Here is a 54,654-nt window from a genome sequence, read left to right as displayed (position 1 = left end):
CCGGCCGTCTGGACCTGGCGGGACGGCGGCCAGGAGGTCGACGTGTTCGAGTACCACCCCGACAATCCCGACCTGCTGGAGTTCTCCAACCACGTACGCGGTGGCCACAAGTACCACCGCGACGAGTCCGTCCGGCCGGGCGCCTGGCTGGACCTGACGGTCTCCTTCGGTGCCCGCTCCGTCGCCTGGAGCGTCGACGGCGAGCGGGTCTTCACCGACCACCGCGGAGTGGGCCGCGCCTGGCACGCCTACCTCATCGTCAATCTCTCCGTCTGCGCCGGGCGTTACCACCCGCCACCGGACCCCGGCGTCTCCGGGATGTGCTTCGAGGTGGCCCGTCTGGTGGTGCGCAGACCTCGGGCCGACAGCCCGTACGGTGCGACGGACGAGCCTTCCTGACGGGCACCGGACCCGATGGATCCGGTCGGCGGATCAGGCGATCCGGTCACCCGGGACGGCACGGGAACCGTCGGGGACCGACGGCCGGGGAGCGGACTCCGAGCGGCCCGTGTGTCCGGGAAGCGGACCCCCCCCGCGGAGGGGTCCCAGCTGAGGATCCATTCGAACTCGCGCCGCAGCCGGCGGGCTTCGCTGCGCACCAGCAGGGGAATGTCGCCGCGTTCTGAGATCAGCTGGGCGTAGATCGGTGCGTCGTGCACGCGTGGATCCTCGACTCGGGTCGGTGGGGTGTGTCTCGGTACTGCGCTGCCTCGACGTTAGGGCCCGGATGCCGTCGTCGTGGTGATCCGGTCGGCTCGGCCAGAACCGGTCAGGGGGCGGGCACGGGACGCCCATCGGTGTCGAACAGGGCGTCAGGGAATGTCAGTTCTGTGCCCTCTGACATCCGGCGGCCGGTCCCGGCAGCGGACCTCCCCGCCGCGGCTACCCATACGTAACCTACTGATCGGTCATCCGGGGTGTCCTCACGGTGCCGGTGCCACACCTTGATCACGAAGTACCGGAGGCGCGCCGGGGGTGTGTCCAGCCGAACGGGTTGTTTCCGGGGCGGCACACCGGCGGCGGGGCCTTCGGCCATCCGTGACGAACCGCCAGGTCAAGCATTCACGGCCGGGCCGGATGGGCCGTCCGCCGGGCCAAACATCGGCGGACACGGGGGTAGCCCAGGTGAGCCGCCCGAGTGGTGGGACGCAAGGGACTCACTGACGGTGGATCACGTCGAGGCCGGGTTCTCTTGAGCTGACACAGCGCCAGCTGCCCGGCCGAGACGGAAGGACTTCGACGATGCGCTCTGCCCGCATGCTCCTCGCCACCGCGACGGCCACGGCGGCCCTCGCGATCGCCGCACCCGGTGCCCTCGCCTCAGGCCTGTTCGACCGGGATTCCGGCGACGACTCGTCCTACAGCAAGCAGAACGACTCCGGCGGCAAGGACGACTCGTACAGCAAGGGTGACGACTCCTCCCACGACGGGGGGAGCGATCACGACTCTTCATACAGCAAGGGGGACGACGAGGGCAGCAGCCACGGCAAGCCGAGCGGCGGCATGCACACCGGTGGCGGTGCGCTCGCGATGCTGAAGACCGACAACGACTGGAGCAAGGACGGCGGCGGCAGCGGCAACAACAACGGAAACAACAACGGCAACAACAACGGAAACAGCAACGGCAACGGCAACGGCAACGGCAACGGCAACGACAGTAGGTTCGACCCGGAGACCTACAAGGACAAGGGCTCCGACTACGGCAGCGACTCGGGCGACGACCGCGACAAGCCCAGCGGCGGCATGCACACCGGTGGTGGCGGGCTCGCTTCCCCGAGCGTCTCCGCCGGCGGGGCGGCGGTCCTGGCCGTCGCCGCGGCGGGCGCCTTCGCGCTGCGTCGCAGGAAGACGTCCGAGGGTTTGTCCTGACCGAAGGCCTCCGCGATAGCAGTCGCGGCCGCCGCGTGTGCACACCGTGGCGGCCGCGGCTCGCCCCTCCTCCCGCTGTGCCCCACAGCTGCCGCGTCCTTGTGAGGTGGTTCCCGATGGCAGCCCGGTCGTCCTCACCAACCGATAGCGCCGAGCCGGGGCAGGGCGCCCGCTCCGGCCGCACCCTGCTCACCTGGTCCATCGGCCTGCTGATCCTGGCCCTGGGGCTGATCGGCAGTCATGACCCGTCGGCCGGAGCCTCCCGCGGACCCCATGGCTCCGCGGCGCTCTCACCGTCGGCGATCGCGAAGGCGGGCAAACACCTGCCGCGGTCCGCTCCGACGCGCCTGCTCATCCCGAAGATCTCGGTGGACGCCCCGTTCACCGCCCTCTCCATCGGCCCCTCGGGCCGCCTCGAACCACCGCCCGCCGACGACGTGAACCTCGTCGGATGGCACGCGGCCGGTGTCTCGCCGGGCGAACCCGGGACCGCGATCATCGCCGGTCACGTCGACACGAAGACCTCCGCCGCCGTGTTCGTGGACCTCAGCGAGTTGGAGGAGGGCGACCATTTCGAGGTGGAGCGGGCCGACGGCCGGACGGCCCGGTTCGTGGTCGACAGCACCGAGACCTACGAGAAGGACGACTTCCCAGACAGCGTGTACGCCGACACCCCCCAGGCCCAGGTCCGCCTCATCACCTGTGCGGGCTCCTACGACCACACCGCCAAGGACTACACCGAGAACCTGGTCGTCTTCGCCCATCTCGTCTGAACCGCGGCACGAGGACACGGCCAGGGAGAGCGGCGCGCGACGCGTTCCCGGCCGTGCCCGGGGCGGCGCCGCCCGTGCCCCGACGTCCGACAGGCGGCGTGCGGCGGCCGCTCCTATGCTGGTGCCGTAGGGGCACGGAGCTTGTCTCCTACGGCGTCATCGCGACCGGCGACGCGTCACGTCCGCCGTGACCCGCGGCCCGTCCCGCGCCGTCCGCCACGGTTCCGCCGCAGGCGACTCGCCCGCCCCCACCACCTCGTCCGCTCGCCCCGGACGCTCTCGCTCGGCGGAACTTCCGCCGGGCGTCCCCGCAGGCGGACACCCTTCCGACCCGCTGTCGTCGTAGGCGATCGCGGGTCTCGTCCTCTTGCGGTCGGAGTCAGCCCATGACCCACTCGTACAGGCGATTGCACAGAGGGGCCGTCACCGCCGTGGCGGTGGGGACGCTCATGGTGCCGACGGCGGGTGGCGCGGCCTTCGGGGCACCCGCGTCCATACCCGCGGCCACCGCGGCGGCCGACCCACCGTCACCGTCCGACTCGTCGGCGTCCGGCTTCCAGGAACTCACCCCGGCCGTCAGACAGCAGATCGACGAAGCCGTGCAGAAGGTGCAGCGGGACGCGAAGGTTCCCGGTGTGACGGTGGGGGTGTGGACACCCGACAAGGGCAACTACGTCCGCTCGTTCGGCGTCGCCGACACGAGCACCGGGCAGCGGATGACGCCCGATCTGTTCACGCGGATCGGCAGCGAGACGAAGACGTTCACGGTGACCGCGCTGCTGCAGCTGGTCGACCGCGGCAAGGTGACCCTCGACGACCCGATCGGCAAGTACATCAGCGGAGTGCCCAACGGGGACACGATCACCCTGCGCCAGCTGGCCGGGATGCGCAGCGGCCTCTACAACTACTCCGAGGATCCGGACTTCTTCAAGGCGCTGACCACCGACCCGCAGCGCCCCTTCACCCCGCAGGAACTGCTCAACTACGCCTTCAGGCACCCCGTGCTGTTCCCGCCCGGTGAGAAGTTCTACTACTCCAACACCAACCTCATCCTGCTCGGTCTGGTCATCGAGAAGGAGAGCGGCCGGCGGCTCTCGGACTTCATCCAGAAGAACATCCTGACGCCCGCGGGCCTGGACGACACATCGTTCCCCGACGACGCGGCGTTCCCCACTCCGCACGCGCAGGGATACACGAACCAGACGGCGACGGGGAAGGTCGAGGTCTCGACCGACTGGAACCCGTCCTGGGGCTGGGCGGCCGGTGCGATGATCTCGACGCTGCAGGACCTGCGCGTCTGGGCCCGCACGGTCGCCACGGGGATCCTGCCCGACGGACGCACCATGGTGAGTCCCGCCACGCAGAAGCAGCGGCTCACCACACCGCCCACCACGATCCCGGGGGCCGGGTACGGGCTGGGCATCTTCGACGTCCAGGGCTGGATCGGCCACAACGGCTCGCTGCCCGGCTACGAGTCCCTGACCATCTATCTCCCGTCGGCCCGGGCGACGCTCGTGGTGGTGCTCAACACGGACATCGGCCAGGACGACACGGAGCCCAGCACGCTGTTCGGCCAGGCGATCACCAAGATCATCACGCCGGAGCACGTCTTCGACCTACCCGCACAGCCGGCGGCCCGATGAGCCGCGGCCCAGCCCGTCCACCGGGGTGTCCCGGGCACAGGGGAAGCCTGATGCCTGGCATGTCGTCCGGTGCGTCTGGCACCGTAGGCATCCCGCGCGCCGACCGGCCCGCGGGCGGACCGGCGGCGGGCAGGCGGCGGGCCGGACGCGCCGTCGCCGACAACTGCGAGGGGAGCCGTTCATGACCACGGCCAAGGATCTGTTCATCGTCGCCCTCGACGTGGAGCCGAGCCGTCCCGTGGGACAGGGCGACCTGTCGCTGGCGCTCGCCGGAGCCGAGCTGATCGATCTCCTCGGCGGCCGGGCCGTCGACATCGACGGAGACTGCATCGTGCCGACCGCCGGTCAGCCGGCCACGGACGATGCGCTGTTGGACGAGGCCGCATCCCTGCTGGAGCGGGACGCTCCGTACGAACGTGTCGATGACTGGCTCTGGCGCCGGGGCCGTGACCTGTCCCAGGCCTACCAGACCGCCCTGATGGAGGCGGGTCTGCTCACGGAGCACCGGCGCGGCCGACTGTCGCTCGGCACCGCCCGCATGGAGCCGGTCGAGTCGCCCGAGCGTCAACACGCCCTGAGCCGCTGGACGTCGCACGACCCCGTCCTCGACGCCCTGGCCGCCGCCGTCGGGATCCACGGCGAGAAGGCCTTCGGCGAGGAGGCCTCGGCCGGGTACGGTGAGGAGACGTCCGGCGAGGAGGCCTCGGGCGAGGACATCGCGCAGCAGGCTCCGGCCGGTGGCGACGACCCGGAGACGACCGTGCTGGCCGCCGTCCATGACGCCGTCATGGAACTGGAAGCCGTACGGCAGCGGCGGGCCATCGAGAACGCCGCGTTCGCCAACGTCTGGCGCGGCCCCTGACCGGTGGGCGCGCACGGACCGTACGGCAGGTTCCCTCCGCGGCCGTCCGTATGTGCTTGTCGGTCCCTTAGGCACCGCACTACCGTGCCGAGGTGGATCTCTTCTCACGCTCGTGGACGGCCTTGCGCACCGCGGTCGCCGAACTCCCCGACAAGGACTTCGACCAGCCGTCCGGCTGTGCCGGCTGGCTGGTGAGGGACCTCGCGTGCCATCTGGTCATCGACGCGCAGGACGTCCTGATCACCCTCGTCACCCCCGCCGACACGGAACCGACGGTGGACGCGGTGACCTACTGGAAGGTGGCGGACCGACCGCCGACCGGCGAGGACCCGCTCGACGCGCTGATCGTCCGGCTGGCCGCCGCGTACGGGGAACCGGGCCTGCTCAAGTTCCACCTGGACGACGTCGGCTCCGCCGCGGGCCGGGCCGCCGAACTCGCCGACCCGGGCGCCCTGGTGAGCACCCGCGACGAGGTGCTCACCGCGGGCGACTATCTCACCGCGTACGTCCTGGAATGGACGCTGCACCACCTCGACCTGGTCGCGTACGTCCCGGACGCGGCACAACCGCCGGCGGAGGGCCTGGCCCGATCCCGCTCGATGCTGGAGAAGATCGCCGGCGTCCCGTTCCCCGTGTCGTTCGGCGACAAGGACGCGCTCCTGGTCGGCACCGGCCGCCGGGCGCCGACCGACGCGGAGAAGGCCGCACTCGGCGACCTGGCCACCCGGCTGCCGTTCGTGCTCGGCTGACACACCCGCCCGCGCCCGGACCGGGCCGAGCGCGGGTCACGCGGGCCGGTCGGGCTCGCGGGCCGTGGTCTTCGGATCGGGTGCGTCCGCCGCGGGGGTGGCGTCGCCCGTCGCGCGCCGCGACCACATGCTGCCCGCGACCCGCTGGAGCGTCTTCGCCAGCGGGTGCGGCGCCCGACCGTTCGGGGCCTTGCCCGTTGAGCTCGCCGCGCCCTTGGCGTCCTTGAGGTCGGCCAGGGCCGCGTGCGCGAGTTCGGTGGCCTCGCGGTACAGGTCGCGGGACTTGGTCATGGCGTCGAGCGCTTCGGCGTAGGAGTCCAACAGCGCCCGGGCATGGGCGAGTTCCTCCTCGATGGTCACCAGGTGCCAGTCCTGGCGCAGCGCGGCGAGCGCCTCGGCCGCACCGTCCGGCAGCGGCCACGGCAGCTCCGCGTACCGCACGATCTTCTCCAGGAGCTCCGTCGGCTCCGAGCCGTCGAGGAACACACTGCGTACGGTGAAGGCCTCGTCGTCGTACCCGGGCCTCAGCGGGGTGCCGGGCAGGATGACCGCGCCGCCGCGCGGCACCGACGTACCCAGGTCGCCGAGTGCCCAGTTGACGGCCTGGAGCTGCTCAGGGGCGGCGCGGTGCTCCACGACGCGGTGCCGCAGCACCGGCGGCAGCAGGCGGGTCAGCGGGAGCCGGCCGCGCGGATCGGGCGTCATGGCCTCGTGGACGACGACGTTGATGCTCCAGCTGTGCCGCGCGGCGTCCTTGAGCAGCCGGCGCAGGGTGGCGTCCTCCTTGGGGAGCGGGTTGGTGTCCCGCAGGCGCAGGCCCGGCACCACGTCGTGGTCCCAGGTGGCGTCGTCCGTGTCGGGCCAGAACCTGGTCGCGGGGGAGGACCAGTCGGGGCTCCACGGGCGGTCCGCCTCGGCGGCGAGCGTCCAGCGCCAGTCCTCGGAACGCTCCGGGCGTTCCGGTGGCTCGACGGTGAGCCTCGCACGCACGGTGCTGGTGCCGTCGACGTGCCAGCGGGCCTCGAAGGCCCGCTCGTCGGAGAGCGCCGAGCGCTCCGGCTCCATGAAGTCGTCGATCGTGCCGTCGGCCTTCAGCTGCCGCAGGTTCTCCCGCAGCAGCTCCTGCGGGTCGGGTCCGGTGTGTCGCCCGCGTGCCAGCCAGACCGTTTCCGGGGCCGCGACACGGGCGATAGGGAGCTTGGGCATGTGTCACTTTGCTGGTGGGGTGCGGTGTGCCTTCCCAGTATGGTCACCGCGGCTCGCGGGGGAATCAGCGAGGTCCCCGTGGATCACGGACATCCCCAGACGGGTGACTATGTTCGATTCATCCTGTTTGTGGATGTGCGGATCGAGGGCGTGCGTTCCGCGTCTCGACGGGGCCGCGACCGGCATCGACATCCCGTCAGTCGCGGCCGGCACCCGCATCCCGTCAGGGCGCGGCGAGCAGGCTGCGGACGGCTCCGTGGTAGGCGGCGTAGACCAGGGGGAGGTCCGTGAGGTCGGCGCGTTCGTCCGTGCCGTGCAGGCCTTCGTGGCGCACGCCGAACCCTGCCGTCGCGGGGATGCCCTCGCCGGCGAGCAGGTTCCCGATGTTCGACGGTCCGGCGGTCTTCGGGCGCGGCGCGAGGCCGACCGCCCGGGCGGCCGCCAGCAGCGCCGCCGCCGGCTCCTCGTCGGGGCGGAGCTGGAACGGGGGCCAGGCGGCGACCGGTTCGACGTCCGTGCGGCGGGGCCCGGGCAGCACCTCGTCGAGGTCGTGCACCGCCTCGCGCACGAGTGCCTCCGCGTCGTGCGCGTCGAAGTCGGGCGTCAGCCGCACGTCGACATCGACCACGCAGAGGTCGGGCGTCACGGAGAAGCCGCCACCGCCGTGCACGGCGGTGACGGTCAGTTTCGGCGGCAGGGGGAAGGGGCTTGCCGGCCCGGGGAGCGGGAGTTCGGCTCCGTCCAGGAGGCCGACGAGGCGTGCCGCTCGCGAGATCGCGCCGAGCACGGTCGCCCGTGAACCGGAATGACCGGCGGTGCCGTGGACGTGGAGACGCGCGCGCCACAGCCCCCGCCCGCCGACGACGAGTTCGTCCGGGCCCGGATAGCCGATCATGACTCCGGCGGGCCGGGGCGCGCGGGGGTCCGCGAGATAGGCGCGGGCGCCGCCGAACGCGCCGGTGTGCTCGTCGACGTCCAGCAGCACGGCGAGTCCGCCGTGCGTGTCGGCGGCCTCGTCCCGCACGTCGGCGGCGATGTGGCAGAACATCGCCGCCGCCAGCTTCGAGTCGGCCGCTCCGCGGCCCAGCAGCCAGGGGCCGACGACCTCGCCCGAGGTCGGCGGGAAGGACCAGGCGCCCTCGTCTCCGAAGGGAGCGGTGTCCAGGCAGGCGTCGAGCGTCCACCATCGGCCGGGCCGGGCTCCCGGGACTTCCACCACGATGCCGACGAGGGTGCCGTCGGGGTCGTGCAGGCGCCGGTGCGGGAGAGCCCGTCCGGAGAGCCACGACTCCACGGCGGCGAGGACCGGGCCGTAGTCGTCGAGGCCGCCCCTGCTGGGCAGGCGGATCAATCGGCGGGCCAGCTCGATCACGGACGCGCACTTCCTGCCGGCGGCGCCCGACGCGTTCTCGTCCACGTGTCTCCTCGTACCTCATGACGCGGCCGGTCCGGCCCCGATCGGGCAGGAGCCGGCTCACCGTCGCTCGACGGGATCGGTCTCCCGGCCGTCGTCGAGGCCGGTGCACGCCAGTTTCCCGTCCACCTCCGCGCACGCCTCCACGCCCTCCGGAGAGCGCACGGCCAGCATGGGGCTGGTGTCACCCTCGCGGCCGTCCCCCGGATAGGCGGCGGAGAACACGTCCTGTCCCGAGCGGACGGAGATCTCCCGGGGTTCGAAGGCGCGGGCCCGGACCTCGGACCAGACGGTGCCGCAGGACGGCGAGTACCGGAGACGAACCGTGTACGAGGCGTCGGTGACGGTGCTCTCGGTCCGCGCGTCGCGGCCGCAGGCGGAGTCCTCCGGCAACTGGCCCTGACAGGATGCGGCGCGGCAGCGTGTGGAGAACGCGGCACCCCCGCTCCGCGGAGTGCGGTGTGCGCCGGTCGCGGCGGCCGTCACGGCCGCCGCGACGGCCATGGCGAGCAGGACGCAGACCGGCAGCGCCGACCGCCGGGCGAGGGCACCCGCCGCACCTGACGACGATCCGCGCGACGGCGACGGCGACGGCGACGGTGCGGACGGCGAGGGCGCGGTGGCCGTCCCCGCCGGGTGCCCACCGCTCTCCCCGCTCGCGCCGCCGGGCCCGGCGCCGTCCGCCTGTGCGGCCGAGCGCAGCGCGGCCCGGTGCAGATCCCGTAGGTGCCCCGGCTCCGCACCGGCGAGCGCGGCCAGCGCCTCCACGGCAGAGAGGGGAGGCACCTTCGTCCCGGAGAGATAGCGGTGCCAGGCGGACTTGCTGTACGGGGTGCGCGCGGCCAGCGCCGCGAGGCTCAGTCCCGTACGGGAACGCAGCAGACGCAGCTCGGCCACGAACCGTTCGTCCTGGCGCTCCGGCGGCGCCGCGGCCGTCGGACACCGTGCACCTGGGGGCTGCCGCATGACACGACTCTCAATCTTTCGTCCCTTATGGGCGGTTAGACCCTGTTGCTGATATCTGTTCCCAGGGGAGTGGTGTCGCGACACACTGGCGCACGGAAGAGGAGGGTGAGTCGTTGCGGCAGGCACACCGACGGCCTGTCCGGGCACGAGGTGCTCGAACAGGCCGCCGTTCACGGGGAGATGGGGAGGTCAGGCCGCCTCAGCACCAGGGGACGAAGCCGCGGGTGTAGACGTAGCGGGCGGAGACGTACCCCTTGTGGTGCGCGAGCCGGTACCAGTGCCGCGCGCCGAACACGGACGACCCCTCGCGGAGACAGACGAGGCGGACGAGACCGTTCCGGGACCGGTGGCCGACCACGGAGTACCCGGTGCCGGGTCCGGACCGGACGTTCAGCCTGGCGCGCCGGGTGACGACACGCCCCACCGCGTGGGTGCGGCGGTGTGTGACGTGGCGCTTGGTGTGGTGCCGGTACTTCGGCGTGTGACGTGTGGCGGTGGGCACGCTGGAGCCGCGGGCGGGCAGCAGCGAGTACGCGCCGTGCGGCGCGGCCGAGTGGGCCGGGCGGGACGCGGTGGCGCCCGTGTCGGCGGCGACGGCCGCGGTGGGCAGCAGCGCGAACACCGCGACCGTGGCGAGAAGGCCGCTCTGCATGGTCCGACGCAACATGGAAACCTCCGGACTGACGTTCTGGATCACGAGGTGTGATCTCGTGTCGCCAAGCGTTTCCGTGGCCGCCGGGGTGGATTCCGTCCCAGCGTCCCCGGGGACGACGTGATCGTCCCCGGGGACACGGGTGGGGCCGCCGGGTCCGGACAAGCGCAGGTGAAACGGCTGATGGGTCCGAGAGGCCGCGCGGCGCCGACGGGGGTCGGGGACGGCGTCCCACCGCCCGGCCGGCTCGGCGCGCGTACGTCCGTCGAACTGGTCACCGGTACGTCCGCCGGGCCGGTCACCGGTGCCGCCCGCCGAGGCAGGCGCCCCGCCTGTGGAACCGGCCGCCCGTACGCCCGCGAGGCGCACCCCACGCCCGTCGGGGCGCACGCCACACCTTCCGAGCCGGGCGGGTCCGCGCCGCGCCGAGAGCTCGGGGTGCGCACAGGGATCGGGCCCGGGCGATCGTGCGGACGCGCCGAGGGGGCGTACCGGTGGACGCGCCGAAGGGAGCACCGGCGATGGCGCCGCAGGATGCACCGAGGCATCCGACGAGGCCGTCGCGTGCCGCCGTCACGCTCGGCGTCGGCGCGATGGCGATACCACCCGTTTCCGTCGCGAATGTCACATTGCCGATAACCTCTCATTTCGGACATAAAGGTGCATTCAACGGCTAGTTGATCAATACCCCCCTGTAGCGTCACCGTCGGCCGGGCCCCGCCCACGGCCTCGAACAGACATGCCCGCCGACACGCAGCAGGACGGACACTCCATGCCGGGAACGCAGACATCGCGCCGAGCGCGCCGTGGACTCGCCGGGGCCATGGCCGCGGGGACGGCGCTCGCGGCGCTCGCGACCGCGACCCCCGCCAACGCGAGCTCCGCCTCGACGACCGTCGGTGGCGCGAAGGTGACGTGCACCTCGAAGCGGTCGGCGCTGGCGGACCGGCTGGCGCGGGACATAGCCGAGGCCCTCCGCGGCCGTAAGGACACCTCGGCCCTCGCCCTCTACGACCGCACCACGGGGACCTCCTGCGCGTACCGCGCCGACACGGCCTTCGACTCGGCGAGCGTGGTCAAGGTCACCGTCCTCGGCGCCCTGCTGCGGCAGGCCGCGGAGGAGAAGCGCGAGCTCACCGCCGACGAGGTGAAGCTGACCACCGCGATGATCACCAAGTCCGACAACGACGCGACCAACACTCTGTGGCACCGGATCGGCGCCGACGGCATCCAGCACTTCCTGGACCAGGCCGGCATGACGGACACCGTGCCCGGATCGGCGAACCACTGGGGGCGGACCCGGATCACGGCCGCCGACCAGCTCAAGCTGCTGCGCCTGCTCACCTCCGACAACCCGGTCCTCGACCGGAACGCACGCGCCTACGCCCTCCGGCTGATGGGCCATGTCGTCGCGGACCAGCGCTGGGGCGCGCCCGCCGGGGCACCCGCGACCGCGGCCGTCCACGTCAAGAACGGCTGGCTTCCGCTGAAGACCCATGGCTGGAGGGTGCACAGCGTCGGCGTGTTCACCGGCGGCGGCCACGACTACGGGATGGCCGTGCTCTCCCAGGACAACCGCACGATGGACGAAGGCGTGGCCACCCTGGAGGCCGCCGCCCGCGCGGTCAACCGCGACCTGAACGCGTCCCCCGCCGCCACTTCCTGAGTTCTCGAATCGCGCCCCGGCGGCCGGACGTCCGCCGGCCCGGGGGCCGTCGGTGTGAACGGCCCGCTCGGCCGCGGCGGCATCGCCGGCCCGCCGGGCACCCGCTCCTATGGTGGGAGCCCCCAGCGGGCGAACGGCCAGGCCCCGAGGCCGTCGCGCGCTTCACCGAGGGTGCCGTGATCGTGCTCTGCACCGACGGCCTGATCGAGCGCCGCCGCGAGGACATCGACACCGGCCTGACGCGGCTGGCGGACTCTCTGTCCCGTCACCGGGGCGCCGCTCCCGAGGTCCTCGCCGACGCCCTGCTCGCGGACCTGCTTCCGGCCAGTGGCGCCACCGACGACACCGCCCTGGTGATCGTCCGCATGTGACGGGCGAGCCGGACCGTCGTTACGTAACACGGTGCGGTCGTTCGCTTACTGTGTGCATATGATCGGGGCGCGCGTCAGGACGAGGACACCGAGGGCCGGACGGCTCTGGCTGCTCCTCGGGGTCGTCCTGATCGTCGTCGCCCATCTCGCGGGAGCCGTGCACGGCGCCGCTCTCGCGGGCACCCACACGGCCTTCCCGGTCGTCCCGCACGCGGACGGTGAGGCGCACACCGCTGACGGGATCAAGCCGTCCCCCGGTCACGACCACACGGCCGACGGGCATGTCGACCATGTGGCGGACCGGCCCCGCACCGGCGAGACCGGCCCGGGTCCCGGCCACGACGGATCGCACACCCCGCCGTCCATCGCCGTCGCACCCGGAGTCGCGCATGCCTCCGGCGGCGGTCCGTCCCGCCTGCTCGCCGCGGCGGACCGTCGTGGCATCCGTGCGCTGCACTGCGTCTGGCGGCTCTAGGCACCCGCCCGCACTCCCCGTCCGCGCCCCGGAACAGGGGCGCCGCCGGGGCGTGCCGCCGCGCGCCCGTGATCCGCCACGACGCGCCCCGCCGAATCCGGCCGGGCGCCAAGGAGCCGTACGCCCATGCACCTCTCCCTGCTCGAACCCCGCGGGGATCGCACCCCGCGTCCCGCGATCGCCCGCCGCCCCGCCCAACTCGTCGGCGACACCCCGGTCCTGTGGGTCGACGAACCCTTCGCCCCACCCGGCCGCGGGTTCCACGCCAAGCTGGAAGGCGCCAACCCCGGTGGCATCAAGGACCGCCCCGGACTGCACATGGTCGGCGAGGCGCGCCGTCGCGGCGAACTCGTGCCCGGCGCCCCGATCGTGGAGTCGTCCAGCGGCACGCTCGGTCTGGGCCTCGCCCTGGCCGGACTGACGTACGGCCACCCCGTCACCGTCGTCACCGATCCCGGCGCCGAGCTGTCCCTGGTCCGGCTGCTGACCGCGCTCGGCGCCCGGGTCGACCAGGTCCCCGTCCCGCACCGGGAGGGCGGCTGGCAGCAGGCCCGCCGCGACCGCGTCGCCGAACTCCTGGCCCGTACACCGGACGCGTACTGCCCGGACCAATACCACAACCCGGACAACGCGGCCGCCTACCGGCCGCTGGCCGCCGAGCTCGCCGCCCAACTCGGCCACGTCGACGTGCTGGTGGCCGCGGTGGGCACGGGCGGCCACTCCGCCGGTGTCACGGCGGGGCTGCGCGAGTCGTTCCCCGGGACGAAGCTGATCGGGGTGGACGCGGTCGGTTCGACGATCTTCGGGCAGCCCGCCGCGCCGCGCCTGATGCGCGGTCTGGGATCCAGCATCCACCCCGCCAACGTCGACTACGAGGCCTTCACCGAGGTGCACTGGGTGGCGCCGGACGAGGCGGTGTGGGCCTGCCGCCGTCTTGCCCGCCGCCACTACGCCTCCGGTGGCTGGAGCGTCGGCGCGGTCGCTCTCGTCGCGGGATGGGCCGCGCGGGAGTTCCCGGCCGGAACCCGGATCGCCGCGATCTTCCCCGACGGCCCGCACCGTTACCTGGAGACCGTCTACAACGACGCCTGGTGCCACGAGCAGCGGCTCCTCGGCCGCCCGGCGCCGCTGGAACCCGACGAGATCGCCGAGCAGGACGAACGGGTCGTGACACGCTGGACTCGGTGCAGCCGGGTCCGCGATCCGCTCGGCCGCGGCGCGGCGAGGGCGGGCGTGCGATGAAGGGGCTGCGGGCCCAAGTGGCCTCCTTCGACGGCCCCGCACGGCTGCTGATGGTCAATCAGTTCGCCATCAACCTCGGCTTCTACATGCTGATGCCGTACCTGGCCGACCATCTCGCCCACGGGCTGGGCCTCGCGGCCTGGACCGTCGGTCTGGTCCTCGGCGTGCGCAACCTCTCGCAGCAGGGCATGTTCCTGGTCGGCGGGACGATCGCCGACCGCTACGGCTGCAAGCCGGCGATCCTCGCCGGGTGTGCGCTGCGGACGGTCGCGTTCGGGCTGCTCGCCGTGGCCGACGGACTGCCCGCACTGATCGCGGCCTCGGCTTTGACGGGTCTGGCGGGAGCCCTGTTCAACCCGGCCGTCCGTGCCTATCTGGCCGCGGAGGCGGGGGAGGCGCGACGGGTCGAGGCGTTCGCCGCGTTCAACGTGTTCTACCAGGCAGGCATCCTCGTCGGCCCGCTCGCCGGACTGGCCCTGCTGGCCTGGGACTTCGCGGCGGTGTGCACGGTCGCCGCGCTCATCTTCGGCGCGCTGGCGATCGTGCAGGCCCGCGCGCTGCCCGCGCGTCCCGCGGCGGAGCGGGGCGCCGAACCTGCCCGGCGGTCGGTCGCCGCCGACTGGCGCACGGTCGCCACGAACCGCCCCTTCCTCCTCTTCGCCGCCGCGATGAGCTGCTCGTACGTCCTGGCCTTCCAGGTGTACCTGGCCCTGCCGCTGCGTGCCCGCGAACTCTTCGGCGAGCGGACCGGCTCGGTGACCGGCGCGGTCTTCGCCGTCTCCGCGCTCGCCGCGCTGTCGGGCCAGCTGAAGCTGACGGCCTGGGCGAAGCGCACGCTGCCCGGCCCGCAGGCGATCGCGTACGGGCTGGTGGTGATGGGAGTCGCCTTCCTGCCGCTGGTGCCCCGGCCGTACGACCCCGTGGCCGGGGTGTGCGCTCTGGTGGTGTGCGCGGCACTGCTGGCCTGGGGCGGGGCGCTCCTCTACCCGTTCGAGATGGACACCGTCGTACGTCTCTGCGGCGACCGGCTGGTCGCGACGCACTACGGCGCCTACAACACCGTCTCCGGCATCGCCGTCTCCCTCGGCAATCTCGGCGTCGGGGCGCTGTTCGACACGGGCGTGAGCTGGCTGCCGTGGGTGGTACTGGCCGGCACGGGGCTGGTGTGTGCCGCGCTGGTCGTCAGGCTGCACAGCGCCGGGTACCTGACGGTGCGGCCGGTCCCCGTGCCGGGCTGAGCGGCGGTCGGACGGCCTGCGGCAGCCGTGCGGCGGAGGGGTGGCCACCGCGGTGCGGGCGCCGAGGTGCGGGGAGCGGGCGGCGGCCACCCCTTGCCTGTTCTATGGGGTACACCATAAGTTACCGGCAGGTAGCCACTTGGCGGTGGCTCCGGCGACCCGTGTCGACGGTGGCATCAAAGGTCAAGGAGCCGCCCGCCAGTCCGCGAGGAGACGAGGGGAGAGGTGCGTGAGCCCGCGCAAGAGCGACAGCCGGGACCGGATGGTCCTCAGCGCCGCGGCCCTGCTGCGTGAGTACGGGGCGAGCGCCACGAGCATCGACCGGGTGCTCGCCCACAGCGGCGCCCCGCGCGGCTCCGTCTACCACCACTTTCCCGGCGGGCGGACCCAGCTGATCGACGAGGCGGTCGCCCTCGCCGGCGACATCGTCAGCGGCCTGCTCGACGCCGCCGCGCACGCCGGCGATCCGCTGGAGGCCGTCGACGCCTTCTTCGCACTCTGGCGCGAGAGGCTCCTCGACAGCGATTTCCGGAACGGCTGCCCCATCGTGGCCGTGGCTGTCGAGACCAACGACGACGCACCGCAGCTCGCCCGTTCCGCCGCCGCGGTCTTCGCGCGCTGGCAGGAATCGCTCGCCGCCCTCCTGCTGCACGGCGGAGTGCCGCGGGAGCGCAGCACACGGCTGGCCGCGTTCATCATCTCCGCCGTCGAGGGAGCGGTGATCATGTGCCGCGCCGAGCGGAGCACCGCCCCCATCGAGGCCGCCGCGGCCGAGATCCACGACCTGCTCCGACTCGCCCTGCCGGCACGGCCCGACACGGACCACCGGCCGCAGACCACCTGACCCCGCCCGACCCGATTCGCCCAAGGAGTGACCATGCCCGCGCTCGACCGCCAGGACAACGTCTTCGTACTCGACCTGGGAGACGACGAGAACCGCTTCCACCCCGACTGGATCGCCTCCGTGAACGAGGCCCTGGACGAGGTCGAGAAGGCGGAGGGGCCACGCGCCCTGGTGACCACCGCCACCGGGAAGTTCTACTCCAACGGCCTCGACCTGGACTGGCTGTTCGCCCACGCCGACCAGTACCACGAGTACGTCGTCTCGGTGCACGGCCTCTTCGCCCGGGTGCTGTCCCTGCCGCTCGTCACCGTGGCGGCCCTGCAGGGACACACGTTCGCGGCGGGCGCCATGCTGTCCCTGGCCCACGACTTCCGTGTGATGCGCGGCGACCGCGGCTTCTGGTGCCTGCCCGAAGCCGACATCAACATCCCCTTCACGCCAGGGATGTCCGCCCTGATCCAGGCGCGGCTGGCGCCTCAGCCCGCACACGAGGCCATGGTCACCGCCCGCCGTTACGGCGGTCACGACGCCCTCGCCGCCGGGATCGTCGACCACGCCGTGGACGAGCAGGCGGTCCGGTCGACCGCCCTCGAGATCGCCGCCTCGCTGACGGCCAAGGCGGGCGACACGCTCGGCACCATCAAGGCCCGCATGTACGCCCCCGCCCTCACCGTCCTTCGCGACCGGGAGAACCCCCTCGGCTGACACCGGCAGGACACATCCCACCGGCGAGACGACGAGCGCCCCGCCAGGCATTGGAATTCCAATGCCTGGCATTGGGATCGTCATTGGAAACGAATGGGAGACGGACCTACCTTCGAGGACATCGCCGCACTGACGATCTGCACCCGAAGCGTCAGCGCTCGCAGAGTGCCGGAGCGTGCGATCACCATCGCCCCGGGCCCCCACGGGCCCGTATCCCTCGGAGGCAGCGCATGTCCAAGATCCTTTTCGTGATGACCGGCGTCGACCACTGGACCCTCGCCGACGGCACCGAGCACCCCACCGGCTTCTGGGCCGAGGAGGCGGCCGCCCCGTACGAGATCCTCACGTCGGCCGGTCACGAGATCGTCGTCGCCACGCCCGGAGGCGTCGTCCCGACCGTCGACAAGGGAAGCCTCGCCCCGGAGGTCAACGGCGGCCAGGAAGGCGCCGACAAGGTCGCGAACGTGCTCGCCGGGATGACCGAACTGCGGAACCCGATCCGTCTCGAGGACGTGAACCTCGACGACTACGCCGCCGTGTTCTACCCCGGCGGCCACGGCCCCATGGAGGACCTTGCGGTCGACGCCACCTCCGGCCGGCTCCTCATCGACACCCTGACGTCGGGCAAGCCGCTCGGCGTGGTCTGCCACGGGCCCGCCGCGCTGCTCGCCGCCACCCGCGACGACGGCACGAACGCCTTCGCCGGCTACCGGGTCGCCGCCTTCACCGATGTCGAGGAGACCCAGGCCGGACTCGCCGACCGTGCGAAGTGGCTCCTGGAGACCCGTCTCGTCGAGGCCGGTGTGGACGTACAGGTCCGCGAGCCCTGGGCGCCCAACGTGGTCGTCGACCGCAACCTGGTCACCGGCCAGAACCCCGCGTCCTCCGCGCCGCTCGCCGCGGAACTGCTGCAGAAGCTGGGCTGACGCATGAGCACCGACCGGCTCGAAGAGGTCCTCGACGCCACGTACGACTGCCTCACCAGGTACGGCGTGCGGCGCACCACGATGGACGACATCGCCTCCACCATGGGCGTGTCCCGGTCGGCGGTCTACCAGTACGTCCGCAGCAAGGACGACGCCTTCCGCAAGCTGGCCGCCCGCCTGCACGACCGGGCCCTCGTCCGTGCCCGGGCGGCCGCCGCCGACCGGGACGTCCCGCACGACCGACGCATCAGAGGCGTCCTGGTGGCCAAGCTGGACCTCGTCCTCGAACTCAGCGGCCCTTCGCCACACACCGCCGAACTCCTCGACGCCAAGGCCCGGTTGTTCGGCGGGATCTGCTGCGCCTTCACCGCCGACCTGCGGCGCCTGCTCATCGGCCTGTTCGCCGAGGCGGGCACGGTCGGCGGTGTCGAGCCGGCCGAGGCCGCCGACATCGCCCTCGCGCTCGTCGTCGGTCTGGAGTCGCAGGCCGAGGGCAGCGCGCTGCTGGAGCCCGCGGCCACCGCGCTCCTGTCCGGACTGCTCGGCACGCCGGCATCCCGATGACACTCCGTCGGACGGGCCATCGGCTCGGCGGGCCGCCCCTGGACGACCGGACGCGCCGGAGGCGGGCGGACGCCGGCACCGGCAACACGCCGGTGCACAGGCCCCCTCAATCCAGGTGGCCGAGGTACTCCAGGTAGTCGTGCAGGGCCGCCGAGGCGCGCAGCCGGTGGAGGCTGCGACGGTGCAGGTCCCGTCCCCGGCCCGCCAGTTCGGCGGCGACACGGTCGGGGCTCCCTGTCGACCGCAGTTCGTCCAGGACCGCCTTGATCGTCGCGAGGGGGTGATGACCTCGGCGGAGCAGCGAGACGATCTGCGCGGCGTGCACTTCCGTGCGGGAGTAGACCCGATAGCCGGTCGACGGCTCCCGGTCCGGCCGCAGCAGACCGCGGTCCTCCCAGAGCCGCAGGACCGGTGGCCGGACCCCCACGGCGCGGGCCACCTGACCGATGCGCAGCTGACGCCGAGCGGACGCCGACGTGACCGACGTGATCGTGCCACCTGCCAGCACGGTGTCCAGAGCCGCGTGCACCTCGGCCAACTCCGCTCTTTCGCGGTCCAGTCGGGCATGACTCGCGTCGAGAGCGGCCAACGCCGCCTCCAGATCGCCGTCGTGGACGGCTCGCATCACGACGCGGGCCGTCGGCCACCCGTGACCCGCGGCCATCTCGCGAGCCGCGCCGAGGGCCCTTGCGTGGGCCGCGGTGAAGACCCGGTATCCGCTCTCCGTCCGCTCCGTCGGCGGCAGAACCCCCAACTCCACGTAATTGCGGACCTGCTGGACCGAGATCCCGGCCGTCCGCGCAAGGTCGACGGCGCGCAGTCGCTGACCCACATCGCCCTCCGCTGCCCCGCCGCCCGTACCGAGGCGCTCACCTTAACCCCTCAAGGCCAGTTGAGACTTTTCGGACATCGCGAAGGCATGTCCAGCGCCGATTGCCTCGGAAGTCCCCATAAGCAATTGAATGAAACAATTGAAAGCCGAGGCCCGGCCGTTCGAGCCGGGCCGTCCGGACATATCAGGGGAGTGGGCGACTTGAAATTCCTGCTGGAAGTCACCATGGACGACGCGCGCCTGACGGAGGACCCCGCGGGCGAACTCGGCCGCATCCTCCGCTACTGGGGCGGCAACCTCCACCACTACGCGCTCGAACCGGGCGACGGCTCGGCCGTGTACGACTCGGACTATCGAGAGGTCGGCCGCTGGCATATCGAGGCGGCTCCCGGGGCCTGACTCCGACCCCGTCCCCCGTCACGAGGACGGCGCGGAGTCCGGCGCGGTGACCGCCGAACCTGCCGTCGGTGTGCACAGAGCCCGGCGGACGGCGCCGCGGAGCCAGCGGTGGGCGCCGTCGGCCGTGTGCCGGGGGTGCCAGGCCATGCCGATGGTCAGCGGGGGCAGCGCCAAGGGGATGTCGAGGAGGCGCAGTCCGAGGGCGTGGGCGTCGTGGGTGAGGGGCGAGGGAGCCGTGCCGGGGTGTGCCGCGGGTACGAGGCAGACGAGGTCGCTGCGGGCGACGAGGGCCATCGCGGCCAGGTGGCTGGGGAGGACGACGCCGACCCGCCGCTGGAGGTTCAGCTCGGCCAGGGCGGTGTCGAGGGGGCCGGTGAACCGGCCACGACGGCTGACCGCGACGTGCTGGGCGGCAGCGAGCCGGGCCGGGGTCAGCGGCCCTTCGGTGAGTGGATGGCCGGACCGAACGGCCGCGACCATGCGGAGGCCGACCAGTTCTTCGATCCGGGTCTCGGGGTCCACGTGGTCGATGGATCCGATCTCCAGGTCGATCCCGCCATCACGCAGCGCGGGCCCGGCCTCCAGTTCTTCGGCCCGGATCCGGAACGAGACCCCCGGCGCCTCCCGCCGGGCCAGTTGCAGCAGCCCGGCGGCCAGTGCCGCGCCGACCAGGTCGGCGGTCTGGAGGGTGAAGGTGCTGCGGAGGCCGGCCGGGTCGACGCTCGCGCCGGGGCCGAGCAGCGCTCCGAGGCTGCGTACCACTGCGGCGGCCTCCTCGCGCAGCGCCTGGGCGCGAGGGGTGGGAACCATGGTCTGTCCGGCCCGGACCAGGAGCGGGTCCTGGAGGACCCGGCGCAGCCGGGCGAGGGTGCGGCTCATCGCGGCGGGCGAGGTGTGCAGACGTGCGGCGGCACGGGTCACGCTCTGCTCGGCCAGCAGGGCGTCCAGCGCGATGGCGAGATTGGCGTCGATGACCGGATCCGGGCTGTTCACCAGCATCATTCCATTTCGAGCAATGATTCCGTGCCGAAGTTCCCATTGTGGCAGTACGGAGATCCTCAGCAGGATCAGGGGCGACCCGAACCACCACGACCTGCGAGGTTCTGATGATCGTCATCACCGCTCCCACCGGGAACATCGGGCGTCACCTGCTCTCCCGGCTCATCGAGTCCGCTCCCGCCGCGGGTGAGGCGCTGCGCGTGATCGTGCGAGATCCCGCCCGGCTTCCGGACGCGGCGCGCGGCCGCGTCGAGGTGGTCACCGGATCGCACGCGGAACCCGGGGTCCTCGACCGGGCCTTCGCGGGTGCGGACGCCGTCTTCTGGCTCGTCCCGCCGGACGCCTCCCTGACCCCGTACGACGCGTACAGCGGTTTCACCCTCCCCGCCGTCGAGGCGCTCGCCGCCCACCGCGTGGGCCATGTGGTCGGCGTCTCCGCGCTCGGCCGCGGCACCCCGCTCGCCGACCGGGCCGGGCTCGTCACCGCCTCCCTCGCCATGGACGACCTCATCGCCGGCACCGGCGTCGCCTACCGGGCGCTGGCCTGCCCGTCCTTCTTCGAGAACCTCCTGGAGGAAGCCGACTCGATCCGGGAGAAGGGCGTCTTCACCGACACCGTCGACGCCGACCGCAAGGCCCCCTTGGTCGCTGTCGCCGACATCGCGGCCACCGCGGCCGGCCTGCTGCTGAACCGCTCGTGGACCGGCACCGACAGCGTCCCGGTCCTCGGGCCGCGGGACCTGTCACCCGACGACCTGGCCCGCATCATGACCGAACAGCTCGGCCGCCCCGTCCGCTACGAACGCCGGCCCCTCGACGAGCTGTCCAGCACCCTCGTCGGCCACGGCCTCAACGAGACATTCGTCCAGGGCATCGTCGACATGAAGCGGGCCAAGGACGAGGGCCTCGACGCCGGCGTCGCCCGCACTCCGGCCACCACTTCCCCCACCGGCTTCGAGCAGTGGTGCGCCCGGATCCTCAAGCCCGCCGTCCTGTCCTGAAGTCCGGCACCCGGCGCCGGAACACAAGGGAACCAGTCCCACCTGCCACCCTGGAGGCACCCTGATGCCCGCTGAAGAGACCGAACCGCCGGTCACCGCGTTCATGCTGGTCAAGACCACACCCGAATGGCTCGCCCTGACCGTCCGGGAACGCGTGGACGCCTTCACCACCCAGGTCCTGCCGGCCATCGAGGCCAGGACCACCGGAGTCCGGTCACGCTTCTACGACACGGAGTTCTACTCCGCGCGCGTCACCGACGTCTGGGTGTGGGAGGCCGAAGACCACCACGCCTACCAGCGCCTCATCGACGCACTGCGTGAAACCCCGTTCTGGGACCGCTACTTCGAGGTCGTCGACCTTCTCGTCGGCACCGAGAACGGCTACGCGCGAACCTACGGCCTCGAACCCGTCGCCACCGTCACCACCTGACACGCGTAGCCATGGGGCTGCGGTGTGGCCGTCACGTATGGCGCCCGGGGATCGTCCATGGCTTGCTATGGTCAACAATGCACCTAGGTGCATTGTTGACCATAGGTCGCGCGAGGCGGGATGACCCGCCCGCGCGATCGGGGTGACGGAGGACGGTGATCGGCAGGTGCCCGAGAGCGCATACCTGCGGTACGTCGCGCTGGGCGACAGTCAGACGGAAGGGCTCGGGGACGGTGACGACGTCCGGGGGCTGCGCGGATGGGCGGACCGGCTCGCCGAGCAACTCGCCCTCGGCAGCCCGGACCTCGTGTACGCCAACCTCGCCGTTCGGGGCCGGCTGGCCGGGCAGGTGCGTGCCGAGCAACTCGAACCCGCCCTCGCGCTGCGCCCCGACCTCGTCACGGTCGTGGCCGGGGTCAACGACGTCCTGCGTCCCCGCTTCGACGCCGACGAGGTCGTCGCCCACTTGGACGCCATGTTCGCCGCACTCACCGCGCAGGGAGCCCGCGTCGCCACGCTGACCCTCCCGGACGTCGCCCGGATGACGCCGCTGGCCCGCCCCATCGGTCACCGCGTCCTCGCTCTGAACGACGGCATCCGCGCGGCCGCCCGTCGGCACGGCGTCGTCGTGGCCGAGACCTCCCACCATCCCGTCGTGACCGATCCGCGGCTGTGGAGCGCGGACCGTCTGCACGCGGCCCCGCTCGGCCACGCACGCATCGCCGCCGCGGTCGCGCAGGCGCTTGACCTGCCGGGCAGCGACGACGGTTGGACGCGGCCCCTGCCCGCCGACCTCTCGGCCCCGTCGGGACTGCGGGCCGTCCGCGCGGAGTTGCGCTGGGTCGGCTCCTTCCTCGGGCCGTGGATCGCGCGGCGGATACGGGGACGGTCGTCCGGAGACGGCCGGACGGCCAAGCGGCCGGCGCTCCTGCCGGTGACCGTGCCCGCCGAAGACCTGTCATGACCGCCGGGCCCTGTGGCTCGCCGACGGGACCCTTGTGACGCAGGTGTCCGGTGTGCCCCAGGCTGCCTGCGCGTCCCGCGTGGCTCAGGCGCCCGGCGTGACCTAGTCGTCCGACACGAAGGGTGCGTCCGACACGAAGCGTGCGTCCGGCGCGAAGGACGCGTCCGACGTGACGGGTGTGGTGCGCCTGGCCGGTCGGACGGACGCGGCAGACGTGACAGGTGTACGGGCCGCGAGCGCCGGATTGGCATCGGCGCCCTCCGTGCTCAGCAGAACGACCGTCGAGTCGGGGCCGACACCCAGGGCGTCTCGGCGCCCCGGCTGCCCGTCGCCGCCCAGCGCGGCACGCACCCCGGCGAGTGAGGCCGCGCCACAGGGCCCGGCGTGCACGCCGAGTGCGACGAGATCGCGGACGGCGGCGGCGCTCTCGGCGTCGGTGACCGTGACGGCGGCGTCCACGCCGTCCCGCAGACACGGCCAGGCGAGACTGGAAGGGGTGCCGCAGTTCAGACCGGCCATGATCGTCTCACCGGTCGTGACGCTGACCGCCTCGCCCGCGACGAGGCTCGCGAGGACGCAGGCCGCGTTGTCGGGCTCCACCGACAACAGCGCGGGGGCAGGTCCGGCCAGGCCGCGGCGGTAGTGGGTGACGGCGGCCTGGGCGAGCGACCCCACGCCGGCCGGGACGGCGACCAGGCCGGCCGGGCCCGCGCCCGCCGTGCCCAACTGCTCGTCGATCTCGGCGAACAGGGTGGAATACCCCTCCACGATCCAGCCGGGGACCTCCTCGTAGCCGGACCAGGCGGTGTCCTGCACCAGCACGGCCGACGGCTCGTGGGAGGCCTCGGACGCACGGCGGACGGCCTCGTCGTAGGGCCCGTCGACCCGGGTGACGTCCGCGCCCTCGGCGGCGATCGCGGCCTCCGCGGCCGGGTGCACGCCCTTCGGCACGAAGACATGGGCGCGGTGGCCGAGCAGACGCGCCATGCGGGCTACCGCACGGCCGTGATTGCCGTCGGTGGCGGTGACGAGCCGTACGGGGTGGCCGTCCGTGCGTCGGTCCAGGACCCGGTGGATCGCCCAGGAAGCACCCAGCGCCTTGAAGGCGGGCAGCCCCAGGCGGCACGACTCGTCCTTGACGAACACCCGCCCGACCCCGAACTCCTCGGCCAGGGCGGGAAGTTCGGTCAGCGGGGTGGAGGTGAAGCCGGGCAGACGGGAGTGGAAGTCCCGCACGGCCGCCGGGGCGGGCGGGCAGGTCCAGGCGCGGGCCGCCGGACGCGAGAACCACGCCCGGCCCTGCTCCGGCAGTCCGCCGATGGAGTTCTGGCCGATGGAGTTCTGGGAGGGAATCGCAGGCACCCGGCCACTGTGTCGCCCCTCCCTCCCTTTGGTCCAGTGAATGTTTCCGACCGATAATCATTGAGGAAGCCGACCGATCGACGAGGAGGGTGCCGATGTTCGACCTGCACCGGCTGCGTCTGCTCCGCGAGCTCAAGCATCGGGGCACGCTCGCCGCGGTCGCCGCCGCCCTCTCGTACAGCCCTTCCACGATCTCCCAGCAGTTGTCGCTGCTGGAGTCGGAGGTCGGCGTCCCCCTGCTGGAGCCCGTGGGCCGGCGGGTGCGGCTCACCGAGCAGGCCGAGATCCTCGTCGAGCACACCGAGGCGGTGCTGCGGCGGCTGGAGCAGGCGGAGGCGGACATCGCCACCTCGCTGACCGAACTGACCGGCACCCTGCGTATCGCCTCCTTCCAGACGGCCGCGCTCGCCCTAGTCCCGGCCGCACTGACCGGGCTGCGCGGCACTCACCCCCGGCTGCGGATCCATGTCACCCAGACGGAACCGGAGAAGGCCCTGCCGGCACTGCTCGCCCGCGACTTCGACCTGGTCGTCGCCGAGGAGTACCCGGGCCACCCCGACCCGCTGCCCGCCGGCACGGAGCGCGAGGACCTCTGCGAGGACACCCTCAGGCTGGCGCGCCCGCGGGCCTTCGCGACGCGGGACACCGCGCACGGGGTCAGGCCGGGGGAGGCGTTGCGGGCCGTCGCCGAGCACCCCTGGGTCATGGAGCCGGAGGGCACGCCCGCCCGGCATTGGGCCATGACCCAGTGCCGGGACGCCGGCTTCGAGCCGGACGTCCGCTTCGAATCCACCGATCTCCTCCTCCACCAGCGGCTCGTCGAGCAGGGGCACGCGGTCGCCTTCCTCCCGGACCTGGTCCGCAGCGGGCACGCGCCGACGGTGCCTCTCACGCCGCTCCCGCACGGCCGCGGAAGCCGGAAGATCTTCACCGCCGTACGCGGGGGTCGCGGCGGCCATCCCGCGATCGTCGCCTGCCGGCAGGCGCTGCGGGAGGCCGCCGAGCCGATCGGCGGCGCGGTCTGAAAGGGCCCCCGCCGAGGGGCTTTCCAGGGCTCGCGCGGGCTGCGAACAGGCGCACCGGCGGGTGTCGGACGCGGTGTTAGGTTGGGCGTCATGGCTCTGCGCAACGCGGTGATGGCCGCGCTTCTGGAGGGCGAGGCGTCCGGGTACGACCTCGCGAAGGGGTTCGAGGTCTCCGTCGCCAACTTCTGGATGGCCACGCCGCAGCAGATCTACCGTGAGCTGGAGCGCATGGAGAGCGAGGGCATCGTCTCCGCGCGTGTCGTGCAGCAGGAGCGCCGCCCCAACAAGCGCCTCTACTCGCTCACCGAGGCCGGCCTCGAAGCCGTCCGTGCCTTCGTCTCCGACGCGCCCGCCAAGCCGACGGCCATGCGTGACGAGCTGCTCGTCAAGGTGCAGTGCGTCGACTTCGGCGACATCGAGGCCGTACGGGCCGACCTCGTCGAGCGCGTGGAACGGGCCGCGGCCAAGCTCGCCCGGTACGAGCGCGCGCAGCAGCGCATGCTCGACGGGCGCACCGAGGACGAGTACTGCGCCACCGTCGAGCGCCTCGGGCCCTACCTCACCCTGCAGGGCGGACTCGCTCTGGAACGGTCGACGATCCAGTGGGGCGAGATGGCTCTGAGGCGCCTCGCGCAGCGGACGGCGACGCTCACCTCGGCAGCACGCTCCTGACAGCGGCGAGAGCTGTCGCCCGTCCGGCTCGGGGCACTCCGGCCGCAGCCGTAAACCGATCGGTTTTCGATCGGGTGCAATCGCGTTAGCCTTTGGCATGACCTCAGAGGCGAAGACCAGCTCCCGCGACCGGCTGCTCGATGCGGCGGCCAGTCTCGCGTACGCCGAGGGCGTCGGTATCGGTGTCGAGGCGCTGTGCAGGGCCGCGGGCGTCTCCAAGCGGTCGATGTACCAGCTCTTCGAGAGCAAGGACCACCTGCTGGCGGAGAGTCTGGAGCGCCGCGCCGCCGGCTTCTCCGGCCGGCTGCTGCCCCCGGAGGGCGACGGCGGTTCGCCCCGCGAACGGATCCTGCACGTCTTCGCGCAGGCGGAGGCGCAGGCCGCCGCGCCGGGATACCGCGGGTGCCCCTATCTCGCCGTCCAGATCGAACTCAAGGACGTGGACCACCCCGCGAGCCGGGTGGCTCACCGGGTCAAGGCGACCCTGACGGACTTCTTCCGCGCGGAGGCGGAGCGGGGCGGGGCGAGCGATCCCGACCTGCTGGCCCGGCAGCTGACCCTGGTGTTCGACGGGGCGAGTGCCCGCGCGGGAATCGGCGCCGACAACCTCGTGGGGCTCATCGGGCCGACGGTGACCGCGCTCCTCGATGCCGCCGGACTGCGCTGAACTGCGTCGTTCACGCTGACACAGCGCCCGGCCCGGCCTGGGGCGGGCGTGCCTCAGCGCTGCCCGGCGACCCGTCGGTGGTGCTGTGGGTCCGTCGCGTCCCGATGTGAGTTTGAAAACAAGACTCAGTTGCCCCCTCTCGACTTGAATGCGGAAACCGATCGGTTTACGGTGAGTGGAAACCGATCGGTTTCCAATGCTCTGGAGGACGTCATGACCGAAATCAAGGGAGCCACCGCGCTCGTCACCGGCGGCAGCAGGGGGATCGGCAAGGCGCTGGTCGAGGAGCTGTACACCCGCGGGGCCGCCAAGGTGTACGCCACGGCCCGCGACCCGCGCACGGTCACGCACCCGGACGCCGTCGCGCTGGCGCTCGAGGTGACGGACCCCGCCTCCGTGGCGGCCGCCGCCGAGCAGGCGCAGGACGTCACCATCCTGGTCAACAACGCCGGTGCCTACGTCGGGGCGTCCTTCCTCGACTCGTCCGTGGACGACGTCCGCCGTGAGTTCGAGACCAACTTCTACGGTCCGCTCCTGCTCGCCCGCGCCTTCGTGCCGGTCATCGAGCGCAACGGCGGCGGCCACATACTCAACGCCCACTCCGTGCTCTCCTGGCTGGGCATCGCGGGGTCCTACAGCGCCTCCAAGGCCGCCCTCTGGTCGCAGACCAACACGCTGCGGCTGGAGCTGCACGAGCGCGGGATCGGCGTCACCGGCCTGCACATGGGGTACGTGGACACCGACATGGCCGCCCATGTTGACGCCCCCAAATCGGGCGCCCGCGACATCGCGGCCCTGGCGCTCGACGGTGTCGAGGCGGGAGCCTTCGAGGTGCTGGCGGACGACCTCACGCGGCAGGTCAAGGCGGGCCTGTCCGGAGACCCGGCGGCGCTCTACCCGCAGCTGGCCCAGTAGCGCACGCCTGCCGGCCCGGCGGCGCGCCACGGCCGGACCGCCGGCGCTCCACCGTGCAGCCCGGCCTCTTCGGCCCGGTCGCCCGCACTTTTGTTGTGCGTTCCGTGCTCCTGAGCTGATGGGACCCCTTGACCTGGTGAGTCTTATTACGCAACTCTGGAGTTCGGAACCCCATGACGGCGCGGAGGGCGGCCCACGGTGGAGTGGACGGGTGCGGTGTACGCGGACAGACCGACGGTCGAGGTGACGACATGGATCGCTGCCACACCGGAGCGTGTGTGGCAGCTGGTCTCGGACGTGGAGCTGATGCCGGGCATGAGCTCGGAGCTGCAGTCCGTCGAATGGCTCGACGGGGCCACCGGGCCCGCCGTCGGTGCCAGGTTCGTCGGGCGGAGCAGGCACGACTCCTTCGGCGAGTGGGCGACCACCTCGACGGTCGTCGAAGCCGAGCCGGGGCGGCTGTTCGCCTGGGCCGTGGAGGACCCGGCGCACCCCAGCGCCGTCTGGCGATTCCGGCTCGAACCCAAGGACGGGGGGACCGAGCTGACGCAGTGGATGCAGATGGGCCCCGGCCGCTCCGGACTCTCCTACGCGATCGACGCCATGCCGGAGAAGGAGCAGAAGATCGTGTTCGTGCGCATGCGCGAGTTCGAGCGCAACATGACCGTCACGCTGGACCACATCAAGAACCTGGCGGAGGCGTGATGCGCACGGCGACGACGGTCGAGGCGTCGGGCTTCGGCTCCTGGACCGAGCAGGCGGATTTCGTCGTCGAGGCGGAGAAGGCCGGCCTCGACATCTGCTGGGTGGCCGAGGCATGGGGCTCCGACGCCCCGTCCGCCCTGGGCTTCTACGCGGCCAGGACCGAACGCATGCTGCTCGGCTCCGCCGTGATGCAGGTCGGGACGCGCACCCCGGTGGCGCTGGCGCAGACGGCGATCACCTTGTCCAACCTCTCCGGCGGGCGGTTCCTGCTGGGCCTCGGCCCCTCCGGCCCCCAGGTGATGGAAGGGCTGCACGGCGTGTCCTTCGCCCGGCCCCTGGCGCGCGTCCGCGAGACCGTGGAGATCGTGCGCCAGGCGGTGGCGGGCGACAAGATCTCGTACGCCGGCGAGGAGTTCACGATCCCGCGGCCCGGCGGGGACGCGGTACCCATGCGCCTTTCCCTGCGGGCCGAGCACTCGATCCCGGTGTATCTGGCCGCCCTGTCCCCGGCCATGCTGCGGCTGACCGGCCGGGTCGCGGACGGCTGGCTCGGCACCAGCTTCGTCCCCGAAGGGGCGGCGGAGGCCTACTTCGCCCCGCTGGACGAAGGGCTCGCCCTCAGCGGCCGCAGCCGAGCGGACTTCGACGTCTGCCAGGGCGCCGAGGTGGCCTTCGCCCCGGACGAGGAGGCGCTGGGCGCCATGGTCGCGGGCCGCAAGAAGGAACTGGCCTTCAGCCTGGGCGGGATGGGCTCCGCATCGACCAATTTCTACAACCGCGCCTACAGCAGGCAGGGTTGGGCCGAGGTGGCCGCGCAGGTCCGGGAGCGCTGGCAGGGCGGCGACCGCGAGGGCGCGGCCGGTCTGGTCACCGACGACATGGTGCTCGCCACCACGCTGATCGGCACCGAGGACATGGTGCGGCGACGGCTGCGCGTATGGCGCGACGCGGGCGTGGACACCGTACGCCTCTATCCGGCCGGAGACGGCATGCGGGAGAAGCTCGACACGCTGGCCAGGGCGATCGAACTGGTCCGTGAAGTCGGTGATGCGTGATGACCGCGCGCAAGTCGTTCGCGAACTGGCCCTGCTCCATCGCACGCACCGTCGACCTCCTCGGCGACGCGTGGACGTCGCTGGTGCTGCGGGAGGCGTTCTACGGAAGCCGGCGGTTCGACGAGTTCCAGCAGGAGCTGGGCATCGCGCGCAACACCCTGACGGACCGGCTGCGCCGTCTGGTGGCCGAGGGGCTGATGGAGAAGCGGCTCTACGACAGTGAGCCGCCCCGCTACGACTACGTGCTGACGGAGAAGGGGCGCGACTTCTTCCCCGTCCTCGCCGCGATGACACGGTGGGGCGACCGATGGCTTGCGGGGGAGGAGGGCGTCCCCGTCACCCTCCACCACGACTCCTGCGGCCACGACGCCGAGGCGCGGGTCGTCTGCTCCGCGTGCGGCGAGCCGATGGGATCCGAGAACACGTCCGTGCGGATGGGGCCCGGCTACCCGGAGCGGCTCAAGTCGCGTCCCGACGTCCAGCGCCGCTTCGCCCGGTCCTGACGGCGTCGCTTCGCGCTTCTCGCGGGGCTGCTTCGTGTGCTTCCGGCAGGCCCGCTTCGTGTACCTCCGGCAGGGCCGCGGTCCGTCACCGACGCCGCGCACCCGGAGTCGGGGGGACTCGACGTGCCGTACGGCCCCGTCGGCGATTCGACCGGCGACGGGCCGCGAGGTGATCAGAGCCGGCCGGTCGTGGCCTCGGCCGCCTGCCGTGCGTCGCCGTCCGTGGCGTCCGGTGGCTGCCTGGGCTCCCATTGCCGCCGGAGCAGCGCGTGCGTGCGGTGGAAGAGGAAGCCGGCCATGGGCAGTTCGGCGCAGACGGCGAAGGCGAGGGACCCCCAGACGGCCGGTGTGCCCAGGGCGAGGGAGACGTCGAACCATGCGTCGCACACGAGGAGGACCGCGCTGGCCAGCGCGGGAATCACCACCGCCCGGTGACGCCGCTTGGCGAGGACGGCCGTCGTCGTCAGCGCGGTGAGCAGCAGCACGTCGAATCCGACCCAGGTCGCGCGCCACGCGTGGACGCGGTAGTCGGACGGCAGCGTCAGTCCGAGCAGCACCGTCCAGGGGACGAGGACCAGTGCGGACGCCGTGAGCAGCTCCACCACGTGCTTCCGGCGCCGCTCCTCGCGGGCGGCGCGCCCGCCTCGCCCGGTGGGAGCGGTTTTGGCCGGAAGGGGTGCATCCGGGAAGGGGGCGACCGTCGCAGGGGTCGTGGTCGTCCCGCTCATCGCCGCGTCCGGCTGTCGGTGCCGCTCTCCAGGGGCGCCGGGCGCCGGGCCGCGACGCGACCCGTCGCGAACCAGCCGAGGACCGCCAGGAGCAGACCGACGAGGGCGTTCGAGAGATCACGGCTCAGCAGCATCACCGCGGCGGCCAGGTCGAGGCCCACCGCGAGCAGGGCGATCGCGCCGCGCTGCCGTGTTCTGCGCGCCGCCGTGCTGGGCGCGGGGCGGCCGGAGCCGCCGCGGAAGAGCCCTGGGACGAAGTGGCTCATCGCGGCCGCCTTCGCCGTCCCGTACGACCGTTGTCCATGCCAGCCTCCAGTGAGCCCACGGATGTAAGCGACAACGGGCAGGCGATCCGCTCATATTTCCGGGACCTGGGCCGATGGGCGGTATTCGGACGTGACATAAGGCACAGGACGGGGAGAAGGGGCGGGAATGCGGAAGCCCCCCGCCCCGTTACAACGAGCGTGACTGACATGCTCGGATCAATCCGGGGATGTCGGTGAAAGGAGCACCTCATGGCACGCAGCACCGCACGCCCCGTCGTCACCCTCAGGTCGACAGCCGGGACCGGCGTCACCTACGTGACGCGCAAGAACCGACAGAACGACGCCGACCGGCTCGTCCTGCGCAAGTACGACCCGGTGGTCGGCAAGCACGTCGCGTTCCGGGAGGAGCGCTGACCCGGGCACCACACCACCGGACGCACGGTCACCAGGAAGGACATCGCATGAAGACCCGTATCCACCCCGAACTCCGCCCGGTCGTCTTCCGTGACCGTGCCGCCGACGTCGCCTTCCTCACGCGCTCGACCGCGGACTCCGCCCGCACGATCGAGTGGGAGGACGGCCACACCTACCCGGTGATCGACGTGGAGATCTCGTCGGCGAGCCACCCCTTCTACACCGGGACCTCGCGGGTCCTGGACACGGAGGGTCGAGTCGAGCGGTTCGAACGCCGCTACGGCCGTACGTCCGCGGCCCGCGCCTGAAGCACGCGCCCTGGCGCAACGGCCCGCGCCCGACACGCACACGGCGTGCCGGGGCCCGGACCGAAGAACGGTCTTCCGCACGTGGAGGAGAACAGAGCCATGAAGGTACGCAAGTCCCTGCGGTCACTTAAGTCCAAGCCCGGGGCCCAGGTGGTCCGCCGACGTGGTGTGACGTTCGTGATCAACAAGAAGGACTCGCGTTTCAAGGCCCGCCAGGGCTGACGGAGCGCACACCGAGCGGCCTGCCCGGCCTCCGCGGATCGCGGAGGCCGGGCAGTCATGCGTCCCGGCCCGACGACGCCCGGTCCGTCGGCCGCCGGAGCCACGGACGCCGTACACCGACTCCCGCGATGCACCGACGCTCGCGTGGGCTTCCCCTGCTCAGACGGTTGGAAACGCGCGAGGCCGTATGCAATTCCTGTGAATTTCCGAGGCACTTGAACACGCCATGGCTCATCTCCGTATAGGGCCACGGGGATTTCGATGTCGAGCCGCTCACGACGCGCAGGAGTAGTGCCTTGAGACGCAACACGCGCAGACGCCGACCCACGGGTGCACGGCGTGCGACCTCGCTGGCGATCGCCATGATGCTGGGCGGAGGTGGGCTCGTGGCCGTCAACGTCTACGCGTCGGCCACCGAGGGCGACTCCGGCCGGACGCAGGGGAGCGACGCCGACCACGTCCTCGCCTCCGGTGCCGCCACGATCGACTGTCCGGACGTCGGCGCCAAGCTGACGGACGTGCCGGAAGAGGCCAAGGCGGACGTGGACAAGGAACTCGCGCTCCTTGACCAGCAGATAGCCGAGGCCTACCAGCGGGTCCAGGAGTCGGCGCAGGCGCAGCAGCAGGACAACGGCTTCGCCGACAACGCGATCATGAACCCGCTGAAGGAGAAGCGGACCGCGACGATCGGGCGGATCGCCGACGCCATCGACCGCGTCGGGGACCGCCCTGAAGGACTGGACGAGCTCGCCGCCTGCACACTGCAGGCCTCGGGCAACAAGAACGGCGACGGCCAGGACGGGAACGGCGGCGACCAGAGCGGCCAGGACCAGGGTGCCGGCCAGGAACAGCCGGGCGGCCAGGACCAGAACGGCGGCCAGGAGCAGGGCAACGGCCAGGCAGGCAACGGCGGTCAGGCAGGCAACGGCCCCGTGGCCGCCGACTACGCGGACATCAACTCCGTCCAGCCCAATGTGCAGAACCCGAACCCCGGCGGCGACGCCTCCCGCGGCACCTTCGCCACCAGCTGCGGCGTCAACGCCAACGGCCTGTTCAACTCGGACAACGTGATCGTGGCCCCCGGCGTCACCAACGGCGCGCACCACTTCCACGACTACGTCGGCAACCAGTCCAACAACGCCTTCGCCACCGACGACGACCTGGCGAATGCCGACACCACCTGCGAGAACCAGGGCGACAAGTCCACCTACTACTGGCCCGTGCTGCGCCTGCAGAACGGCACCCAGGAGCGGGACGCGGGCGCGCCCGGCGGCGGGACCGAGGGCAACGCCGGCAAGATCGTCACGCCCAAGCAGGTCACCCTGACCTTCGTGGGCAGCCCGCGCGGCAAGGTCACGGCCATGCCGCGACTGCTGCGCATCATCACCGGTGACGCCAAGGCCTTCGTCAACGGCCCCGGCAACGCCAACGCCTCCTGGAGCTGCACCGGCTTCGAGGACCGGCAGTTGAAGGACAAGTACCCGATCTGCCCCGAGGGCAGCGACGTGGTCCGCACCTTCAAGTTCCAGAGCTGCTGGGACGGTCAGAACATCGACAGCGCCAACCACCGTACGCACGTGGCGTTCGCCGCGGCCGACGGCAGCTGCGCGGGCGGCTTCCGGGCGATCCCGCAACTCGTACAGCGCATCGTCTACGACGTCGACGCGCCCAGCCTGGACGACGGCGGCAAGACCACCCCGCTGTTCGCGGTGGACTCGTTCCCCGAGCAGCTCCACAAGCCGGTCACCGACCACGGAGACTTCATCAACGTCTTCGACGAGGGCCTGATGCGGGAGATGGTCGACTGCATCAACGAGGGCCGCAAGTGCGGCGCCGGTACGGGTGGCGGGGACGAGCCCCCGCAGGACGACCCGGAGCCCACCCCCAGCCAGACCGCCGACGACCCCGAGCCCACCCCCAGCCAGACCGCCGACGACCCCGCCGACGACCCCGCCGACGGGAACGACAACGGGAACGGTGACGGCAACGGCGCGGGCGACCCGGGCAACGACACCGGGAACCCGGGCGGCGGCGACAACGGCGGTGACGACGCGTCGCAGCCCCCGGCCGACACCGGCACGGCGACCGGCGCGCCCGCCGACGGCGGCACGCACACCGACCACGGCAAGTCGGACTCCGGGCCCGACACCAAGTCCGACACCGAGCCCGCCGCCTCCCAGAGCGCCGGGGCCCCCGAGGGCCAGGGCGACACGGACGACAACGGCGGCGCAGCGGGCGACTCCGGACAGGTGCCCGCCACACAGGCGCCCGCTCCGTCGGCCGACGGCCAGACCGAGCCGCAGGCGGTGACCGGCGATCTCGCCGACACCGGAACGCAGCTGTGGCCGGCCGCGGTGGGAGGCCTCCTCGTGATCGGGGGCTTCGTCCTCCTCCGCCGCATCAGGCGCAGCTCCATGTGATCGCGCGCTGATCGAGTGCCGAGAACCGGGCGAGCCGGCTGTCCCAGGCAGCCGGCTCGCCCCTTTCCACACAGGGCGCGAGCCTGCCGGCCCGACGACGACCGGGCCGCTCCTGGACGAGCACCCCGGATCCCGCGCCCGAACGTGCTGCTCAGGGTCTTGCCGCAACCTCGATCGACTGGTCTCCTGTACCCCCGGTGATCGGCGACGCGTTCACCGCCCGGTTGCGCGCGCACCCGGCAGGAGCAGCAGACCAGGACGGGAACGGCGTGGAATCAACGGCTGGACAGAACGTACGGGACACTCTGCCCGAGGGACTGGGCACCGCCATACGCGAAACCGCCGAGGCCATCGCCGTGCTGCTGCGTCAGTGCACGGACATGGAGCGCCCCGTCCCCGGTTCCGAGTGGACCGTGGGGGAGGCGGCGGCCCATCTGGCTCAGGCCAACGAACTCATGGCCGACCTCGCCGCGGGAAACCCGCGCCCCTACGGTGACGGCACACCGCAGAGCCTCGCCGCGGCCAACGAGGAGGCGCTCGCCGCCTTCGACGTGCGCGCGGCCGAACCGCTGGCCGCCATGATCGTCGAGCAGGCCGACGCCTGTCTGAGGGCGCTGGACGAAGGCGCCGCGGACGGAACCGTCCTCAGCCCGCTGGGCCCCATGAGCCCCGTGGTCCTGGGGTCGTACCTGCTCACGCACATGCTGGGCCACGGATACGACCTGGCCCGCGCCCTGCGCCGACCCCACATGATCGACCGTGCCCGGGTCGGCCTGACCCTGCCGTTCATGCTCACGGCCATGCCACGGGTGGCGGACACGGCCCGCACCACCGGACTGACCGCCCGCTACGCGATCCGCCTCTGGGGCGGCGAACGGTTCGGTGTGACCTTGGACGACGGTGCGGTGTCCGTCGAGGCACAGCCGTCCGCCCGCCCGGACTGCACCATCCACATCGAACCGGTCACCTTCCTCCTGATGGCCCTCGGCCGCCGCGGTCAGGGAAGCGCCCTGACCCAGGGCCGGATCCTCGTGACCGGTCGGAAGCCCTGGCTCGCGCCCCGCTTCCCGGGCCTCTTCAAGGCGCCCTGAGCATCCGCACCGCGCGGGCCCGTCCGCGGACGGGCACCGACGGGCGATGTCGGTGGCCTGTGCTTCACTGCCCGACCATGGACGAACGGCGCTTCATACCGCGGCCCGAGGTGCTGCCGCAGGACACGAACTGGGTGGACCGGGTGATCGACGTCACCGGGTGGACACGGGGACGGGTCGACGACATCGACTGGGCCGACGCGGAGACACGGCTGGGCACGCCATTGCCCGCCGAATACAAGGAGCTGGTCGCACGGTTCGGCTACGGCGCCTTCGACAACTACCTCTGCCTGATGACCGTCGACAGCCATGCGTTCACGCCGTACACGAGCCCGACGACGCAGGAGGAGTGAGCGGCGGCGTCGCGGCTTGCGGCGGGCCGGGGCGTCGCGGCAGGGTTCCGCGGTATGGCTACCTTGCTGATCGTGCATCACACCCCCTCACCCAACTGCCAGGCCCTGTTCGAGGCCGTCGTCTCCGGCGCGACGGCCCCGGAGATCGAGGGGGTCCGGGTGGTGCGGCGCGCGGCGCTGTCCGCCACGGCGGCCGACGTGCTGGCCGCCGACGCGTATCTGCTGGGCACGCCGGCGAATCTCGGCTACATGTCCGGGGCGCTGAAGCACTTCTTCGACCAGGTCTACTACCCCTGCCTGGACGAGACGCGGGGGCGGCCCTTCGGCTTCTGGGTGCACGGCGGCAATGACGTCACCGGCGCGGTGCGGGGGATCGAGTCGATCACCACGGGCCTGGGCTGGCGACGTGCCGCCGAGCCGGTGAAGGTGACCGGGGAGCCGGTCAAGGCGGACACCGAGGCGTGCTGGGAACTCGGGGCGACGGTGGCGGCGGGACTGATGGGCTGACTCCGGCCGGCTGCGTGAGCGGCGCGCCGGCCCTCGGCGTCGCCGGTGCGCGTGTCGGGAGACAGCGTCCCGTGGAGTGGGGTACACTTGATCTTGAGCGGAACACCTGAACCAACAGGTGCCCGGCTGTGCGTTGGTGGTCCAAGGAAAGACGTCCCGCTTCCTGCGGGGAGATGCAGGTGCAAGGCCTGCCCGGCGCTCCGATCCGAACCCCGCCCCCATCTGGGGGCGGGGTTCGTGCGTTCGCGCGACATCCTGCCGAGACGGCCGACCCCACGGAAGTCCGTCAGGTGCGGGACAGCCCTTAGGGCAGCGCGGCCAGCCAGTCCGTGAGGATCCGGTTCACCTCGTCGGGGCGCTCCTGCTGGACGAAGTGGCCGCAGCCGTCGAGGAGATGGGACGAGACGAGTCCGGGCAAGGTGGTGGGGTACGCCTCGATCGCGTCGGCCAGCCACATGGTCGACGCGTCCAGCCGTCCGCCGACGAACAGGGACGGCTGGGTGAGGGGAGAACCGTCGAAGGCGGCGAGATCCTCCCAGTCGCGGTCCATGTTCCGGTAGCGGTTCAGTGCCCCGGTCAGGCCCGTCCGCTCGAACTCCGCCGCATAGAAGTCGAGTTCGCCCTCGCCGAGCCATGCGGGCAGGGTGTCGGCGGGGAACCTCTCGCGCAGCGTCCCGCCCGCGCCGACGAAGTGCGGGTCGGGGGCGCCTTGTGCGGGCATGGTGTCGGCCGACAGGGCGGCGTAGAAGCCGGCGAGCCAGCCGCGTACGTCGGGTTCGATCTCGGCTTCGGCACGGCCGGGCCGCTGGAAGTAGGAAACGTAGAACTCCTCGTTCGCGGCCATCGCCGCGAAGACCTCGCTGGGGCGCGGACCGCCGCGCGGAGCGTAGGGCACGCTCATGAGTCCCACCGCACGGAAGACATCCGGCCTGAGCAGGGCCGAGTTCGCGGCGATGGTCGCCCCCCAGTCGTGACCGACGATCACCGCCGTGTCCTCGCCCAGGGCCCGCACCACCTCGGCGTTGTCCGCCACCAGGTCGACCATCCGGTACGCGGCCGTGTCGTCGGGCCTGGAGGAGCGGCCGTACCCGCGGACGTCGAGCGCGGCCACGCGGTACCCGGCGGCGGCCAGTGCGGGCAACTGGTGACGCCAGGAGTACCAGGACTCCGGGAAGCCGTGCACGAGCAGCACCAGCGGACCGCTGCCCTGTTCCACCAGGTGGATACGGCCCGCTGATGACGGGACCAGGCGATGAGTGACGTCCGTGTCCTGCCAGGGCATGAGTCCTCCGCGTCGATCGGCCTGCCTGGGCCGCGGCCGGGGTGGCTCGCTCGTGCCCAGTGCTCGCAGCCGATCATGCGGCGCGGCCCGAGCACGGGGCGAGCGTTGTTGCCGGACCGGCAAACCACCGCCCGGTGCGCACTCCTGGCCGGACGTCGGAACACCGTCCGGGGCGCGGTCCGCCGTCCCGAAGCCGTTCCTCGTCGCCGCCCGGAAGTACCGGTGGCCCCGTGGAACTTCCCGGACTCGACGACTTCGGAGCGAACGTGATGCCGGTGCCGGACGCCGGATGCGGCGCCGCGCACAGAGAATGCGTAAATACGGCTTTCGTGCTTGTCGGTCCACTATGATCACTTGCACAGGCAAAGGCACAGGCCACGCGGCGCCGTCGTACGGTCGGCGCCGCGTGCCCCGTCGGTGTCGGAGATCCGGTCGGTCAGTGCTTGGCGGAGCGGCCCCCGTGTCCTGACGGCGGACCTGCCTGCGCCTGTGATTTCACCTTCACCACGTCCACGTCACTCGCCCGGACGTACGCGAGCCGATGCCCGAACTGGATCTCGTAGTACGCCTCCTGGCCCTTGACGACGGGGCTCGGCTTGTCCTCGAAGGTCGACCGGTCGACGTACGAGCCGACCAGACGGGACTGAGTCACGTACCGCTGGCCCGCGCGAAGCGTGTACGGCAGCGGAGACTCCTGGGGCTCCGGCACGCCCTCGGGGTAGGCGTCGTCCTCCGGGAGGGCGCGGCCGAACACCTCGACCTCCGAGAGGCCCTCCTTGGGCGTGACCATCTGACCGCTGGCGCCGACGGCCGTGGGGTGATTCTTCGGATTCCTGAACCATGCCTTGTTGCCCAGGTACCAGATCGCCGTCCAGTCGCCGCTGCGGTCGGCGACCGCGTAGGTCTGGCCGGTGGAGACCCGCGACCCCAGGTCGTTGACGTCCTCCGTGGAGTCGTCGCCGTCCGGGCGCCGGCCGGGGTCCTGGATCAGCGGGGCGTCGTCGGCGGGCGCGGTGTGCAGGCGGACGGCGCTGGAGCCGTGCGGCGCGCACGCCGCCCCGTCCTCCGTGCACCCGGTGAACCGCGGCCTGTGCGCGTCGAAGTCCGGGAGCACCATCACCATGTCGCTGTCCGGCCCTGCCGTGGCCTTCAGCGGTGCGCCGAGCAGGTCGAAGTAGTGCCGCCAGTCCCAGTAGGGACCCGGGTCGTCGTGCATGTCGGGGATGGAGTCGGCGGTCGGGGCGGGCACGTTGTCGTGTCCGAAGATGTGCTGCCGGTCCAGCGGAACGTGGTACTTCTTCGCGAGGAAACGCACCAGTCGGGCCGAGGAGCGGTACATCTGCTCCGTGTACCAGGCGTCGGGCTGAGCGAGGAACCCCTCGTGCTCGATGCCGATCGACCGCCCGTTCACGAACTGGCTGCCGGAGTGCCAGGCGGCGTCCTTCGTCTTGATGTGCTGGATGACGTGGCCGTCACTGGAGCGGACCGAGTAGTGCCACGAGGCCTCCTCGGGATCCTGCACCGTCTGGAGCATGGACGTCAGAGGTGCTTCGGTGTCGTGGATGACGATGTAGTCGATCTTCTGGTCCTTGGGCCGGTCGGCCAGATCGTGGTTGCCGTAGCTCTCGTCGTCGATCTCCGTGTACGGCGCGCTGAGCCAGGAGCACGACAGCTCCTTGGGGCACTCGACGTCCTTCGGGCGCTTGGCCCCGGCCGTGCTCGCCGCGTGGGGCCGCACTCCAGGGCTGGCGGGGAGCGTGACGCGCTGTCCCGCGTCGGTGGTGCGGTGCGCGCCACTGCGGATCACCGCGAACACGTCGTTCGCGAAGGTGGCCGCCGCCTCGTCGTCATCCGTGCCCGGGAACTCCGACACCGCCTCCCACCAGTCCGCCGGGTTGGCGCTGAGCGGCTTGCCGAGCTTGCGCTGGGCCGCGGCGAGGAGGGCCGCGCCGCCGCGGACGTTTTCCGAGGAGTCGGTCCGCAGCCGCTCCTCCGGAACCCCGATGAGGCGGGCGGCCTTGCGCAGGTCCGTCGGCTGGAGAGGGCCGCCGGGAGCGCTCGCCTGGGCCGAAGGGGGAGGCCCGGCCGCGACCACCCGCGGCCTGGTGGTTCCGTGGTAAGGGGCCTGCGACTGGTGGACGTCCACCAGGTGCATGGGCCCGTAGCCGCCGCTGACGCTCGGCGCGCCCGGATGGGAGTCCCACCGGGACTGCAGGTACGACACGCCCATGAGCACGCTGCGCGGCACGCGGTACTCGTCCGCCGCGGTGGTGAAGTCGTTCTGCAGGCGCTGGTCCGCCGCCACCCCGTCGTCCGACGGGCCGGACAGCAGGGGGATGAGGAGCGGAGCCATCAACGCCGTCGACGCGGTCACACAGACCATGCGACGGTGCCTGCGTACGGCAGTGGGGACACGAGGGGTAGAACGTTTCTTCACTGCGGGCGTCTCCAATGCTCGTCACAACCGGGACAGAGGACTTGCCGTTCTCGACACCCCCTGTACGTTTCCGTGCTTGGAGCGCCACGTCGCGCCAAGGGTCACCGGCGTGGACCAGCGGTCCGGCAGAGGCCACCCGGTCGGCGGCAGCACGAAGGCCCCGGCCGCGAGCGCGGCGCGGGGTCACGTACGGCTGCCGCGGTGCGGTGCCGGCGGGGTGACGGCTCAGTCCTCGACCGGGTCCACCTGCCAGTCGGGGTGCCCCGGCATCGGCGGGGTGTGCGAGCCGTGGAGCCACGGGGTCAGGAAGGGCTCCAGGTCCTGTCCGGCGGTCTCCGAGGCGAGGGCGACGAAGTCGTCCGTGCCGGCCGCCCGGTCCCGGTACTTCGTGACCCAGGCCCGCTCGATCTTGTCGAAGGTCTCCTCGCCGACCTTCTCCCGAAGGGCGTAGAGCACCAGCGCCGAACCGTCGTAGCGCATCTGCTTGAACAGGGTCGGCGCGGTGGGCTCGGCGGGAGCGCCCGCGTCGTGGCGCCACTGGTCGTGCTGCTCGTACGCCGGCCGCATGGCGTCCTCCATGTCGGGACCGCCGTGCGTCTCGGCGTAGAGACGTTCGTAGAACCGGGCGTGTCCCTCGCTCAGCCACAGGTCCGACCAGCGCCGGATGGCGACGCTGTCACCGGTCCACTGGTGGGCCAGCTCGTGCACGAGGTTGCGCTCGGCTTCCGCCCGGTCGCCCAGCAGGTCGCCCTTCGGCACCACGGACAGCGACTGTGTCTCCAGCGCCGCCGGCAGATCGGTGTCCCCGACCAGTACGCCGTACCGGCGGAAGGGGTACGGGCCGAGCCGCTCCTCCAGCCACTCCAGGTGCTCGGCGGTCAGTGAGCGGTACTCCTTGGTCCCGTCCACCAGGTCGTCCGGGACGGCGTCCCGCAGGGGCAGGCCGTGCGGTCCCGTGCTCTCGGCGAACGTGAACTTACCGACCGCCATCTGGACCAGCTGCGGAGAGACGGGGTGCTCGGAGTCGTAGGTCCAGCGCAGGCGTCCGTCGGGCTGCTGTGCCCGCTCGACGAGCCGGCCGTTGGCCACCGCGCCGAGGCCGGACGGTGTGGTGATCCGGAAGGTGACCGGGGCCCGCAGGCTGGGGTGGTCGTTCGACGGGAAGACCATCTTGGCGCCGTCGGGCTGGGCGAAGAGCACGGTGCCGTCGGGCGTGGGCACCCAGCCGTAGGAGCCGACCGCGTCGCCGCGGTGCCGCTGCTGCGTCGGGTCGGCGGTGTAGGCGACCTGGACGGTGAACGCGCTGCCCTGGGGGATCGGCTTCGCCGGGGTGACCACGAGCTCGTCGCCGTCGCGTACCGCCTTCGCCGCCAGGCCGTCCACCGTGACCGTGTGCAGCGTGTTGCCCGCGAAGTCGAGGTCGAAGCGGGACAGGGCCTGTGCGGCCGTGGCACTGATGGTGGCGGCCGCATCGAACGGCGTCCTCGGCGCCCGCCAGTCGAAGTCGAGAGCGTAGTGGCGGACCGTGTAGCCGCCGTTGCCGGCGAGGGGCATGAGGGGGTCGCCGATTCCGCGCGCGCCGGGGGAGGGATCCGCCCCGGCCCTGGCGGCGGAGGGGCCGGGGGCGATGGCGCCGGGGGGATCGGAGGAGTGGCCGCCTTCGCCGGGGAGACCGATGAGCACGGTGGCGGCGGCGATCCCGACGGTGCTGCCCAGGGTGAGCACGAAGGCCATACGACGGGTGCGCAGGCCCCGGACGGTGCGCTCCTCGCCGGCCGGCTCCCGCGGCGGCCGGGTGCGCGCCGCCCTCATCGGAGCGTCCGACGGGCGTCCCGGGACGCAGACACAGGCCGGCACGCGCGGCCGCTCGTCGGTCGATGGACGCGCCTGCCGGTCGTCGGAGGCACTCGGCTCCCGGCCCCGGAGGCGGCTCCTGCTCGGGCGGTCGTGATCGTCATGGCCGCACTATGTCAGCAAGATGCGCCATAGACTTGTATGTCCTCATATCGCCCGCCCACACGGGCTATTGAACGGCTGATCCCGGGGTGTCCGAAAGGGTTCCCAGGGTGCCCGGTGACATCCCTCACGCCGACTTCGCGCACTAGACGGGTGAGTTAGTAGATGCCCTCCGGGCGATATAGGCGACTTATCCCGCTGCAATCAGGCATACGGTGCAGGCGATGCGGAGCCATGTGTCCCACTCGGCCCCTTCGCGCCTTCCGTCCGGCCTGTGCTGCCTCCTGACGGATGGTCAGAGGTTGCCGTGCTCCCGTGAGCCGGCTCTGCACACCCGTGCGCTCAATTCAAGGACCGCCGGTCGCTACGAGGCCGGGTAGTAGTGAGGCGCGTTGCCCTTGCCTCGCACGGGTTTTAACAATGACGGCCCCACAGGGGCGTCTCCGCAGCTCAGGCACACCGCTCGTGCCGGGCCGACCCCACCAGTGACGCCCCGCGACCACCGAGCGAGGCCCGAATGAGGAAGCACCGCAGGAAGACACGGCATCGGCAGATAGCCGTCGCTGCCCTCGCGCTCGGCGCGCTGGCCGTGCCCACCGCCGCCATGGCGTGCTGGGACGACCAGGGAACCCGGACCGTCGGCTCCGCCGGGCAATGGCAGAACGTGTCCGACGACGACTGGCAGCTCTGGCTGGACGCGGCCCACCGGGGGCAGTGGCAGAGCCAGGACGCGGCCACGCCGTCGGCGACGCCGACCACACAGGCGCCCAGTGCCCCTGCTTCCGCGGCACCGTCGGCGCCCGAGACGCACAAGGCGAAGAAGACGCACGCCGGGCACAAGACGTGGCACAGGAAGTGGCACAAGCCGTCCGCCTCCCACAGGCCCGCGGCCCCCACGGCGTCCGCGCCGGCGAAGCCCGCCGCACCCCAGGCGCCCGCGCCGACGAAGCCCGCCGCGCCCAAGCCGTCGACCTCCGCGCCGGCCACCTCGACGCCCTCCGCCTCGACGCCGCCCTCTTCGGCGCCGAGCACCTCGGCCCCCGCGTCCGGTGCCGTCGCCCGCATCGTGGCCCTGGTCAACAGCGAGCGCAGCAAGGCCGGCTGCTCCGCGGTGACGCTGAACGCGAAGCTCTCGAAGGCCGCCCAGGCCCACAGCGCGGACATGGCGAGCCACCAGAACATGTCGCACACCGGCTCCGACGGCTCGGACCCGGGCCAGCGGATCACGAGCGCCGGTTACAGCTGGAGCTCCTACGGCGAGAACGTCGCCTACGGGTACTCCACCCCCGAGCAGGTCATGGCGGGTTGGATGGCCAGCCCCGGCCACCGGGAGAACATCCTGAACTGCTCTTTCAAGGAGATCGGCGTCGGTCTCGCGCAGCCCGGCGACTACTGGACGCAGGACTTCGGCACGGCCCGCTGACCGTACCGGCTTCCGCGCCGGACGGGACCTTCCCCGTCCTCTCCACCCGCATCGGCCCCGACCGGTTCACCGGCCGGGGCCGGGCCGTGCCCGCGCGAGCGGGTGCTGCGGGCGTATGAGAAACGCTGCGGGCGTCATGAGAAACAAGGACGTGCCGAGGCGCGGCAGACCCCGAGTCAGCCCTGCCCGGGCCCGTTCGGCACCGGACGACCCGTGAAGGCGTCCAGGAGGACACGGTCCCCGACCGGCCGCGCCAGCCGCACGGTCACCTTCTCGGCACGCAGGTCGCTGGTGCACGGACCCTCCCGCGTGCCCACGACGGACGCGTACAGCACCACGCTTCCGTCGGTCTCCAGCGCGTGGACGGCCGGGCCGTCGTCGCAGGAACCGTGGTGGGCCAGCACGGTCACCGACCGGCCGTCCCCGGCCACCTCGACCAGTCGTCCCAGGGCGGCCAGGACGCTGTCGGGCACCGCCCGGCTCGGCTTGACGGGCGACTTGGGCACCTGCCCCGAGCCGACGGCGGCCCGCTTGAGGGGAGTGTCGTATCCCTTCAGGGTGAACAGCCAGGCGGGGACGGTCGCGGGCCCGCGACTCGTGGTCAGCGTCATACGGCCCAACTTCGCGCCTGTCACGGTCAGATGAGGGCCGTCGTTGCTGCCGCGGGCCACGGTCCCGTACGCCTCGCGTGCCGACATGAGCGGCAGGTCGAGCGAGGCTCCGCCGTCCCATTCCACCCGGCCCCGCCTGTCCGGGGACGCGGGCAGCTCGGTGCGCAGCACGAAGTTCTGGGTGCTGTAGGCGATCTTGTCGGCGTTGTCGTGGAAGGCGCCCTCGGGGAGCTGGACCTCGTCCGTCATCGCGTAGTAGCCCTTGCGCCAGGTCTCGGCGGCCTGCGAACCGTCCCAGGCCTCGGCGACCTGACGGGCACGGGTCCGCGCGTACGGGTCCGTACCGCCGGCGCTGTCGCCGGCCTTCTCGCTCCCGCATCCCGTCGCCGCTCCGGCCCCGGCGACGAGCAGGGACAGCAGGACGAGCAGATCGACGGTGCGTGTGGTCCTCATACGCATGGGTCCCCCTGGTGTTGTCGGTGAGGGGCGGAGAGTGTGCGGCGCGGCGTCACGACCGTGCCGCTCCTGTGACGCCCGGCCCCCCGGTGTCGTTCGGGCCGTGGCCCGGCAGGACGGCTCCGTTGCCGCATCGTGACCGTGCCCGAGCTCCCGGCGGTCTTCGCCCTCGCCGCCGGTTCACACGTGTGTCCCCGAAAGGACAGCCGGACTGCTTCTAGAATTTCCCGGGATGTCGGCTGTTTCGAGGAGGCGGGAAACCTTGAACTCTCGTGTGCGGGCCCGAGTTTCGGCGTATGCCCTGGTGGTGCGGGACGAGCGGCTGCTGCTGACCCGCCTGTCCGACGCCTCGCCGGTCTTCGCCCCGGGACTGTGGCACCTGCCCGGCGGAGGGATCGACCCGGGGGAGCAGCCGGAAGAGGCCCTGGCCCGGGAGCTCCGCGAGGAGACGGGCCTCCAGCCGGCCGATGCCCGGCTGATCGACGCCCGGACCTACCTCGTCCACCGAGGCGACGTGGACTGGAACCTGGTGTCCCTGTTCTACGCCGTGACGGTGAAGGAGGGCGCCGCGCGCGTGGTCGAGGCCGCCGGATCCACCGACCAGGTGCGGTGGATCCCCCTGCGCGACCTGCGGGAGGCCACGCTGACCCCGGCGGCCGTGGACGGCCTCCGCCTGCTGCGCGAAGGGCACCTGGCCGCCGGATGAGCCGTGCCCCGGGCGAACCGCGGTCCTCGGCGACGGTCGTGGAACCGCGGTCCTCGGCGCGGTCGTGGCGGTGCTCGTCGAACGTGACCGAGGCCCGCGTGCCCCAAGCCCGCGTGCCCCAAGCCCGCGTGCCCCAAGCCCGCGTGACCGAGGCCCGCCGTGTCCTGGCCGGGTCACGCGGTGCGCAGAGTGCTCTTGGCGAGCTCGAACGCCGGGAGCATCGCCTCGTGCTCCGCGGTGTCCATGCCTCCGAGATGCAGGACGACCGGACCGTCCGCCGTGGTGACGGCGAGGGCGCGTTCCTTCTTCGTCTCGTCGAGCGCCTTGCTCGTGTAGAGGTACTCCACCTCGGCACCGCTGAGGCCACCCGCCTCGAACGGTCGGTACTTCGCCTTGCTCGCCCCGTCCTCGGCCGCCACGAACTCCTCCAGCACGGCCCGTGCCGTGGCGTCGCCCGGCTTGCCGGTCCAGACACGGAGGTAGCCGATGTTCCCGGCGGGCTTGGCGTCGACCTCGCAGGCGGCGGTGACCGGTCCCTGGTGCAGAAGGGCGTCGGCGATCTCCGAAGCCAGGTCGTCCTCGCCGTCGCCGGACGCGGAGGCCTTGTCATCGGCCGCACCGGCGTCGACGGCCTCTGCCTTCCAGTCCTCGGCGATGTCGAAGGTGACCGGAAGCTCGCAGGGCGACCCCGCCGCACCGATGGTGCCGCCACTCTTCGCCGTCCTCACGTCGCCACCGGTGGCCCTCGCGGACGCCGTCGCGGTCGTCGACGCCTTCGGGTCGTCGTCGGTCCCCTCCGAACACCCGGTCAACACCCCCGCCAGCAACGCCACATGTGCCGCAGCACCCCACGCCTTCACAGCCCCGCCCCGCACGCCCGTCTCCCCTCTCGCCACAGAGGGGACAATCTAACGGAGGGTTCCGGACAGGTCGTACGCGGTGGTGCGCAGTGCTCCGGCGTCGGTCCCGGCCCCGGAGCGCACCGTGCGGTGTCCCACCCGTGAACGCCACCGACACGCCGGCGGCGCTCGCCACACCAAGGCCCTCGCGATCGTCTTCCGGACCCGACGAGACCGCCTCTGCGCACCCGAAGCCGGAAATTGGCGGTGCCCGCTCACGCGGCTCCGACTACGGTCTGCGGATGAGGAGTTTTGCGGCGGCCGAGGACCTGTCGGCAGTGGTGCGCGAGGCGCTGGGGGAGGACTGCCGGATCGTCGGCGCCGACCGCCTGCGCGGGGGCAGCAAGAAGGGTGTCTACCGCGTGCGGGTCGCCGGGGCCGACATGGCGAGCGTGATCGTCTACAGCTGGGCCAAGGAGGAGAACTTCTGGCCGGGTACGTCCGACGACGACGGGGCCGACCCCTTCGCGCCGGCCTCCGGACTGGTGCCCTTCCTGGCCGCGCGGCGCGAGCTCGCGGAGATCGGAGCGTGCGTTCCGCGCGTGCTGTGGGCGGACGGCAGCGGACGGCGATACGGGGCGGACGTCGCCGTCGTCGAGGACATTCCCGGCGGCACCCTGGAAGCGCTCTTCGAAACCGACCCCGCTCGTGCGGCGACCGCGCTGGAGCACCTGGCCGGCACCGTTCGGCTGATGCACCGTCACCAGGCGCCCCGGTACGGAAGAGTGGACCTGCTGGAGCGCGGCGGCGTCTCCCTGGGGGACTCCTGCGAGCAGGTGGTACTCGACCGGGCCCTGCGCGACCTGGACGAGGCGGCGGGCCGGGACGCCAGGATCGAGTCGGTACGCACCCGGCTCGACGACCGGTTGCGGGAGTTGCGCGCGCTGGTGGCACCCCGTGGCGAATTCGGTCTGATCCACGGCGAACTCGGCGCCGACCACGTCCTGGTGAACGCGGAGGGGCAGGCGGTCCTCATCGACATCGAGGGCCTGATGTTCTTCGACATCGAGTGGGAGCACGTCTTCCTGAGCCTCCGCTTCGGTGAGCGCTACCCGGCGCTTGCCCGGCCGGGCCTCGACCGGCGACGTCTCGACCTCTACACGACGGCGATGCGGCTCTCCCTCGTCGCCGGCCCCCTCCGCCTGCTCGACGGCGACTTCCCCGACCGCGATGTCATGCGAGGGATCGCGGAGCACAACCTCCGGGAGACGCTGGCTCTCCTTTCCTAGGGTCCGGTGCCGGCGACCGGACCCTCGGCAGGCCTCGGCGGGGGAGTCGCCGGCGACGCGGACGGAATCGTTCTCGTCGTCGATCGGGATGATCAGGAGCACCCGGCCCGAAGATCTCCTCCTGGGCGACGCGTCCTCGGCCGGATCGCTCGTCGCACCGATGAATCCGGACCCCCGCGCCGGTCATGACCAAGAGGGCATGTCCTGTCGACCAAGGGAGATCATCATGCGGCAACCGACACCTCACGGCGCACTGCGACGGCTGGACGTCCTCGTCGGTGCGTGGGACATGTGGGCGGACGGCCGCAGCGTCGGCCCGGTCCGGACCGAATTCGCCTGGCTGGAGGGCGGGGCCTTCCTCGCCCAGCGTGTGGACGTGACCGCCGACTCGGCCCTGCCCGGGCCGTGGGAGGCCGCCGCGCCCTTCCCCACCGTGTCCCTGACCGGCTACGACGACACGACCGACGACTTCACCACGTTGTACGCCGACGGCCGTGGCGTCGGCCGTGTCTACCGGACGAGCCTGAGCGACGGCGTATGGACCCAGCGGCGTGCCGCACCCGGCTTCCACCAGCGGTTCAACGCCACCTTCAGCGACGGGGGCGACACCATCGAGGGCGGCTGGGAGCGGTCGAAGGACGGCGAGCTCTGGAAGCCGGACTTCGACGTGACGTACACGCGTGTCGGAACATCCCCGCGCGCCTGAGCCACCGTGATCGCGGTGACGGTGTGAGGTCGGTGTGGGGCCGGCGTGCGCGCCGGCCGCGCGGATCCGTCTTCGCGGCGGACGTCGTCCACGTCACGCGCGTCCGGTCGCGGCACGGACGTCGTCCGTGCCGCGGGCATGCGCCTCGGTGGCGGGCGTCGTCCGTGCGGCCGGTGCGGTCCAGGAAGTGCGAGGCACATCCCCGCGTGCTGGAATGACCATGAGGACCGACGACCGCCGGCCGTCCGCCACGGCTGGCGTGAGGGACGGGCGGTGAGGTGTTGGCCCCCCGGCTCCCGTCCCGCTCGCGAGGAGTGGCCATGAACAACGTCGAAGACATGGGCCCCGTCGACTACCTGGTCATCGAGTTCCCCGGCAACAAGATGACGGGGGAGGCCTTTCCCCTGCTGGTCGATCTCGCCGAGCGCCGGATCATCCGGATCCTCGATCTCGCCTTCCTCCGCAAGGACATCGACGGATCGGTCACCGCTCTGGAGCTGCGGGAACTGGGGGACGAGGTCGATCTGACCGTCTTCGAAGGCGCTTCCTCGGGACTGATCGACCGAGAGGACATGGACGAGGCGGGGAACGCCCTGGAGCCCGGGAACTCCGCCGCCGTCCTGGTGTACGAGAACCTGTGGGCCGCGCCGATGGCCGGCGCGCTGAGGCGCAGCGGGGCGCAGCTCGTCGCCGGTGGCCGTATCCCCGTGCAGGCCATCCTGGCCTCGCTGGACGCGACGGAATGACCGACCCGCACGGCGGCACGGCAGCCGGCCGAACCGCTGATCCGTCCGGGCCGGCAGCACCGTACCGGCTCCGCGCACGCAGCATGGGAGATGAGTGATCATGCCCGGACTCCTCAGGGGCGTCGCACGCACCGCCGTCGTCGCCGGAACCGCCACGGCGGTGTCCAACCGAGTGTCCCGACGGCAGGCGGGGCGCTGGGCGCAACAGGAAGAGCAGCAGGCGTACCAGCAGCAGGCATACCAGCAGCAGGCGTATCAGCAGCCGCCTCAGCAGCCGGTGGAGCCCGCTCCCGCGGCGCCGCCGGCCGCCGACGACATGACCCAGAAGATCGACCAGCTCAAGCAGTTGGCCGACCTGAAGGCACAAGGCGTGCTGACCGACGAGGAGTTCGAGGCGCAGAAGCACCGGCTCCTCGGCTGACGGGGACACGGCGGACCGGCGCGCGGCAGGCCGTAACCTGAGGCCGTGGCCGGGGAAGAGGCGTGGGACGACGGCGGGTACGACGAGTGTCTGCGGGCGGAGCGGGAAGCGTACGCGTGGGTGATGCGCAGCCACGGCCGCATGACACGGTCGCAGGCCGGTGAGGCGGCACTGCGGCGCTACCCGTACGAACCGCCCGGCACGCCCTACCGCGGACTGACGTTCCACGACGAGGCCTGGCACTGGGCGATGCTCGACCTGGAGGGCCCCCAGTACTGGGTGAACCGTCCGGACCTGCTGGATCCGCCCGAGGAGTACCGGGCGCTGGGCTGAGGACCTGCACCGGCCCCGCGGCGACAGGACGCCGACGACCTCGCGAGCGCACGGGAGCCGACGCCGGAACCGGTCGATGCCGGAGCCGGACGGCGTCGGCGCGGCGAAGTCCGACGAGCCGGGCGGCCCGCGCCGCCCGGGAAGTGAGGCGCCCCATGACCGTGTCGCATCCCGCCGAGCGCACCCGCCACGGTCGGGGCTGGTTCGAGCGGCTGGCCGAGACGGCCTCCAACGTCACCAGCTCGGTGCCGTTCGCCTGCTTCTGCCTGGCCCTGGTCGCCGCCTTCATCGCCGTCCACGTGGCACACCTGTCCCTGTCGTGGCAGCTGCTCGTCGGCGATGTCATGACGGCCGTGAACCTCTTGCTGCTGGCGTTGCTGAAGAACTCCGAGCGCCGGGCGGAGCACGCCGTCCAGCGCAAGCTCGACAGCATCGCGGCCGCCCTGCTCGAGCAGCACGAGGGGGAGGGCCGCGAAGCTCATGACGACCTGCGGAAGGCGATCGGCATGGAGGAGCAGCTCTAGGGGGTTTGGTATGTGGACCGCTTTCCCCATGCGAACGCGAGGTGGACGGATGATCCTGGGAGCATGGCTGATCCGCGGTCCGTGATCGTGTCGCCGCCGTCGCCGACGGGCGGCCGGCGGGTGCGCGTGGACGGAGAGATCCTGGGGCTGGCGTTCGACGTGGCGGACGTGGCGGAGTTCCTGCGCCGGGCCGGGCTGGAGATCGCCCCCGAGGAGGTGGCCACGTCCTCGCTCATCGACTGGCGTGGTGTCGGCCCGGAACACTGGGGTCCGGAGACCGCCGACTGACGCACGACGATTCCTTTCGCACGCCGCTCGGGTCCACCTGTACATGACCCAGACAGAAGAGAACTCCCGCAGGCTCCTGCAGTCGCTGCTCGTGTCCCTCAACGGTGTGACGAGCGAACCGCCGGCGTGGGCCGGACCGTACTTCGGCGAGGGCAGTGCCGCGCACTCCCTGGAGGTCCTGGAGCGGTGCGAAGCGCTGCTGATGGGCCGCCGCACCTATGACGCCTTCTCCCGGCAGTGGCCGTCGGCGCCCGGCCCCTACGCGGCCCGGCTCAACGCGATGCCGAAGTACGTCTTCTCCTCCACCCTCGAGGAGCCTCGGTGGAACAACACCACCGTGATCGGCGAGGACCCGGTCAAGGCCGTGGCACAGCTCAAGCGGGACCCGGGCCAGGACCTGATCGTCTACGGGCACGGCCGCTTCGGGCAGACGCTCTGCGACGCCGGCCTGGTCGACGAGCTGACGATGACCGTCGTCCCGGTCTTCACCGACGGCACTCCGCTCTACCGACCCGGCCGCACCCCCCAGGCATGGGAACTGCTGACCGCCGGGCCCGGGAAGGATCCGGGACTCGTCTCGCTGACGTACCGACCTGCCCGGATCCGAGAGGAAACAAATGCCCCCGATGGGGGAGATCGGTAGCATTTATGAGTAGATAAGAGTTTTGTTGAATTCGTGGTGTCGGCGTGCGCGGGGCGCGCCGACACGGGCGGGGCCGACTGCGAGGTGATGCGTGATGGCCTCCACGCCGGACGGAACGGCAAGCCCGGCGGTGTCGGGCGTCTCTGGGGTGTACGGGAGCGGTGGGGAGGGGCTGGTGGGGGCTGAGTTCGCCGGATATCACGTGCAACGTGAAATCGGGCGTGGGGGCATGGCGGTCGTCTATTGCGCACGCGATTTGCGGCTGGAGCGCACGGTCGCGCTGAAATTGCTCGCCCCGGAGATGGCGCGCAACGACACCTTCCGCCGTCGCTTCGCCCATGAGTCCCGGGTGGCGGCGGCCATCGACCACCCGCACATCGTGCCGATCTTCGAGGCCGGTGAAGTGGAGGGGGTCCTCTACATCGCGATGCGGTTCGTCTCGGGTCTCGATCTGCGAGCGCTGCTGGACCGGGACGGGCCGCTGCCGGTGGACGCGGCGCTGCGGATCGGTGCGCAGGTGGCCTCGGCCCTGGACGCGGCGCACGAGCACGATCTGGTGCACCGCGACGTGAAGCCCGGGAACGTCCTGGTGGCCCCCGGCACGGACAGCGATCACCCGGAGCACGTGTATCTCACGGATTTCGGACTGACGAAGAAGTCCTTGTCGCTGACGGGCTTCACGACGGTGGGGGAGTTCGTCGGGACCCTGGACTATGTGGCGCCGGAGCAGATTTCCGGCCGTCCCGTGGACGGCCGGTGCGATCTCTACAGTCTCGCCTGCGTGGTGTACGAGATGCTGGCGGGCGGGCCGCCCTTCATCCGGGACGAGGACATCGCGTTGCTGTGGGCGCACCAGTACGACCAGCCGCCGCCGCTGAGCGAGCGGCGGCCGGGTGCCCCGCCGGGCCTCGACGACGTGCTAGCGAAGGCCCTGGCGAAGGTGCCCGAGGACCGGTTCGACTCCTGCCTGGAGTTCGTGGCCGCGCTGCGTGCCGCCGCCGCGGCCGGCACCACCGCAGGCGCACATGCTCCGGTCTCAGGGGCCGGCACCGACCGTCCCGTGGGCGGGACCCGGAGCGGATCGGCCGCGCTGCGCACGCCGGGGCCGGCGCCCGAACCGCCGGCCTGGGCGCGCCCCGTCTTCAGCGGACCGACGCCGTAGGCGCCGTCCGCGGGAGCCCTGACCGGCGTCGTCGGTGAGAACGTGCGCCGTCATGGACGTGCGCGTCGTCGCCCGGGCGGGCCTCGGCACGGCGACGAGTGACGCCGACGGGCACTGTCAGGCGGAACGAGCGACGCCCGCCGTCGCCGGGTCCGCGGACAGCGTCGCGAGGTAGTCGGCCAGGGCCACCGAGATGCCGTCCAGGGGGAATCGCGCGCCGAGGTACCCGTCGGGGCGTACGACGAATCCGGTCGGGCCCTCGGGCCGGTAGAGCCGCGCGAACTCCCCGGCGGCATCCCGGTACGCGGGAGTGGCCACGAGACAGGCGGCTGCCGCGGACGCGTCACGGCCGAGGACGGCGAGTGTCTCCGGGCCGGGCCCGGGAGCCGGGTGTACGGAACCGTCCGTGTCGCCGACGGCCGTCAGCGCCGACCCGGTCGCCATGGCCGTCCCGGCCGCCCGGTTCAGGACGTCGGGGTCGTCCCCGTACAGAAGCACCACGTGTCCGGCGCGCCCGCGCAGGATGTCGAGCAGCCGCAGCGGGTACGCGGCCACGGCGGCGGTGAGCTCCGCGCAGTCCGGGGCCCGGTCACCGGGCTGAGGCGCGCCGACGGGCCCGTACGGCTCGGCGGCGAGCGGGCCGTCCCGGTATCCGACCAGCAGCTGCGCCTCGCGCAGCAGCAGCGTCCCCGGGTCGTCGGGATCGGCGTCCATGCCTTGCGTGGCGTGCCGCACGGTACGGCCGACCACCTCCGCCCCGACCGGGCGGCGCTCGGCGTCGTAGCTCCGCAGCAGACCCGGCCCTGCCTCCCCTCGCACCACGAGCGCGAGCTTCCAGGCCAGATTGCAGGCGTCCTGGATGCCGGTGTTCATGCCCTGGGCGCCGGTCGGGGGATGGATGTGCGCGGCATCGCCGGCCACGAAGACGCGTCCCTCGCCGTAACGGTCCACGATGCGATGGCTGATGCGGAAGACGGAGGACCAGCGCAGCCGGGACAGCGTGGCAGGCGTGGGGGCGAGGCGGTCGACGACGGCCTGGAGGTCGGACAGCTCCGGACCGTCGCCCTGCAGGCCGTGCAGCACCCCGTCCCCCCGCTTCCGTGCCTCGCCCGTCGACCGGGTGGACAGCTCGGGCGGCACCGTCATCGACATCCGACAGCGGCCCGGACCTGGCAGGGGGATGCAGACGAGCAGGTCGTCGGTGGAACCGTCGTCGGCGCGATGCGTGGACCGGACGCCGTATCCGTACGGCAGGTCCCAGTCGACCTCGACGTCACCCAGCATGTACTCCTCGGCGAAGGCCCCGCCCTCGTACGGAAGCCCCAGCCCCTTGCGGACGGTGCTGTGCGCTCCGTCGCAGCCGATGAGGTAGCGGACGCGCAGCTCCTCCTCGGCGCCCGACGCGTCGCGCAGCCGTGCGCCGACTCCGTCCCGGTCCTGCGTGAAGGACAGCAGTTCGGTCCCGCGTTCGACGAATGTGCCCAGTCCGGCGACGTACTCCTCGATGAGGCGCTCGGTCTCGTACTGGGGCAGCGCGGCGAACCCGTAGGGCACCTCGGGCGGCAGCGCGAGGTCGATCCGTGCTTGTTCCCGTCCGTTGACGTAGATCAGCTGCCCGAGGATCGGAACGGCTGCTTCCATGACCGTGCGGGCCAGGCCCATCCGGTCCCAGATCTCCATGGTGCGCGGCTGGATGCCGACGGCCTTGGCGTACGGCAGCCGGGCGGGCAGCCGGTCGACGAGACGACAGCTCACTCCGTGCCGGCACAGTTCGGCGGCCGTACTCAGCCCCACCGGCCCGGCGCCGGCGATCAGCACATCGGTTGTTCGGGTCTGCGTCACGGGTGCCTCCCACTGCCCGGCCCCGGACCGTTGCGGTACGTCCATGGTCGCCCGGCCGTACACGGGCGGCGAGCCGGACGGCGGGGCCACCGGGAGCCGGAGCCGGTGCCGGCGGATCCGACGAACCGCATGCCCCGGCCCGGCGGTCACAGGGTCAGCTCCGTCCTGGCCGCGGGCGCGGGAGCGAGGTCGTGGCGGATGTACCACTCGGTGGCCAGCAGACGCCTCTGCTCGACGGGCGGGAGTACGGCGATGCGACCTGGCAGGGCCCCTCGCGCCACCTCGGAGCGGTGGGCCAGCACGGCGGCGACCTTCCGCTCGAACCACGGACCCACGTCCACGGTGGCGCCGATCCACTCGTCCGGCACGCTGAACATCTCCCTGCCCCGCCGCATGAGCCCGGCCCCCAGCGCTCGAGCCGCCGAGTGCGGGTGGGTGGCGAGATAGAGGGCCCTCGGCCGCCAAGGGGCACCGGCGTCCGGACAGAGCCGTTCCAGAGCGGCGGCCTGCACCGCCAGAGAGGTCACCCTGTGCGTATGGCGATGGTCCGGATGACCCGTCAGCCCGCCGTACGCGTCATGGGTGATGACCACGTCCGGGCGGAACTCCCTGATGTGCGCGACCACATGCCGCACCGTCTCGTCCAACGGCGCGTCACAGAAACGGACATGCCCCGGGGCCGACTGCGGAGCACGGGCATCGGCGTAGCCGAGGAGCCGCGGCTCGCCGGCACCGAGAATCCGGAGCGCGTCGGACAACTCGGCCGCACGTGCGGTGTCGTCGGCCCATGTCGCCGTGACGACCGCCGTCCGCGCCCCCATGGCGGCGTGACGCGCAAGCACGCCCCCGGCCGAAAGGGATTCGTCGTCGGGATGCGCGAACACCCCGAGCACGCTCGGAACCGCCATGTCTCGGTCACCCTCCGCCACGGGGACTCGGAATCACGGACCTGCTCAGGCTAGGGGACCGCTCACGCGACGACCTACT

Annotated in this window: 59 protein-coding genes and 1 pseudogene (1 of these 60 only partly in view); 44 read left to right on the top strand and 16 right to left on the bottom strand. The window is 72.1% G+C overall.

Annotated elements, in window-relative coordinates; all coding sequences use genetic code 11:
* From ACSYGO_RS03935 to ACSYGO_RS03910, 6 genes are all read left to right on the top strand, one after another.
* On the top strand, window positions 1-399 hold the 3' portion of the coding sequence (locus ACSYGO_RS03935; protein WP_460385766.1) for a LamG domain-containing protein. It extends 291 nt beyond the left edge of the window; 399 of the gene's 690 nt are visible here — the last part of the coding sequence; the start codon falls outside the window, past its left edge; it ends in the stop codon at window positions 397-399.
* A gap of 843 nt (window positions 400-1,242) precedes the next feature.
* Entirely contained in the window at window positions 1,243-1,869 is a 627-nt protein-coding gene (locus ACSYGO_RS03930) for a hypothetical protein (protein WP_460385764.1), read from the top strand.
* Between the two features lie 116 nt (window positions 1,870-1,985).
* Complete coding sequence (locus ACSYGO_RS03925; RefSeq protein ID WP_426680504.1) at window positions 1,986-2,642, top strand: class F sortase; 657 nt, start codon at window positions 1,986-1,988, stop codon at window positions 2,640-2,642.
* A gap of 386 nt (window positions 2,643-3,028) precedes the next feature.
* Window positions 3,029-4,285, top strand: a complete 1,257-nt coding sequence (locus tag ACSYGO_RS03920) for a serine hydrolase domain-containing protein (RefSeq protein WP_432176380.1) — start codon at window positions 3,029-3,031, stop codon at window positions 4,283-4,285.
* Window positions 4,286-4,466: 181 nt separating this feature from the next.
* Window positions 4,467-5,147, top strand: coding sequence for a GOLPH3/VPS74 family protein (locus tag ACSYGO_RS03915; protein WP_460385763.1), 681 nt, complete (start codon window positions 4,467-4,469; stop codon window positions 5,145-5,147).
* 92 nt (window positions 5,148-5,239) lie between these two features.
* On the top strand, window positions 5,240-5,896 hold the full coding sequence (locus ACSYGO_RS03910) for a maleylpyruvate isomerase N-terminal domain-containing protein (RefSeq protein WP_460385762.1): 657 nt from the start codon (window positions 5,240-5,242) through the stop codon (window positions 5,894-5,896).
* A gap of 36 nt (window positions 5,897-5,932) precedes the next feature.
* Here ACSYGO_RS03910 and ACSYGO_RS03905 read toward each other — a convergent pair whose 3' ends face one another.
* From ACSYGO_RS03905 to ACSYGO_RS03890, 4 genes are all read right to left on the bottom strand, one after another.
* Complete coding sequence (locus ACSYGO_RS03905) at window positions 5,933-7,102, bottom strand: hypothetical protein (RefSeq protein ID WP_460385761.1); 1,170 nt, start codon at window positions 7,100-7,102, stop codon at window positions 5,933-5,935.
* A gap of 223 nt (window positions 7,103-7,325) precedes the next feature.
* Window positions 7,326-8,519: a M20 family metallopeptidase gene (locus tag ACSYGO_RS03900; protein ID WP_460385760.1), complete on the bottom strand. Its 1,194-nt coding sequence runs from the start codon at window positions 8,517-8,519 to the stop codon at window positions 7,326-7,328.
* A 57-nt stretch (window positions 8,520-8,576) separates the two neighbouring features.
* Window positions 8,577-9,482 carry a helix-turn-helix domain-containing protein gene (locus ACSYGO_RS03895; protein ID WP_460385759.1) on the bottom strand — a complete coding sequence of 302 codons (906 nt, stop codon included), beginning with the start codon at window positions 9,480-9,482 and terminating at the stop codon, window positions 8,577-8,579.
* 199 nt (window positions 9,483-9,681) lie between these two features.
* Complete coding sequence (locus ACSYGO_RS03890) at window positions 9,682-10,134, bottom strand: SH3 domain-containing protein (protein ID WP_460385758.1); 453 nt, start codon at window positions 10,132-10,134, stop codon at window positions 9,682-9,684.
* A 772-nt stretch (window positions 10,135-10,906) separates the two neighbouring features.
* Between ACSYGO_RS03890 and ACSYGO_RS03885 the strand changes: the two genes are divergently transcribed.
* The 9 genes and pseudogenes from ACSYGO_RS03885 (at window position 10,907) to ACSYGO_RS03845 (ending at window position 18,165) form a co-directional block, all read left to right on the top strand.
* Window positions 10,907-11,800, top strand: coding sequence for a serine hydrolase (locus ACSYGO_RS03885; protein WP_460389671.1), 894 nt, complete (start codon window positions 10,907-10,909; stop codon window positions 11,798-11,800).
* A 116-nt stretch (window positions 11,801-11,916) separates the two neighbouring features.
* Window positions 11,917-12,171 (top strand): annotated as a pseudogene (locus ACSYGO_RS03880) (SpoIIE family protein phosphatase); the annotation flags it as partial.
* Between the two features lie 58 nt (window positions 12,172-12,229).
* Window positions 12,230-12,646 carry a hypothetical protein gene (locus tag ACSYGO_RS03875; RefSeq protein WP_460385757.1) on the top strand — a complete coding sequence of 139 codons (417 nt, stop codon included), beginning with the start codon at window positions 12,230-12,232 and terminating at the stop codon, window positions 12,644-12,646.
* A 126-nt stretch (window positions 12,647-12,772) separates the two neighbouring features.
* Window positions 12,773-13,888: a PLP-dependent cysteine synthase family protein gene (locus ACSYGO_RS03870; protein ID WP_460385756.1), complete on the top strand. Its 1,116-nt coding sequence runs from the start codon at window positions 12,773-12,775 to the stop codon at window positions 13,886-13,888.
* The gene (locus ACSYGO_RS03865; protein WP_432187924.1) at window positions 13,885-15,126 is read left to right on the top strand and encodes an MDR family MFS transporter; all 1,242 of its coding nucleotides are present in this window, start codon (window positions 13,885-13,887) and stop codon (window positions 15,124-15,126) included. Before ACSYGO_RS03870 ends, ACSYGO_RS03865 begins: the two co-directional genes overlap by 4 nt.
* Window positions 15,127-15,355: 229 nt before the next feature.
* A complete protein-coding gene (locus tag ACSYGO_RS03860; RefSeq protein ID WP_460385755.1) occupies window positions 15,356-15,970 on the top strand; it encodes a TetR/AcrR family transcriptional regulator in 615 nt (204 codons plus the stop codon).
* A 33-nt stretch (window positions 15,971-16,003) separates the two neighbouring features.
* A complete protein-coding gene (locus ACSYGO_RS03855) occupies window positions 16,004-16,675 on the top strand; it encodes an enoyl-CoA hydratase-related protein (RefSeq protein WP_426680490.1) in 672 nt (223 codons plus the stop codon).
* A gap of 230 nt (window positions 16,676-16,905) precedes the next feature.
* Entirely contained in the window at window positions 16,906-17,601 is a 696-nt protein-coding gene (locus ACSYGO_RS03850) for a type 1 glutamine amidotransferase domain-containing protein (protein ID WP_426680489.1), read from the top strand.
* Window positions 17,602-17,604: 3 nt separating this feature from the next.
* Window positions 17,605-18,165 (top strand): TetR/AcrR family transcriptional regulator, encoded by a 561-nt coding sequence (locus tag ACSYGO_RS03845; protein WP_432176369.1) that lies wholly within the window; start codon window positions 17,605-17,607, stop codon window positions 18,163-18,165.
* 106 nt (window positions 18,166-18,271) lie between these two features.
* Here ACSYGO_RS03845 and ACSYGO_RS03840 read toward each other — a convergent pair whose 3' ends face one another.
* Entirely contained in the window at window positions 18,272-18,997 is a 726-nt protein-coding gene (locus tag ACSYGO_RS03840) for a MerR family transcriptional regulator (protein WP_460385754.1), read from the bottom strand.
* 201 nt (window positions 18,998-19,198) lie between these two features.
* Here ACSYGO_RS03840 and ACSYGO_RS03835 point away from each other — a divergent pair, with 201 nt between their 5' ends.
* On the top strand, window positions 19,199-19,396 hold the full coding sequence (locus ACSYGO_RS03835) for a hypothetical protein (RefSeq protein ID WP_426680486.1): 198 nt from the start codon (window positions 19,199-19,201) through the stop codon (window positions 19,394-19,396).
* A gap of 18 nt (window positions 19,397-19,414) precedes the next feature.
* Here the strand turns inward: ACSYGO_RS03835 and ACSYGO_RS03830 are convergent, their stop codons facing one another.
* Window positions 19,415-20,398: a LysR family transcriptional regulator gene (locus ACSYGO_RS03830; RefSeq protein ID WP_426680485.1), complete on the bottom strand. Its 984-nt coding sequence runs from the start codon at window positions 20,396-20,398 to the stop codon at window positions 19,415-19,417.
* A 104-nt stretch (window positions 20,399-20,502) separates the two neighbouring features.
* On the opposite strand from ACSYGO_RS03830, the gene ACSYGO_RS03825 reads away from it, so the two are divergent.
* The 3 genes from ACSYGO_RS03825 (at window position 20,503) to ACSYGO_RS03815 (ending at window position 22,790) form a co-directional block, all read left to right on the top strand.
* Complete coding sequence (locus ACSYGO_RS03825) at window positions 20,503-21,396, top strand: NAD(P)H-binding protein (RefSeq protein ID WP_460385753.1); 894 nt, start codon at window positions 20,503-20,505, stop codon at window positions 21,394-21,396.
* 64 nt (window positions 21,397-21,460) lie between these two features.
* On the top strand, window positions 21,461-21,826 hold the full coding sequence (locus tag ACSYGO_RS03820; protein WP_426680483.1) for a darcynin family protein: 366 nt from the start codon (window positions 21,461-21,463) through the stop codon (window positions 21,824-21,826).
* Window positions 21,827-21,992: 166 nt separating this feature from the next.
* Window positions 21,993-22,790, top strand: coding sequence for an SGNH/GDSL hydrolase family protein (locus tag ACSYGO_RS03815; protein ID WP_460385752.1), 798 nt, complete (start codon window positions 21,993-21,995; stop codon window positions 22,788-22,790).
* A 102-nt stretch (window positions 22,791-22,892) separates the two neighbouring features.
* Here ACSYGO_RS03815 and ACSYGO_RS03810 read toward each other — a convergent pair whose 3' ends face one another.
* A complete protein-coding gene (locus tag ACSYGO_RS03810; RefSeq protein WP_460389670.1) occupies window positions 22,893-24,143 on the bottom strand; it encodes a diaminopropionate ammonia-lyase in 1,251 nt (416 codons plus the stop codon).
* Between the two features lie 104 nt (window positions 24,144-24,247).
* On the opposite strand from ACSYGO_RS03810, the gene ACSYGO_RS03805 reads away from it, so the two are divergent.
* From ACSYGO_RS03805 to ACSYGO_RS03775, 7 genes are all read left to right on the top strand, one after another.
* A complete protein-coding gene (locus tag ACSYGO_RS03805) occupies window positions 24,248-25,177 on the top strand; it encodes a LysR family transcriptional regulator (protein ID WP_432187929.1) in 930 nt (309 codons plus the stop codon).
* A gap of 90 nt (window positions 25,178-25,267) precedes the next feature.
* A complete protein-coding gene (locus ACSYGO_RS03800; protein ID WP_426680480.1) occupies window positions 25,268-25,849 on the top strand; it encodes a PadR family transcriptional regulator in 582 nt (193 codons plus the stop codon).
* A gap of 97 nt (window positions 25,850-25,946) precedes the next feature.
* Entirely contained in the window at window positions 25,947-26,516 is a 570-nt protein-coding gene (locus ACSYGO_RS03795; RefSeq protein WP_426680479.1) for a TetR/AcrR family transcriptional regulator, read from the top strand.
* 213 nt (window positions 26,517-26,729) lie between these two features.
* Window positions 26,730-27,431, top strand: coding sequence for an SDR family oxidoreductase (locus ACSYGO_RS03790; protein ID WP_432176362.1), 702 nt, complete (start codon window positions 26,730-26,732; stop codon window positions 27,429-27,431).
* Window positions 27,432-27,629: 198 nt separating this feature from the next.
* Entirely contained in the window at window positions 27,630-28,136 is a 507-nt protein-coding gene (locus tag ACSYGO_RS03785) for an SRPBCC family protein (protein WP_460385751.1), read from the top strand.
* Window positions 28,136-29,191 carry an LLM class flavin-dependent oxidoreductase gene (locus tag ACSYGO_RS03780; protein ID WP_460385750.1) on the top strand — a complete coding sequence of 352 codons (1,056 nt, stop codon included), beginning with the start codon at window positions 28,136-28,138 and terminating at the stop codon, window positions 29,189-29,191. Before ACSYGO_RS03785 ends, ACSYGO_RS03780 begins: the two co-directional genes overlap by 1 nt.
* Window positions 29,191-29,694, top strand: a complete 504-nt coding sequence (locus ACSYGO_RS03775; protein ID WP_426680475.1) for a winged helix-turn-helix transcriptional regulator — start codon at window positions 29,191-29,193, stop codon at window positions 29,692-29,694. The genes ACSYGO_RS03780 and ACSYGO_RS03775 overlap by 1 nt, the downstream gene beginning before the upstream one ends.
* A 173-nt stretch (window positions 29,695-29,867) precedes the next feature.
* Here ACSYGO_RS03775 and ACSYGO_RS03770 read toward each other — a convergent pair whose 3' ends face one another.
* Together ACSYGO_RS03770 and ACSYGO_RS03765 are read right to left on the bottom strand one after the other, a co-directional pair.
* Window positions 29,868-30,422 carry a hypothetical protein gene (locus ACSYGO_RS03770; protein ID WP_426680474.1) on the bottom strand — a complete coding sequence of 185 codons (555 nt, stop codon included), beginning with the start codon at window positions 30,420-30,422 and terminating at the stop codon, window positions 29,868-29,870.
* Window positions 30,419-30,688: a hypothetical protein gene (locus ACSYGO_RS03765; RefSeq protein ID WP_435223364.1), complete on the bottom strand. Its 270-nt coding sequence runs from the start codon at window positions 30,686-30,688 to the stop codon at window positions 30,419-30,421. Before ACSYGO_RS03765 ends, ACSYGO_RS03770 begins: the two co-directional genes overlap by 4 nt.
* Window positions 30,689-30,937: 249 nt before the next feature.
* Between ACSYGO_RS03765 and rpmG the strand changes: the two genes are divergently transcribed.
* From rpmG to ACSYGO_RS03730, 7 genes are all read left to right on the top strand, one after another.
* On the top strand, window positions 30,938-31,102 hold the full coding sequence (gene rpmG / locus ACSYGO_RS03760) for a 50S ribosomal protein L33 (protein WP_345645623.1): 165 nt from the start codon (window positions 30,938-30,940) through the stop codon (window positions 31,100-31,102).
* 47 nt (window positions 31,103-31,149) lie between these two features.
* The gene (locus ACSYGO_RS03755; RefSeq protein WP_426680472.1) at window positions 31,150-31,410 is read left to right on the top strand and encodes a type B 50S ribosomal protein L31; all 261 of its coding nucleotides are present in this window, start codon (window positions 31,150-31,152) and stop codon (window positions 31,408-31,410) included.
* A 99-nt stretch (window positions 31,411-31,509) separates the two neighbouring features.
* On the top strand, window positions 31,510-31,632 hold the full coding sequence (locus ACSYGO_RS03750; RefSeq protein WP_460385749.1) for a ribosomal protein bL36: 123 nt from the start codon (window positions 31,510-31,512) through the stop codon (window positions 31,630-31,632).
* Window positions 31,633-31,997: 365 nt separating this feature from the next.
* Window positions 31,998-34,052 carry a DUF1996 domain-containing protein gene (locus ACSYGO_RS03745; RefSeq protein ID WP_460389669.1) on the top strand — a complete coding sequence of 685 codons (2,055 nt, stop codon included), beginning with the start codon at window positions 31,998-32,000 and terminating at the stop codon, window positions 34,050-34,052.
* Between the two features lie 269 nt (window positions 34,053-34,321).
* Window positions 34,322-35,143, top strand: a complete 822-nt coding sequence (locus ACSYGO_RS03740; protein ID WP_460385748.1) for a maleylpyruvate isomerase family mycothiol-dependent enzyme — start codon at window positions 34,322-34,324, stop codon at window positions 35,141-35,143.
* Between the two features lie 77 nt (window positions 35,144-35,220).
* Window positions 35,221-35,496, top strand: a complete 276-nt coding sequence (locus ACSYGO_RS03735) for an SMI1/KNR4 family protein (RefSeq protein ID WP_460385747.1) — start codon at window positions 35,221-35,223, stop codon at window positions 35,494-35,496.
* A gap of 54 nt (window positions 35,497-35,550) precedes the next feature.
* Window positions 35,551-36,003: a flavodoxin family protein gene (locus ACSYGO_RS03730; RefSeq protein WP_426680468.1), complete on the top strand. Its 453-nt coding sequence runs from the start codon at window positions 35,551-35,553 to the stop codon at window positions 36,001-36,003.
* A gap of 304 nt (window positions 36,004-36,307) precedes the next feature.
* On the opposite strand, the gene ACSYGO_RS03725 is transcribed toward ACSYGO_RS03730, so the two are convergent.
* From ACSYGO_RS03725 to ACSYGO_RS03715, 3 genes are all read right to left on the bottom strand, one after another.
* A complete protein-coding gene (locus ACSYGO_RS03725) occupies window positions 36,308-37,285 on the bottom strand; it encodes an alpha/beta fold hydrolase (RefSeq protein WP_460385746.1) in 978 nt (325 codons plus the stop codon).
* Window positions 37,286-37,721: 436 nt separating this feature from the next.
* A complete protein-coding gene (locus ACSYGO_RS03720) occupies window positions 37,722-39,668 on the bottom strand; it encodes an N-acetylmuramoyl-L-alanine amidase (protein ID WP_432174287.1) in 1,947 nt (648 codons plus the stop codon).
* 279 nt (window positions 39,669-39,947) lie between these two features.
* Entirely contained in the window at window positions 39,948-41,534 is a 1,587-nt protein-coding gene (locus ACSYGO_RS03715; RefSeq protein WP_460385744.1) for a M1 family metallopeptidase, read from the bottom strand.
* Between the two features lie 661 nt (window positions 41,535-42,195).
* On the opposite strand from ACSYGO_RS03715, the gene ACSYGO_RS03710 reads away from it, so the two are divergent.
* On the top strand, window positions 42,196-43,101 hold the full coding sequence (locus tag ACSYGO_RS03710; protein WP_426680464.1) for a CAP domain-containing protein: 906 nt from the start codon (window positions 42,196-42,198) through the stop codon (window positions 43,099-43,101).
* 176 nt (window positions 43,102-43,277) lie between these two features.
* On the opposite strand, the gene ACSYGO_RS03705 is transcribed toward ACSYGO_RS03710, so the two are convergent.
* Entirely contained in the window at window positions 43,278-44,165 is an 888-nt protein-coding gene (locus ACSYGO_RS03705; protein WP_460385743.1) for a hypothetical protein, read from the bottom strand.
* A gap of 265 nt (window positions 44,166-44,430) precedes the next feature.
* Here ACSYGO_RS03705 and ACSYGO_RS03700 point away from each other — a divergent pair, with 265 nt between their 5' ends.
* On the top strand, window positions 44,431-44,874 hold the full coding sequence (locus ACSYGO_RS03700; RefSeq protein ID WP_460385742.1) for an NUDIX hydrolase: 444 nt from the start codon (window positions 44,431-44,433) through the stop codon (window positions 44,872-44,874).
* Between the two features lie 173 nt (window positions 44,875-45,047).
* Here the strand turns inward: ACSYGO_RS03700 and ACSYGO_RS03695 are convergent, their stop codons facing one another.
* Window positions 45,048-45,749 (bottom strand): lipoprotein, encoded by a 702-nt coding sequence (locus tag ACSYGO_RS03695; RefSeq protein ID WP_460385741.1) that lies wholly within the window; start codon window positions 45,747-45,749, stop codon window positions 45,048-45,050.
* Between the two features lie 266 nt (window positions 45,750-46,015).
* On the opposite strand from ACSYGO_RS03695, the gene ACSYGO_RS03690 reads away from it, so the two are divergent.
* The 9 genes from ACSYGO_RS03690 (at window position 46,016) to ACSYGO_RS03650 (ending at window position 51,825) form a co-directional block, all read left to right on the top strand.
* Window positions 46,016-47,002, top strand: a complete 987-nt coding sequence (locus ACSYGO_RS03690) for an aminoglycoside phosphotransferase family protein (protein ID WP_460385740.1) — start codon at window positions 46,016-46,018, stop codon at window positions 47,000-47,002.
* Window positions 47,003-47,228: 226 nt separating this feature from the next.
* Window positions 47,229-47,708 carry a hypothetical protein gene (locus tag ACSYGO_RS03685; protein ID WP_460385739.1) on the top strand — a complete coding sequence of 160 codons (480 nt, stop codon included), beginning with the start codon at window positions 47,229-47,231 and terminating at the stop codon, window positions 47,706-47,708.
* Between the two features lie 320 nt (window positions 47,709-48,028).
* A complete protein-coding gene (locus ACSYGO_RS03680; protein ID WP_460385738.1) occupies window positions 48,029-48,454 on the top strand; it encodes a DUF6325 family protein in 426 nt (141 codons plus the stop codon).
* A 100-nt stretch (window positions 48,455-48,554) separates the two neighbouring features.
* Window positions 48,555-48,875: an SHOCT domain-containing protein gene (locus ACSYGO_RS03675; RefSeq protein ID WP_426680457.1), complete on the top strand. Its 321-nt coding sequence runs from the start codon at window positions 48,555-48,557 to the stop codon at window positions 48,873-48,875.
* Window positions 48,876-48,920: 45 nt separating this feature from the next.
* Window positions 48,921-49,208 carry a hypothetical protein gene (locus tag ACSYGO_RS03670; RefSeq protein WP_426680456.1) on the top strand — a complete coding sequence of 96 codons (288 nt, stop codon included), beginning with the start codon at window positions 48,921-48,923 and terminating at the stop codon, window positions 49,206-49,208.
* Between the two features lie 155 nt (window positions 49,209-49,363).
* The gene (locus tag ACSYGO_RS03665) at window positions 49,364-49,732 is read left to right on the top strand and encodes a low affinity iron permease family protein (protein WP_426680455.1); all 369 of its coding nucleotides are present in this window, start codon (window positions 49,364-49,366) and stop codon (window positions 49,730-49,732) included.
* A 63-nt stretch (window positions 49,733-49,795) separates the two neighbouring features.
* Complete coding sequence (locus ACSYGO_RS03660) at window positions 49,796-50,020, top strand: hypothetical protein (RefSeq protein WP_359493495.1); 225 nt, start codon at window positions 49,796-49,798, stop codon at window positions 50,018-50,020.
* A gap of 43 nt (window positions 50,021-50,063) precedes the next feature.
* Entirely contained in the window at window positions 50,064-50,663 is a 600-nt protein-coding gene (locus ACSYGO_RS03655; protein ID WP_460385737.1) for a dihydrofolate reductase family protein, read from the top strand.
* A gap of 229 nt (window positions 50,664-50,892) precedes the next feature.
* Window positions 50,893-51,825, top strand: coding sequence for a serine/threonine-protein kinase (locus ACSYGO_RS03650; RefSeq protein ID WP_426680453.1), 933 nt, complete (start codon window positions 50,893-50,895; stop codon window positions 51,823-51,825).
* Between the two features lie 117 nt (window positions 51,826-51,942).
* On the opposite strand, the gene ACSYGO_RS03645 is transcribed toward ACSYGO_RS03650, so the two are convergent.
* Together ACSYGO_RS03645 and ACSYGO_RS03640 are read right to left on the bottom strand one after the other, a co-directional pair.
* The gene (locus ACSYGO_RS03645) at window positions 51,943-53,712 is read right to left on the bottom strand and encodes an FAD-dependent monooxygenase (RefSeq protein ID WP_426680452.1); all 1,770 of its coding nucleotides are present in this window, start codon (window positions 53,710-53,712) and stop codon (window positions 51,943-51,945) included.
* Between the two features lie 101 nt (window positions 53,713-53,813).
* Window positions 53,814-54,575 carry a PIG-L deacetylase family protein gene (locus tag ACSYGO_RS03640; protein ID WP_432174299.1) on the bottom strand — a complete coding sequence of 254 codons (762 nt, stop codon included), beginning with the start codon at window positions 54,573-54,575 and terminating at the stop codon, window positions 53,814-53,816.
* Between the last annotated feature and the right edge of the window lie 79 nt (window positions 54,576-54,654).

This window comes from Streptomyces krungchingensis (assembly GCF_054729265.1).
The sequence above is the reverse complement of the archived record's forward strand: the minus strand, read 5'-3'. Positions and strand labels throughout refer to the sequence as shown.

Bases quoted from the DNA above. Each gene is read 5' to 3' on its own strand.
- ACSYGO_RS03780 (WP_460385750.1), top strand. From the start codon at position 28,136: ATGCGCACGGCGACGACGGTCGAGGCGTCGGGCTTCGGCTCCTGGACC.
- ACSYGO_RS03850 (WP_426680489.1), top strand. From the start codon at position 16,906: ATGTCCAAGATCCTTTTCGTGATGACCGGCGTCGACCACTGGACCCTC.
- ACSYGO_RS03925 (WP_426680504.1), top strand. From the start codon at position 1,986: ATGGCAGCCCGGTCGTCCTCACCAACCGATAGCGCCGAGCCGGGGCAG.
- ACSYGO_RS03650 (WP_426680453.1), top strand. From the start codon at position 50,893: ATGGCGGTCGTCTATTGCGCACGCGATTTGCGGCTGGAGCGCACGGTC.
- ACSYGO_RS03825 (WP_460385753.1), top strand. From the start codon at position 20,503: ATGATCGTCATCACCGCTCCCACCGGGAACATCGGGCGTCACCTGCTC.
- ACSYGO_RS03830 (WP_426680485.1), bottom strand. From the start codon at position 20,398: ATGATGCTGGTGAACAGCCCGGATCCGGTCATCGACGCCAATCTCGCC.
- ACSYGO_RS03895 (WP_460385759.1), bottom strand. From the start codon at position 9,482: ATGCGGCAGCCCCCAGGTGCACGGTGTCCGACGGCCGCGGCGCCGCCG.
- ACSYGO_RS03920 (WP_432176380.1), top strand. From the start codon at position 3,029: ATGACCCACTCGTACAGGCGATTGCACAGAGGGGCCGTCACCGCCGTG.
- ACSYGO_RS03640 (WP_432174299.1), bottom strand. From the start codon at position 54,575: ATGGCGGTTCCGAGCGTGCTCGGGGTGTTCGCGCATCCCGACGACGAA.
- ACSYGO_RS03715 (WP_460385744.1), bottom strand. From the start codon at position 41,534: ATGAGGGCGGCGCGCACCCGGCCGCCGCGGGAGCCGGCCGGCGAGGAG.
- ACSYGO_RS03755 (WP_426680472.1), top strand. From the start codon at position 31,150: ATGAAGACCCGTATCCACCCCGAACTCCGCCCGGTCGTCTTCCGTGAC.
- ACSYGO_RS03790 (WP_432176362.1), top strand. From the start codon at position 26,730: ATGACCGAAATCAAGGGAGCCACCGCGCTCGTCACCGGCGGCAGCAGG.
- ACSYGO_RS03660 (WP_359493495.1), top strand. From the start codon at position 49,796: ATGGCTGATCCGCGGTCCGTGATCGTGTCGCCGCCGTCGCCGACGGGC.
- ACSYGO_RS03875 (WP_460385757.1), top strand. From the start codon at position 12,230: ATGATCGGGGCGCGCGTCAGGACGAGGACACCGAGGGCCGGACGGCTC.
- ACSYGO_RS03690 (WP_460385740.1), top strand. From the start codon at position 46,016: ATGAGGAGTTTTGCGGCGGCCGAGGACCTGTCGGCAGTGGTGCGCGAG.
- ACSYGO_RS03770 (WP_426680474.1), bottom strand. From the start codon at position 30,422: ATGAGCGGGACGACCACGACCCCTGCGACGGTCGCCCCCTTCCCGGAT.
- ACSYGO_RS03930 (WP_460385764.1), top strand. From the start codon at position 1,243: ATGCGCTCTGCCCGCATGCTCCTCGCCACCGCGACGGCCACGGCGGCC.
- ACSYGO_RS03735 (WP_460385747.1), top strand. From the start codon at position 35,221: ATGGACGAACGGCGCTTCATACCGCGGCCCGAGGTGCTGCCGCAGGAC.
- ACSYGO_RS03865 (WP_432187924.1), top strand. From the start codon at position 13,885: ATGAAGGGGCTGCGGGCCCAAGTGGCCTCCTTCGACGGCCCCGCACGG.
- ACSYGO_RS03665 (WP_426680455.1), top strand. From the start codon at position 49,364: ATGACCGTGTCGCATCCCGCCGAGCGCACCCGCCACGGTCGGGGCTGG.
- ACSYGO_RS03870 (WP_460385756.1), top strand. From the start codon at position 12,773: ATGCACCTCTCCCTGCTCGAACCCCGCGGGGATCGCACCCCGCGTCCC.
- ACSYGO_RS03775 (WP_426680475.1), top strand. From the start codon at position 29,191: ATGACCGCGCGCAAGTCGTTCGCGAACTGGCCCTGCTCCATCGCACGC.
- ACSYGO_RS03795 (WP_426680479.1), top strand. From the start codon at position 25,947: ATGACCTCAGAGGCGAAGACCAGCTCCCGCGACCGGCTGCTCGATGCG.
- ACSYGO_RS03805 (WP_432187929.1), top strand. From the start codon at position 24,248: ATGTTCGACCTGCACCGGCTGCGTCTGCTCCGCGAGCTCAAGCATCGG.
- ACSYGO_RS03915 (WP_460385763.1), top strand. From the start codon at position 4,467: ATGACCACGGCCAAGGATCTGTTCATCGTCGCCCTCGACGTGGAGCCG.
- ACSYGO_RS03855 (WP_426680490.1), top strand. From the start codon at position 16,004: ATGCCCGCGCTCGACCGCCAGGACAACGTCTTCGTACTCGACCTGGGA.
- ACSYGO_RS03845 (WP_432176369.1), top strand. From the start codon at position 17,605: ATGAGCACCGACCGGCTCGAAGAGGTCCTCGACGCCACGTACGACTGC.
- ACSYGO_RS03705 (WP_460385743.1), bottom strand. From the start codon at position 44,165: ATGAGGACCACACGCACCGTCGATCTGCTCGTCCTGCTGTCCCTGCTC.
- ACSYGO_RS03885 (WP_460389671.1), top strand. From the start codon at position 10,907: ATGCCGGGAACGCAGACATCGCGCCGAGCGCGCCGTGGACTCGCCGGG.
- ACSYGO_RS03820 (WP_426680483.1), top strand. From the start codon at position 21,461: ATGCCCGCTGAAGAGACCGAACCGCCGGTCACCGCGTTCATGCTGGTC.
- ACSYGO_RS03800 (WP_426680480.1), top strand. From the start codon at position 25,268: ATGGCTCTGCGCAACGCGGTGATGGCCGCGCTTCTGGAGGGCGAGGCG.
- ACSYGO_RS03765 (WP_435223364.1), bottom strand. From the start codon at position 30,688: ATGAGCCACTTCGTCCCAGGGCTCTTCCGCGGCGGCTCCGGCCGCCCC.
- ACSYGO_RS03655 (WP_460385737.1), top strand. From the start codon at position 50,064: ATGACCCAGACAGAAGAGAACTCCCGCAGGCTCCTGCAGTCGCTGCTC.
- ACSYGO_RS03685 (WP_460385739.1), top strand. From the start codon at position 47,229: ATGCGGCAACCGACACCTCACGGCGCACTGCGACGGCTGGACGTCCTC.
- ACSYGO_RS03645 (WP_426680452.1), bottom strand. From the start codon at position 53,712: ATGGACGTACCGCAACGGTCCGGGGCCGGGCAGTGGGAGGCACCCGTG.
- rpmG (WP_345645623.1), top strand. From the start codon at position 30,938: ATGGCACGCAGCACCGCACGCCCCGTCGTCACCCTCAGGTCGACAGCC.
- ACSYGO_RS03710 (WP_426680464.1), top strand. From the start codon at position 42,196: ATGAGGAAGCACCGCAGGAAGACACGGCATCGGCAGATAGCCGTCGCT.
- ACSYGO_RS03890 (WP_460385758.1), bottom strand. From the start codon at position 10,134: ATGCAGAGCGGCCTTCTCGCCACGGTCGCGGTGTTCGCGCTGCTGCCC.
- ACSYGO_RS03720 (WP_432174287.1), bottom strand. From the start codon at position 39,668: ATGGTCTGTGTGACCGCGTCGACGGCGTTGATGGCTCCGCTCCTCATC.
- ACSYGO_RS03730 (WP_426680468.1), top strand. From the start codon at position 35,551: ATGGCTACCTTGCTGATCGTGCATCACACCCCCTCACCCAACTGCCAG.
- ACSYGO_RS03725 (WP_460385746.1), bottom strand. From the start codon at position 37,285: ATGCCCTGGCAGGACACGGACGTCACTCATCGCCTGGTCCCGTCATCA.
- ACSYGO_RS03905 (WP_460385761.1), bottom strand. From the start codon at position 7,102: ATGCCCAAGCTCCCTATCGCCCGTGTCGCGGCCCCGGAAACGGTCTGG.
- ACSYGO_RS03680 (WP_460385738.1), top strand. From the start codon at position 48,029: ATGAACAACGTCGAAGACATGGGCCCCGTCGACTACCTGGTCATCGAG.
- ACSYGO_RS03675 (WP_426680457.1), top strand. From the start codon at position 48,555: ATGCCCGGACTCCTCAGGGGCGTCGCACGCACCGCCGTCGTCGCCGGA.
- ACSYGO_RS03750 (WP_460385749.1), top strand. From the start codon at position 31,510: ATGAAGGTACGCAAGTCCCTGCGGTCACTTAAGTCCAAGCCCGGGGCC.
- ACSYGO_RS03745 (WP_460389669.1), top strand. From the start codon at position 31,998: ATGCTGGGCGGAGGTGGGCTCGTGGCCGTCAACGTCTACGCGTCGGCC.